The 56805-nt window shown below is 73.2% G+C and carries 48 protein-coding genes, 1 tRNA gene and 1 pseudogene (1 of these 50 only partly in view); 25 read left to right on the top strand and 25 right to left on the bottom strand.

Translation table 11 applies throughout. The annotated features are described in order from the left end of the window. The 3 genes from ACFVHV_RS13595 to ACFVHV_RS13585 form a co-directional block, all read right to left on the bottom strand. A protein-coding gene (locus tag ACFVHV_RS13595) for a hypothetical protein (protein ID WP_380351243.1) crosses the window boundary here: on the bottom strand, positions 1-1167 show its 5' portion. It extends 48 nt beyond the left edge of the window; 1167 of the gene's 1215 nt are visible here — the first part of the coding sequence; it begins with the start codon at positions 1165-1167; its stop codon lies off the left edge, out of view. 266 nt (positions 1168-1433) lie between these two features. Beyond that, positions 1434-2882 (bottom strand): hypothetical protein, encoded by a 1449-nt coding sequence (locus ACFVHV_RS13590; RefSeq protein WP_380351242.1) that lies wholly within the window; start codon positions 2880-2882, stop codon positions 1434-1436. After that, a complete protein-coding gene (locus ACFVHV_RS13585; protein ID WP_359897781.1) occupies positions 2879-3556 on the bottom strand; it encodes a SigE family RNA polymerase sigma factor in 678 nt (225 codons plus the stop codon). Before ACFVHV_RS13585 ends, ACFVHV_RS13590 begins: the two co-directional genes overlap by 4 nt. 235 nt (positions 3557-3791) lie before the next feature. Between ACFVHV_RS13585 and ACFVHV_RS13580 the strand changes: the two genes are divergently transcribed. Then, positions 3792-4901: a helix-turn-helix domain-containing protein gene (locus tag ACFVHV_RS13580; protein ID WP_380351240.1), complete on the top strand. Its 1110-nt coding sequence runs from the start codon at positions 3792-3794 to the stop codon at positions 4899-4901. 69 nt (positions 4902-4970) lie between these two features. On the opposite strand, the gene ACFVHV_RS13575 is transcribed toward ACFVHV_RS13580, so the two are convergent. The 7 genes from ACFVHV_RS13575 to ACFVHV_RS13545 form a co-directional block, all read right to left on the bottom strand. Continuing rightward, a complete protein-coding gene (locus ACFVHV_RS13575) occupies positions 4971-5756 on the bottom strand; it encodes a MerR family transcriptional regulator (protein ID WP_359897779.1) in 786 nt (261 codons plus the stop codon). 86 nt (positions 5757-5842) lie between these two features. After that, complete coding sequence (locus tag ACFVHV_RS13570; protein WP_380351239.1) at positions 5843-7084, bottom strand: hypothetical protein; 1242 nt, start codon at positions 7082-7084, stop codon at positions 5843-5845. 264 nt (positions 7085-7348) lie between these two features. Next, positions 7349-8488, bottom strand: coding sequence for an LPXTG cell wall anchor domain-containing protein (locus tag ACFVHV_RS13565; RefSeq protein ID WP_380351237.1), 1140 nt, complete (start codon positions 8486-8488; stop codon positions 7349-7351). Between the two features lie 284 nt (positions 8489-8772). Continuing rightward, positions 8773-9351: a flavodoxin family protein gene (locus ACFVHV_RS13560; protein ID WP_380351235.1), complete on the bottom strand. Its 579-nt coding sequence runs from the start codon at positions 9349-9351 to the stop codon at positions 8773-8775. A 153-nt stretch (positions 9352-9504) separates the two neighbouring features. After that, positions 9505-10386, bottom strand: a complete 882-nt coding sequence (locus ACFVHV_RS13555; RefSeq protein ID WP_359897775.1) for an NAD(P)-dependent oxidoreductase — start codon at positions 10384-10386, stop codon at positions 9505-9507. Positions 10387-10492: 106 nt separating this feature from the next. Then, positions 10493-10918: a hypothetical protein gene (locus tag ACFVHV_RS13550; RefSeq protein WP_359897774.1), complete on the bottom strand. Its 426-nt coding sequence runs from the start codon at positions 10916-10918 to the stop codon at positions 10493-10495. A gap of 156 nt (positions 10919-11074) precedes the next feature. Continuing rightward, a complete protein-coding gene (locus ACFVHV_RS13545; RefSeq protein ID WP_359897773.1) occupies positions 11075-11635 on the bottom strand; it encodes a heme-binding protein in 561 nt (186 codons plus the stop codon). Positions 11636-11984: 349 nt separating this feature from the next. Between ACFVHV_RS13545 and ACFVHV_RS13540 the strand changes: the two genes are divergently transcribed. Together ACFVHV_RS13540 and ACFVHV_RS13535 are read left to right on the top strand one after the other, a co-directional pair. Next, positions 11985-13280, top strand: a complete 1296-nt coding sequence (locus ACFVHV_RS13540; protein WP_380351232.1) for a sensor histidine kinase — start codon at positions 11985-11987, stop codon at positions 13278-13280. A 47-nt stretch (positions 13281-13327) separates the two neighbouring features. Then, the gene (locus tag ACFVHV_RS13535; protein WP_380351230.1) at positions 13328-13975 is read left to right on the top strand and encodes a response regulator; all 648 of its coding nucleotides are present in this window, start codon (positions 13328-13330) and stop codon (positions 13973-13975) included. Between the two features lie 528 nt (positions 13976-14503). Here ACFVHV_RS13535 and ACFVHV_RS13530 read toward each other — a convergent pair. Further along, complete coding sequence (locus ACFVHV_RS13530; RefSeq protein ID WP_359897771.1) at positions 14504-14983, bottom strand: hypothetical protein; 480 nt, start codon at positions 14981-14983, stop codon at positions 14504-14506. A 376-nt stretch (positions 14984-15359) separates the two neighbouring features. Here ACFVHV_RS13530 and ACFVHV_RS13525 point away from each other — a divergent pair, with 376 nt between their 5' ends. Both ACFVHV_RS13525 and ACFVHV_RS13520 read left to right on the top strand, forming a co-directional pair. Further along, positions 15360-16142 (top strand): alpha/beta hydrolase, encoded by a 783-nt coding sequence (locus ACFVHV_RS13525; RefSeq protein WP_359897770.1) that lies wholly within the window; start codon positions 15360-15362, stop codon positions 16140-16142. A 276-nt stretch (positions 16143-16418) separates the two neighbouring features. Continuing rightward, positions 16419-17537: a nucleotide disphospho-sugar-binding domain-containing protein gene (locus tag ACFVHV_RS13520; RefSeq protein ID WP_359897769.1), complete on the top strand. Its 1119-nt coding sequence runs from the start codon at positions 16419-16421 to the stop codon at positions 17535-17537. Between the two features lie 326 nt (positions 17538-17863). Here the strand turns inward: ACFVHV_RS13520 and ACFVHV_RS13515 are convergent, their stop codons facing one another. Both ACFVHV_RS13515 and ACFVHV_RS13510 read right to left on the bottom strand, forming a co-directional pair. Further along, a complete protein-coding gene (locus tag ACFVHV_RS13515) occupies positions 17864-18463 on the bottom strand; it encodes a cysteine hydrolase family protein (protein WP_380351228.1) in 600 nt (199 codons plus the stop codon). Further along, a complete protein-coding gene (locus ACFVHV_RS13510; RefSeq protein ID WP_359897767.1) occupies positions 18460-19728 on the bottom strand; it encodes an MFS transporter in 1269 nt (422 codons plus the stop codon). The genes ACFVHV_RS13515 and ACFVHV_RS13510 overlap by 4 nt, the downstream gene beginning before the upstream one ends. A 145-nt stretch (positions 19729-19873) precedes the next feature. On the opposite strand from ACFVHV_RS13510, the gene ACFVHV_RS13505 reads away from it, so the two are divergent. The 3 genes from ACFVHV_RS13505 (at position 19874) to ACFVHV_RS13495 (ending at position 22884) form a co-directional block, all read left to right on the top strand. After that, positions 19874-20809, top strand: a complete 936-nt coding sequence (locus tag ACFVHV_RS13505; RefSeq protein WP_359897766.1) for a LysR family transcriptional regulator — start codon at positions 19874-19876, stop codon at positions 20807-20809. A 326-nt stretch (positions 20810-21135) separates the two neighbouring features. Then, positions 21136-22341, top strand: coding sequence for a GAF domain-containing SpoIIE family protein phosphatase (locus ACFVHV_RS13500; RefSeq protein ID WP_359897765.1), 1206 nt, complete (start codon positions 21136-21138; stop codon positions 22339-22341). Positions 22342-22638: 297 nt separating this feature from the next. Next, on the top strand, positions 22639-22884 hold the full coding sequence (locus ACFVHV_RS13495; protein WP_359897764.1) for a hypothetical protein: 246 nt from the start codon (positions 22639-22641) through the stop codon (positions 22882-22884). A gap of 71 nt (positions 22885-22955) precedes the next feature. On the opposite strand, the gene ACFVHV_RS13490 is transcribed toward ACFVHV_RS13495, so the two are convergent. Both ACFVHV_RS13490 and ACFVHV_RS13485 read right to left on the bottom strand, forming a co-directional pair. Continuing rightward, the gene (locus ACFVHV_RS13490) at positions 22956-24224 is read right to left on the bottom strand and encodes a GNAT family N-acetyltransferase (RefSeq protein WP_359897763.1); all 1269 of its coding nucleotides are present in this window, start codon (positions 24222-24224) and stop codon (positions 22956-22958) included. A gap of 397 nt (positions 24225-24621) precedes the next feature. Continuing rightward, positions 24622-24695, bottom strand: a tRNA-Gly gene (locus ACFVHV_RS13485). 276 nt (positions 24696-24971) lie between these two features. On the opposite strand from ACFVHV_RS13485, the gene ACFVHV_RS13480 reads away from it, so the two are divergent. Both ACFVHV_RS13480 and dcd read left to right on the top strand, forming a co-directional pair. Further along, positions 24972-25193 (top strand): hypothetical protein, encoded by a 222-nt coding sequence (locus ACFVHV_RS13480; protein WP_380351225.1) that lies wholly within the window; start codon positions 24972-24974, stop codon positions 25191-25193. A gap of 71 nt (positions 25194-25264) precedes the next feature. Continuing rightward, positions 25265-25840 carry a dCTP deaminase gene (dcd, locus tag ACFVHV_RS13475; RefSeq protein WP_359897745.1) on the top strand — a complete coding sequence of 192 codons (576 nt, stop codon included), beginning with the start codon at positions 25265-25267 and terminating at the stop codon, positions 25838-25840. An 85-nt stretch (positions 25841-25925) separates the two neighbouring features. Here dcd and ACFVHV_RS13470 read toward each other — a convergent pair whose 3' ends face one another. The 4 genes and pseudogenes from ACFVHV_RS13470 to ACFVHV_RS13455 form a co-directional block, all read right to left on the bottom strand. Then, positions 25926-26816, bottom strand: coding sequence for a metal-dependent hydrolase (locus ACFVHV_RS13470; RefSeq protein ID WP_359897744.1), 891 nt, complete (start codon positions 26814-26816; stop codon positions 25926-25928). A 190-nt stretch (positions 26817-27006) separates the two neighbouring features. After that, a complete protein-coding gene (locus ACFVHV_RS13465) occupies positions 27007-28035 on the bottom strand; it encodes a YIP1 family protein (RefSeq protein WP_359897743.1) in 1029 nt (342 codons plus the stop codon). Positions 28036-28293: 258 nt separating this feature from the next. Further along, positions 28294-29358 (bottom strand): annotated as a pseudogene (locus tag ACFVHV_RS13460) (sugar phosphate nucleotidyltransferase); the annotation flags it as partial. Positions 29359-29698: 340 nt separating this feature from the next. Further along, positions 29699-31924, bottom strand: coding sequence for a heterodisulfide reductase-related iron-sulfur binding cluster (locus tag ACFVHV_RS13455; RefSeq protein WP_359897742.1), 2226 nt, complete (start codon positions 31922-31924; stop codon positions 29699-29701). Between the two features lie 323 nt (positions 31925-32247). On the opposite strand from ACFVHV_RS13455, the gene dnaK reads away from it, so the two are divergent. From dnaK to ACFVHV_RS13430, 5 genes are all read left to right on the top strand, one after another. Further along, positions 32248-34089: a molecular chaperone DnaK gene (gene dnaK / locus ACFVHV_RS13450; RefSeq protein WP_359897741.1), complete on the top strand. Its 1842-nt coding sequence runs from the start codon at positions 32248-32250 to the stop codon at positions 34087-34089. Further along, entirely contained in the window at positions 34086-34706 is a 621-nt protein-coding gene (grpE, locus tag ACFVHV_RS13445) for a nucleotide exchange factor GrpE (protein WP_359897740.1), read from the top strand. Before dnaK ends, grpE begins: the two co-directional genes overlap by 4 nt. Before the next feature lie 146 nt (positions 34707-34852). Then, positions 34853-36019, top strand: a complete 1167-nt coding sequence (gene dnaJ, locus ACFVHV_RS13440; RefSeq protein ID WP_359897739.1) for a molecular chaperone DnaJ — start codon at positions 34853-34855, stop codon at positions 36017-36019. Between the two features lie 7 nt (positions 36020-36026). Next, positions 36027-36557 carry a heat shock protein transcriptional repressor HspR gene (locus tag ACFVHV_RS13435; protein ID WP_359897738.1) on the top strand — a complete coding sequence of 177 codons (531 nt, stop codon included), beginning with the start codon at positions 36027-36029 and terminating at the stop codon, positions 36555-36557. A 177-nt stretch (positions 36558-36734) separates the two neighbouring features. After that, on the top strand, positions 36735-37724 hold the full coding sequence (locus ACFVHV_RS13430; RefSeq protein ID WP_359897737.1) for a helix-turn-helix domain-containing protein: 990 nt from the start codon (positions 36735-36737) through the stop codon (positions 37722-37724). A gap of 85 nt (positions 37725-37809) precedes the next feature. Here the strand turns inward: ACFVHV_RS13430 and ACFVHV_RS13425 are convergent, their stop codons facing one another. Beyond that, on the bottom strand, positions 37810-37968 hold the full coding sequence (locus tag ACFVHV_RS13425; RefSeq protein WP_380351221.1) for a hypothetical protein: 159 nt from the start codon (positions 37966-37968) through the stop codon (positions 37810-37812). A 334-nt stretch (positions 37969-38302) separates the two neighbouring features. On the opposite strand from ACFVHV_RS13425, the gene ACFVHV_RS13420 reads away from it, so the two are divergent. Then, on the top strand, positions 38303-38920 hold the full coding sequence (locus ACFVHV_RS13420) for a hypothetical protein (protein WP_143204511.1): 618 nt from the start codon (positions 38303-38305) through the stop codon (positions 38918-38920). Between the two features lie 735 nt (positions 38921-39655). Here the strand turns inward: ACFVHV_RS13420 and ACFVHV_RS13415 are convergent. From ACFVHV_RS13415 to ACFVHV_RS13405, 3 genes are all read right to left on the bottom strand, one after another. Then, positions 39656-40663: a LuxR C-terminal-related transcriptional regulator gene (locus tag ACFVHV_RS13415; protein WP_359897734.1), complete on the bottom strand. Its 1008-nt coding sequence runs from the start codon at positions 40661-40663 to the stop codon at positions 39656-39658. Then, positions 40653-41642 (bottom strand): LuxR C-terminal-related transcriptional regulator, encoded by a 990-nt coding sequence (locus ACFVHV_RS13410; RefSeq protein WP_380351219.1) that lies wholly within the window; start codon positions 41640-41642, stop codon positions 40653-40655. The genes ACFVHV_RS13415 and ACFVHV_RS13410 overlap by 11 nt, the downstream gene beginning before the upstream one ends. Positions 41643-42291: 649 nt before the next feature. Then, entirely contained in the window at positions 42292-43401 is a 1110-nt protein-coding gene (locus tag ACFVHV_RS13405) for a TDT family transporter (RefSeq protein WP_359897732.1), read from the bottom strand. Between the two features lie 71 nt (positions 43402-43472). On the opposite strand from ACFVHV_RS13405, the gene ACFVHV_RS13400 reads away from it, so the two are divergent. Further along, the gene (locus ACFVHV_RS13400) at positions 43473-44399 is read left to right on the top strand and encodes a LysR family transcriptional regulator (protein WP_359897731.1); all 927 of its coding nucleotides are present in this window, start codon (positions 43473-43475) and stop codon (positions 44397-44399) included. 98 nt (positions 44400-44497) lie between these two features. After that, positions 44498-47104 (top strand): ATP-dependent chaperone ClpB, encoded by a 2607-nt coding sequence (gene clpB / locus ACFVHV_RS13395; protein ID WP_359897730.1) that lies wholly within the window; start codon positions 44498-44500, stop codon positions 47102-47104. 127 nt (positions 47105-47231) lie between these two features. On the opposite strand, the gene ACFVHV_RS13390 is transcribed toward clpB, so the two are convergent. After that, complete coding sequence (locus tag ACFVHV_RS13390) at positions 47232-47474, bottom strand: helix-turn-helix domain-containing protein (RefSeq protein ID WP_380351217.1); 243 nt, start codon at positions 47472-47474, stop codon at positions 47232-47234. 446 nt (positions 47475-47920) lie between these two features. On the opposite strand from ACFVHV_RS13390, the gene ACFVHV_RS13385 reads away from it, so the two are divergent. The 6 genes from ACFVHV_RS13385 to pyrE all read left to right on the top strand — a co-directional run bounded on the left by ACFVHV_RS13385 (position 47921) and on the right by pyrE (position 54406). Next, entirely contained in the window at positions 47921-48478 is a 558-nt protein-coding gene (locus tag ACFVHV_RS13385) for a YbjN domain-containing protein (protein WP_359897728.1), read from the top strand. 121 nt (positions 48479-48599) lie between these two features. Beyond that, positions 48600-49760 carry a pyridoxal phosphate-dependent aminotransferase gene (locus ACFVHV_RS13380; protein WP_380351215.1) on the top strand — a complete coding sequence of 387 codons (1161 nt, stop codon included), beginning with the start codon at positions 48600-48602 and terminating at the stop codon, positions 49758-49760. Positions 49761-50261: 501 nt separating this feature from the next. Further along, complete coding sequence (locus ACFVHV_RS13375) at positions 50262-50801, top strand: DUF2617 family protein (RefSeq protein WP_359897726.1); 540 nt, start codon at positions 50262-50264, stop codon at positions 50799-50801. Between the two features lie 193 nt (positions 50802-50994). After that, positions 50995-52602, top strand: a complete 1608-nt coding sequence (locus ACFVHV_RS13370) for a polyamine aminopropyltransferase (RefSeq protein WP_380351265.1) — start codon at positions 50995-50997, stop codon at positions 52600-52602. A 197-nt stretch (positions 52603-52799) separates the two neighbouring features. Further along, positions 52800-53825, top strand: coding sequence for a hypothetical protein (locus ACFVHV_RS13365; RefSeq protein ID WP_380351213.1), 1026 nt, complete (start codon positions 52800-52802; stop codon positions 53823-53825). Between the two features lie 44 nt (positions 53826-53869). Then, positions 53870-54406 carry an orotate phosphoribosyltransferase gene (gene pyrE, locus ACFVHV_RS13360; RefSeq protein WP_359897723.1) on the top strand — a complete coding sequence of 179 codons (537 nt, stop codon included), beginning with the start codon at positions 53870-53872 and terminating at the stop codon, positions 54404-54406. A gap of 87 nt (positions 54407-54493) precedes the next feature. Here the strand turns inward: pyrE and ACFVHV_RS13355 are convergent, their stop codons facing one another. Further along, positions 54494-55216 (bottom strand): VTT domain-containing protein, encoded by a 723-nt coding sequence (locus tag ACFVHV_RS13355; protein WP_359897722.1) that lies wholly within the window; start codon positions 55214-55216, stop codon positions 54494-54496. A gap of 428 nt (positions 55217-55644) precedes the next feature. On the opposite strand from ACFVHV_RS13355, the gene fbaA reads away from it, so the two are divergent. Further along, a complete protein-coding gene (gene fbaA / locus ACFVHV_RS13350) occupies positions 55645-56667 on the top strand; it encodes a class II fructose-bisphosphate aldolase (protein WP_359897721.1) in 1023 nt (340 codons plus the stop codon). Positions 56668-56805 lie beyond the last annotated feature (138 nt).

Raw genomic sequence — 56805 nt, 5'->3', positions numbered from 1 at the left:
GCCGTTCGCCTCGGCACCCACCTGGACGTCCACGTCGAACTGCGGGGCCTGCTTCATGGTGATCCGGAAGGAGTACTCGACCGAGTCGCCCCGGCGGTTGACGTCCAGCCCGGTCGGGGCGACCGCGGTCAGACCGTTGCAGTCCTCGCGCACCTCGACCGGCTTCCAGGCGCCGCCGGCCATCACCTCCAGCGTGACGTCGTCCGGGGTCAGCCAGTTGGCGCTCGACAGGCCCACCACGGGGTGCAGGTTCGCGGTGCCCTCGGGCGCGGCGACCACGAAGCCGAACTCGGCGGGGGTCGTACCGACCTTGAGGCTCGACGCCGACACACCGGTCACCTCCGGGGCGTGGCGGTCGACGACCACGGCGTTCAGCTCGGCCTTCGCCATGTCGTGGTAGTCCGTGGAGTTCGGCACGGGGGCGTCCGCCTCGATCGTGATCCGGCCCGGACGGTTGGCCGAGGACAGCCGCATCCGGTACTCGATGGTCCGGCTCTCACCGGCGGCGAGCGTGAAGGCCCCGTCCTTCCGGTTGATCACGTAGTCCATCCCGGTGCCCGCGCTGAGGTTGTCCAGCTTCTTCCAGCCCGAGGCGTCCTTGCGCTCCAGGGTGCCCTCCGCCATCGCGATCATCGAGCAGGGCGCGCCCTCGTACAGCTGGGTCGACACCACCGGGGCCACGTTGCGGGTACCGGTGGCGTCGTTGTTCTTCCAGGTCACGGAGAAGGACACCAGGTCGTTCAGCTCGATCTGCCCGCCCTCCTTCAGGCCGCCGAAGGTGATGCCGACACCCTTTCCGCCGGGCTGGGTGCCCTTCGGGGCGGCGGGCTTGGCGGGCGCCGGCTTGGCGGAGACCGGCTTGGCCGGGGCCTTCGCGGCCGGCTTGGTCCCGGCGGGGGCCGCGGGGGCCTGTGCCGCGGGGGCGGCGGCGGGCGGAGCCGCCTCGGTGGTCGGTGCGGCCGGGGTGGTCGGCGCGGCCGGGGCGGGGGTGGTCGGGACGGCGCCCGTGCCGGGGGTGGCCGAGGAGGTGACGGCCGGGGTGGAGGCGGGAGCGGAGGCGGCGACGGACGCTCCGCCGTTCGTCGGGCCGCAGGCGGCGACACCGACGGCGGCGACGACGGCCAGCGGGATGATCTTCGCAATACGGGCGATAACGGACGCGTTCATGTGACAGTCCCCCCAAGGACACGTGGTGATGAAGGTGATGGTGATCGGATGAGCGGGCGCCTGATGTCGCGCCCCGAGGAGCCGGCCCGAGCCCCCCGGCTCCGCCGGCTCGCTCTCCCCGCCTCTCACCCTGATAGACGTCCATCCCCCCGGGGGGTTGCAGGTCGGTTCGAAGAAATTTTCCGCGGACTTCGCCCGGAACGCCGAAAGGCGCCGTGACCAGGGGGAACCCTGGTCACAGCGCCTCGACGGCCCGCGTGGGACGGCTACTTCACGACCGTCACCGGGACGATCACCTCTTTCAGGGAGGTCAGCGGCGCGGAGCCGTCGTACGGCAGCATCGCCTGGACGGACACCGGCATCGTGCCGGGCCCGTCCAGCTTGTCGAGGCTCATCCGGTACGTCACCGTCCTGGACTCTCCCGGCGCGAGCGAGAACTGGGCCTGCTGGCCCACCATGGCGTAGTCCATGCCGCCGCCCATCCCGAGCGGGATCTCCTTCCAGACGCCGGCGTCCTGGCGCTCCAGCTTGCCCTTGTTGATCATGACCATCTCGCTCGGCGGCGTCCCGGTGTACTCCTTCGTGTAGACCAGCGGTTGGAGCTTGTCGTAGGTCTTCAGGCCGGTGTTCCGGTACGTCACCGTGAAGGTCACCGGGGTGCCGTTGGTGGACACCTTCTGTCCGGCGCCGATGCCGCCGTCGACCGTGATCGCAATGTCCTTCGCGCCCTTGTCGGACGGGGTCAGGGACGGCGACTTGTGGCCGCTCACGTCCAGGCTGTTGACGATCGCCGTCAGGCCCGACTGGTAGTCGCTCTTGAGCCCGTTCGCCACCACGAAGACCTGGTCCAGACCCATCCCCCACAGCTGGGCGGTGAAGGTGTCCCCGGGCTTGCAGGTGACGTTCCACTGGGTCTTGTCGATCGTCCTGCCGGCCACGGTGGGCTTGGTCCGCACCGGGGTGCCGATCGAGGAGTAGCCGTTCTCGGGGAAGTAGGGCCGGCCCCAGATCGGGCAGTTCGGCTGGTGGCCCCAGCCGCTGTCGGCGACCAGGTCGTCCGTCGTCGGCCAGGCGCCGCCGCCGATCTCGTCCGGGCTGTTGTAGACCACGACCAGGACGCCGTACGGCTCGCACCTCGCCGCGTCCCAGCCCTGCTGCGGGTCGGTCGGAGTGCCCGGGCTCAGGACGCAGACCCGAGTGGTCGAGACCGGCACGGTCTTCCAGCCGGCCGGAACCTTGAACTTGACGCCCCGGAAGGTGTACGAACTCGCCGCACTGGTCGGCGTGTTGGAAGCCGGCGGGGCGGAGGAGGCGATGCCGTCGGCGAGCGGGACCTCCGGCTCGGCCGCGCCGGTGGAGGTGCCCGGGTCGGTGGGGGTGGCCGTCGGGCTGGGCTCGCCGGTCGGATCGGGCGTCGGGCTCGGCGCGGCGGTCAGGGTGGCGGCCGGGGGCGGGACCTGGTCCTGGGCGACCGGCTCGCCGTGGAAGGTGAGCACGCCGAGCGCCATGGCGGCGGCCAGGCCGAGCGGCACGGTGACGGCGTACACCGGGCGCAGCCGGCGGATGCGGTTCTTCGGGGGGGCGGCCGGTCGCAGGTCGGCCGCCGTGACCATGGAGGCCCGGGCCGTCATCGCCTCGCGGAGCAGCCGTTCCGTCGGTGTCTCGGCCGGCCCGTCGCCGTCGCCGCCGATGCGGCGGGGGAGCTTGTCGGTCATCGAACCTTCTCCAGGTGCTTTTCCAAGGCGTCCAGAGCGCGGCTGGCAGTGGACTTCACGGCGCCCCGGGACAGTCCCAGGGTCTCGGCAATCTGCGCCTCCGACATGTCGGACCAGTAGCGCAGCACCAGCACCTCACGCTGGCGGGGAGTCAACTCCTGCAGGGCGACGAGCACCCGGCGGTGCTCGTCGTTGAGCACCGCGTGGTCCTCGGCGGACGGGGCGTCGGCCACGTGCGGCGGCACGTACTCGCGGGCGGTCTTGCGGCGGCGAAGCATCGAGCGGGCCCCGTTGACCACCGAGGTGCGCAGGTAGCCGAGGGCGTTGTCGAGGTCGTCCAGCTCCTCGCCGTAGCGCTGGTAGAGCTGGGTGAAGGCGTCCTGCACGACGTCCTCGGCCAGGTCCTGGTGGTCGACCAGCAGGACCGCCATCCGGACCAGACCGAGCCGGTGGGCGTGGTAGAGGTCGGTCAGGGTGGGCCGGTCCTCGGCGGGCTTCCGGCCGCCGCGCAGCAGCCGGAACCCGGAACGGCGCTGCTTCGCCTCCTGCTCGGTGGCGACGGCGGCGAGCGGCTCGCCGGCCTCCTGTGCGCCGAACAGTGCGGCGACCACTCCGCGGACGGAGAAGCCGCGCCCCCCTGCCTGCACGGCGGTCGGCCCGATGGCCATGGACATTCGCGATTCCGCTTTCCCCCGGGACGGTGACGGCGGCCGCCGTTCCGTCAGGTCCACCTGATCAAGATCGTGATCGGGGGGATCATCCCAGCCGCCCTCTGCCGGGTTCCCTCCGCCCCCGTACCAAAGGACGTGTGACGGAGGTGAAGGTTGCAGTCGGGTTCGAAGAAAATTCCGAAGGGACCGGGACGGCTACACTCACCGGCATTCCGCCACCCGTGAGCAGGGGGTTCGCATGGCCGAGCAGAACGTCTCCGGCCCGGTCGGCGCCCCGGTCGCCGAAGCCGCCGTCGGGCCACGGCCGGTGGCCGTCACCATCGGCCGGCGTCCGGAGCCCGTGCACGACGTCGCGGTGTACGCCTTCCCGGGCATGGCACCGTTCGAACTCGGCGTGGTGGTCGAGGTGTTCGGGCTGGCGCGGCCCGAGCTGACCGGCCTGCTGGCGACGCCCTGGTACGGGCTGAAGGTGTGCGCCGACCGGCCCGGTACGGCGCTGGAGGCGGTGGGCGGCTTCACGCTGACCGCCCGGCACGGGCTGGACGAGCTGGCCGCGGCCGACACCGTGGTGGTCCCCGGGGTGCCGAACGCGTTCGGCGGCGTGGGGGCATCTCCCGGTCGCCCGGCCGGGGGCGTCTCCCCCGCCCTGGTCGAGGCGCTGCGCACCGCGCACGCGCGCGGCGCCCGGATCGTGTCGATCTGCTCGGGCGCCTTCGCCCTGGCCGCCGCCGGGCTGCTGGACGGCCGGGTGGCGACCACCCACTGGCGGTACGCCGAGCTGCTCCAGCAGCGCTACCCGGCGGTGCGGGTCGATCCGGACGTGCTCTACGTGGACAACGGCGACGTGCTGACCAGCGCGGGCAGCGCGGCCGGCATCGACCTCTGCCTGCACCTGGTCCGCCGGGACCACGGCGCCAAGGTGGCCAACACGGTGGCCCGGCGCTTCGTGGTGGCGCCGCACCGGGACGGCGGGCAGTCCCAGTTCATCGAGGCGGCGGTCCGCCCGGTCGAGGAGCAGGACGACGGGATCGCCCGCAGCATGCAATGGGCGCTGGACCACCTGGCCTCCCCGCTGACCATCTCGCAACTGGCCGGCGCAGCCCGGATGTCGGACCGCTCGTACCTGCGGCACTTCACCGCCCGCAACGGGACCAGCCCGATGCGCTGGGTCGTCACCCAGCGCATCGCGGCCAGTCTGGCGCTGCTGGAGTCGCCGGAGGGGTCGGTGGAGGAGATCGCCGCGGCGGTCGGCTTCGAGAGCGCCGCGACCTTCCGCCACCACTTCGGCCGGGTGATGCGCACCTCCCCGACCGCCTACCGGCGCTCCTTCGGGCGCGGGGCGGCCTGAGCCCGGCGCTCCTTCGGGCGCGGGGCGGGGTGGGCGCGGGGTGGGCGCGGGGTGGCCCGGGCGCGCGGCCTACTGCCCCGCGCGCTTCTCCTCGCGCCGGTCGGCGTTGGCGAGAACGGCGTCGTGCAGCCACTGGGCCAGGCCCGGCGCGATCTTCTCGTAGGTGTCGGTCCAGCGCGGGTCGGAGACGTACAGCCCGGCCAGGCCGCGGTGGATGGTGTACGTGCAGTCGTAGAAGTTCCGGCAGATGTGCTGCCGGTGCTCCTCGGCGAGGTCCGCGGCCACCGGGCCGTCGGCGGGCTCGCCGGCGGTGAGCGCCTCGGCCAGGCGCTCGTTGAGCCCGGTCATCTCGGCCTGGATCCGCTGCCAGTCGGCCTTGGAGTAGCCGCCGGTGCGGCGCTGCGACTCGGCCCAGGCCGTGGTGTCGCCCCAGCGCTGCTCGGCCTCCTGCTCCCAGTCCTCCTGGTAGTCCTCGCCGAAGATCTCGAACTTCTCCTCCGGGGTCAGCTGAATGCCCATTCTCCGTGCCTCCATGGCGTGTTCGACGGCTGAGGCGAGTTCCTGGAGGTGACTGATCCGGTCGGTGAGCAGCCGGTGCTGCCGCCGGAGGTGTTCGGTCGGGCTGACCGAGTCGTCGTCCAGGATCGCCGCGATCTCCTCCAGGGGGAACCCGAGTTCTCGGTAGAAGAGGATCTGCTGCAGCCGGTCGAGGTCGGCGTCCGTGTACCGGCGGTAGCCCGACCGGGTACGGCCGGCCGGGGACAGCAGACCGATCCCGTCGTAGTGGTGCAGGGTGCGGACGGTCACCTTGGCGATCTTCGCCACGGCGCCGACCGAGTAGCCCTCACTGGTCATCGGAGTTCCTCCCTGGTGCTGACCACCACCCTCGGCTCTCACGTCGCGTGAGGGTCAAGCGGTGAACGGGGACGGGCCCTCCCGCGTCAGACCCCGGCGCCGGCCGGCACCCGCACGCGCCGTCGCCCGCCCCGGTGGCCGACGGCACCGCCCTCGCCGTCGCCCGGCGCACCGGACCGCGGCCGGCGGGACCGCTGCGCGGGCCAGAACAGCACGTACGCGGCGGAGACCACCACGAAGGCGAGCCGGACGAAGCCGCGGGCCGCGTCCGACGGGAGGAACAGCGTGCCGCCGTACAGCGCGACCAGCGCGATCCAGCTCCACCACGGGACGAGCCGCTTCTGCCCCACCGCGTCCCAGAGCAGGGTGCCGAGCAGGATCGAGGCCGTGTAGTAGGTGTAGACGCTCGGGTCGAGCAGGACGCGGGCGTCCGCGCCCAGCAGCACCACGGCCGGCCAGCGGCCGCGCCAAACGGCGACGCAGCCGAGCCCGATGCCGAGCGCGAACTGGGTCGGCCGGTCCCACCAGGGGGTGGACGGGTCGGTGACCCCGAACCAGCGCAGCGCGGAGGCGGGCTGGTTCGGGATGGTGAACTTGGCGGCCGCCATGGTGTCCAGGTTGCCCAGGTAGAACGGCAGCCAGGCGATCGCCACCAGGGCGCAGAACCAGAGCGCGGTGCGCAGCCAGGCGGGCCGGGGCAGCGCCAGGATCAGCGGGGCGAAGGCGATCGCCCAGGGCTTGGAGTCCACCGCCAGCGCCAGGAGCACCGCGACCTGGACGGGTTTGCCGCGGGCCAGGGCGTGCGCGGCGAGGGTGGTGAAGAACAGCGCGAGGACGTCGTCCAGGTGCGCGAAGCGGACCGAGACCTCGACCCACATCGGGATGAACGCCAGCCCGGCGATCAGCAGCCGCTGCTGGAGCCGCCGGTGGTTGATCCCGGTGCCGAGGTAGTACAGGGCGGCGGTGCGGCCGACCACGACCAGCATCACCAGGCCCAGCCCGGCGCTCACCGCCTCGGCGATCAGCTCGCCGGTGTGCGGTGCGAACGGGGCGGTGAGCCTGGCCGCGGCCAGGCTCACCGGGCCGATCTGGAGCTCCGGGTGGCGGGCGTAGAGCGACAGGCCGCCGTCGGGCTGATCGCTGAAGAGCAGTTGCTCGCCCTGGCGCAGGTAGTGCCAGGAGAAGCCGCCGCTGGGCTCCACCAGGAGGAACCAGAGCACCGTCCAGGCGGCCAGCAGGACGTGGTGCCTGCGCAGCGGCAACCCGGCGATCCGCCCGGTCGCCGCCTCGTAGTCGGTGGTGGCCCGTGCCGTGCGTGCTGTCCGCACCTGTCCTCTCCCCGCCGTTCCGCCCCCCTCCGGCCGGACATCCTATGTGACGGAGGAGAACCGTCCGCGCCGCCCGCGGATCCGTCCGACGGGACGGTGCGGGCGGCGCGGGGGGCTGCGGGGACGCGCCCGGAACGGCGGGAGTGAGCGTGCCCGGGAACGCCGGGAGGGCCGGGCCGGGAGGGGACACCGCCCGGGAACGCCGGGAGGGCCGGGCCGGCATCAGCCGCGGCCCGGCCCTCCCGGGCGTCGGTGCGTTCCGGGTCAGCCCTGCTGGGCGGACTTGCGGCGGCGCAGCACCACGAGGGTGCCGACACCGGCCGCCAGGACGGCGCCGCCGGCGGCCGCGATGGCGGTGGTGTTGTCACCGCCACCGGTCTGGGCCAGGGCCTTGTCGCTGCCGTCCGCGGCGGCCTTGGCCTTGTCGACGGCGGCCGGGGTCAGCGGCGGCGGGGTGATGACCGGGGGCACGACCGGGAAGTCGATCGGGCCCGCGGTGTCGCCGCTGCTCTCGGCCGGGGCCGGGGCCGTGGCCGAGCCGGAGGGCTCGCCGGTGGCCGGGGTGGTCGGCTTCTCGGTGGGCTTCTCGGTCGGCTTGCCGGTGGGCGTCTCGGTGGGCTTCTCGGTGGGCTTCTCCGTCGGCGTGGCGGTCGCGGTGGCCGACGAGGAGCTGCTCGCGGTCGGGCTGGGCTTGCCCGTCTGGGTCGGGGTGGGGCTGGGCTTGCCGGTCTGCGACGCGGTGGGCGTCGGGGACGGCTTGCCGCCGCCGTGCGCCTTGATGACGAAGCCCACGCCGCCTTCGCAGCTGAGGTGGCCGTTGTCGACCGGCTGGTGGCTGGAGTCGTCGAGCTCGGCGGCGAAGACGACCGGGACGACGCCGGCCCGGCCGAGCGGGGCACCGTCGGTGAAGGACGCCCGGACCTTGATCGGGACGTTCTTGCCGCGGTTCACCCCGAGCAGGTCGTCGGCGACCGGGTTGCCGGCCCCGTCGAGGGTGCCGAGCATCATCAGGACGGAGTCGTTCTTCTCCCCGCTCTGGTCGGGGGCGACCACGGCGGTCTGCCACTCGCCCCCGGGGAGCCGGTACTGGACCTTGAGGTCCTTCGCCTGGAGCGAGCCCGCCTTGTTCTTGAACTTGAGCAGCGGGATGAAGACGAAGTCGTGCTTCGTCCTGTTGTCGACCTTGAAGGTGAACTCGCGGGCGTCACCGCCGGCGATGAAGGTGCCGGGCACGCCGTTCAGCGAGAGGTCGAGGCTCGCGTGCGACGCCTTGTCGGCCTGCTGCGCGGCGGCGGACGGGGTGCCGGTGGCACCGACGGCCATGGCGCCCTGGGCGCCGGCCAGGACGAGCGAGGACGCGAGCGCGACGGCTCCGGCAAGGGCAAGACTGCGACGTATGGACAAGGAGACCTCACGGAAGTGTCCGGGCGAGGCCCGGGGCGCGAGGGGGCGGCCGCAGACGCCACGTACCCCCCGCGAAGCTGAAAGTCCGACGGAGAGTACCGAACGACCGGACCGGTCCGGAAGGCGGGTGGCACGCTGCGAATCGAACCCGGGGGCGGAGTGCCCGAATCATCCAACTCTGGCCACTCGTAAGGCTTTTGCGCCTTGCCTCGGGTCGACCGCCGGGGCGCCGCGTGACGGGTACACGCCCGAAGGGCGATAACGCACGGCCCCCGGCCCGGGGTTCAGTCCGCGAAGAACGACTTCGCCGCGATCACCGCCCGCTCGTCGTCCAGCACCTCGCCCGGGCAGCTGCCGTTGCCGAGCAGCACCCCGCCCCAGCGCATCCCCATGTACTCGGCGGTCAGCCGGAGGGTGCCGATCAGCGGCTCGGCCTTGTCGTCCCCGGTGGCGAGCGCGGTGACGCCCCAGAGCGTGCCGCCGCCCAGCCGGGCCTTGAGGTTCACCCCGGGCACCCGCATCCAGGCCGACCAGTGGTCGAGGTAGAGCTTGGCGCTGGTCGGCAGCGAGTACCAGTACAGCGGCGCGACGAAGACCAGGTCGGTGGCGGCCAGGGTGGCGTCCAGCAGCGTCCGCTCGTGGCCCGCCGGCTCCGGGTAGCTGCCGTCGCCGGTGTGCCGCAGGTCCCGGAAGGGCGGCAGCGGGTGCTCGTCGAGGCGCAGCCAACGCTGCTCGGCACCGGCCGGCAGGCTCGACCCTGCGGCCAGCCGGGCGAGCCGGGCCGAGTTGCCGTCGGCGCGCGCGCTGGCGTCGAGGAACAGGAAACGGCGCGGCGCCTCGGCGCCGGACGGCTGATCGGCCATCAGGACTCCTCCGTCGTGCGTACGGTGCGGACGCACGAGTGAGCAGCCCCCGAACGCCGGTTTATTCCGCGCCCATGCCAAACCGCGGGCGCGGGACACCGGGCGCGGAGCACCGGGCGCGGGCCGGGGCCAGGGGGGCGGCCCGGCCGACGGTCAGTCGGGCAGTCCGGCCCGGCGGCGGGCGACGGCCGCGACGGCCGCCCAGTCCTTGTCCCCGTCGCCGTGGGCCAGCGCGTCCAGGAAGGCGTCCCGCAGGATGCTGCCGAACGGCAGCGGAACGTTGCGCGCGGCCCCCGCCTCCAGCGCGAGGCCGACGTCCTTGAGTCCGAGCGGCAGCCGGAACCCCGCCGGCTCGTAGCGGCGCTCGGCCACCATCGAGCCGTAGCCGCTGTGGATCGGCCCGGGGAAGAGCGTCCCGCTGAGCATCTCCACCAGGTCGGTCGGCCGGACGCCGTGCGCCTCGGCCAGACTGCACGCCTCGGCCATCGACTCGATCGCGCAGGCGATCAGGAAGTTGGCGCTGATCTTGGCCGTGTTGGCCTGCCGGGGGCTCTCACCGAAGTGCCAGGTGCGCTCGCCCATCGCGGCGAACAGCGGCTCGGCCCGTTCCAGCAGTTCGGGCGCGCCCGCGACCAGGATGTTCAGCCGCCCCTCCGCCGCGACCGGCGGACGGCCGAGGACGGGCGCGGCGACGTAGCCGATGCCGTGTTCGGCGTACCGCTCCTCGGCCCGCTCGGCGAGAGCGAGCGAGACGGTGGCCATGTTGACGTGCAGGGTCGCCGCGGCACCGGCCAGCAGCGCGGGGTCGAGCAGCCGCTCGACCGCCGTGTCGTTGGCGAGCATGGAGACCACCGTGTCGGCGGCGAACACCTCGGCGAGCGAGTCGGCCGCCTCCGCGCCCTCGGCCACCATCGCGGCCACCGGCCCGGGCGAGCGGTTCCAGACCCGTACGGTGTGGCCGGCCCGCAGCAGGCTGCCGGCCATGCCGCGCCCCATCGAACCCAGCCCCACGAAGCCGATCGTCCGCCCGGTCATCCCCGCACTCCCGTCGCCGCACCTGCTCGTGCACGACCGACTGTACGTCAGAACGCCCGCGGGCCGACCGGTGAACCGGGCGGCGCACCCGCGGCCGGGCAGCGGCTCACGCGCAGGCGCGGGCCGGCATCCGGGTGCGGTCGTCGGCCGCCCCGCGCTCCAGTTCGGCGACCACCCGGCCGCGCAGCAGCTCGTACTGGGCCTGGAGCCGGCCGGGGCGGGCCGGCCGGGCCACCGGGCGGCCGGGGCCGACCAGTTCGTCCGGCCCGAACTGCTCACGGGTGAGGTCGATCTCGAAGCCGGTGGCGAAACGGTTCCACCAGTGGAGGTCCGTCCGCACCCCGTCGACGTACACCTCGCCCATCATGAGCTCGCCGCCGAGCAGGTCGTGCACCACCATCGCCGTCACCCCGCACTGGCCGCGGGCGGGATTGTCGGGACGCCAGTGGGCCAGATCCTCGGGCGCACAGGTGTCGACACCCCAGGAGGAGCGGATCGCACGTTCGATGTCGTTGAGGGTCCACGCCGTCATACCGGGAAGCCTGCCACGCGCCACTGACAGTGGCACCGGCTTTTCGAAGGGTCATCCCGTGTTCTGCGGCGACCCTCCCGGTGTTCACCCGAACGAGGCCATGAAGCGGCCGCCGGCCCTCCCCTCGCGCGGGGCGGTCCGGCGGCCGGGCTCACGTCACTTCGCCAGCTCGGCGACGCCGGCCTGCGCGAACTGCTCGTCCAGGTCGCCGCTGGGCGCACCCGCGACGCCGACGGCCGCGATCGGAGCGCCCTTCGACTGGATCGGGGCCCCGCCGGCCAGGAACAGGGTGCCCGGGATGTCCTTCAGGTTCGGGGCCTGGGCCAGCCGCTTGGCCAGCTCCGAGGTCGGGGCGTTCCAGGACACCGCGGTGAAGGCCTTGCGCTCGGCCGAGACCGGGGCCTGCGGGCCGGCGCCGTCGCCCTTCAGCAGCACCCGGGTGACACCGTCGCGGTCGACGACCGCGACCGACACGTGCTGGCCGGCCTTGGTGGCCGCGTCCAGGGCGGCCTGGGCGGCGCGGGTGGCGGCGTCGATGGTCAGGCCGCTGCTCGCGGCCAGGTTCTTGTTCTGGGTGTCGGCCTTCGCCGCCGCCGGGACGGCCGGGGTGTCGGTGGACTCGGCGCTGGCCGAGACGGCGCCCACGGTGGCGGCGGCGAGCGCGGCGGCGGCGACGGTGCCGGTCAGCACCCGGGTGCGCACGGAGGTCTTCTTCATGGTCCAGCTCCTCAGCGGATCTGCGGGGTGGGATGTGGCGGGGTGGGGTGTGGCGGGGTGGGGCGGGGGTTCGGGGCCGCCGGGCCGTTGGGGGGATCGCCCGGCGGCGTGCTTCGATCCTCCGCCCGGGGAAGGCGCCGCCACATCGACGGTCCGGCGCGGACGTCCGGGCATGATGGTGGACGCCGGGGTCAACCGATCGGCTGATGCGGCCCCGGGCCGGACGGGTCACCATCGAGGGATCGACGCAGGTCGGTGCGAGGCCGGGCCGCGACGGTACGGGCCGGTGCAGGCCGGTCCGGGTCGGCGCCGACCGCGCCCGCACCACCCGTTCAGCCAGGAGCCACCCGTGCAGCAGCCCCGCCCGACCGCCGGCCGCGGCGCTGCGGACCGCACCGGCGCCGACCACCGCGCCGCCCTCGGCACCGGCGACACCCTCGACACCCGTGACACCGGCGACACCCGCGACACCGCTGACCCGGACGCGGGCCGGTTGGCACTGCTGCTGGACTCCGCCTTCCTGCTGCTGCTCGCCGCCTCGCTCAACCGCTACCTCACCCACCACTCCGGCACCGCGCAGGCGCCCTGGGTGATCGGGCTGAGCGCGGCCCTCGCGGTCGCCCGGCCGGCCGGGTCCTGGCTCGACCACCGCCGTCCGCCCGCCCCGGGCCGGCCCCGCCGGTGGCCGCTGGCCCTGGTGGTGGCCCTCTGGGTGGTGCTGGTGCTGCTCGCACCGAGCTTCGCCTGGTGCGCCGTCCCGCTGATCTACAGCGTGCTGCGGGTGCTGCCGGCGAGGGCGGCCATCCCGCTGGTCGGGGCGCTGACCCTGCTGGTGGTGATCGCCGAGATCCGGCTGCCCGGCGGCGCCGACGCCACCCTGGTCCTGCTGCCGCCCGCGGTGGCCGGGCTCGCCACCGGCGTCTTCCTCGTCATGGCCCGGCAGGCCGCCCGGCAGCGCGCGCTGATCGCCGATCTGGTCCGCACCCGGCGCGAACTCGCCGCCACCGAGCGGCGGGAGGGCACCCTGGCCGAGCGCGAGCGGCTGGCGATGGAGATCCACGACACCCTGGCGCAGGGCCTGTCCAGTCAGCAGATGCTGCTCCAGGCCGCCGAGCGCACCTGGGACACCCACCCGGCGACCGCCCGCACCCACGTCCGCACCGCCGCCGAGGTGGCGGCCCGGAACCTGGCCGAGGCCCGCCGCTTCGTCCACGACCTCGCCCCGGTGGAGCTGTCCGACGGCCGCACCCTCGACCGGGCGCTGCGGTCGCTGGCCGAGCGGGAGTCCGCCGAGAGCGGGCTGCCGGTCCGCTTCCACCTGGACGGCACGCCGGTGCCGCTGCCCACGGCCGCGCAGTCCGCGCTGCTGCGGATCGCCCAGGGCGCACTGGCCAACGTCCGCGAGCACGCCGGGGCTTCGGCCGCCGCGATCACGCTGTCCTTCCTCGGCGACCAGGCCGTGCTGGACATCGCGGACGACGGACAGGGCTTCGACCCGGACGCGGCCGGCCCCGGGGGCGGGCGCGGGTACGGCCTGCCGGCGATGCGGGCCCGGCTCCGGCAGCTGGGTGGCAGGCTGACCGTGGAGAGCACGCCCGGTGAGGGCACCGTCGTCTCCGCCGCGATCCCCCTGACGCAGCGATGAGTCCGGAGCACCCGTGCACCCGGCGCGGCCATGACCTTGGAGCAGAGATGAGCACGACTCCCGTCCGGACGACCCCGGTCCGCCTGCTGGTCTGCGACGACCACGCCGTGGTGCGGGCCGGGCTGCTGGCGTTGCTGGCGAGCGCCGGCGACATCGAGGTGGTCGGCGAGGCGAGCACCGGGGAGGAGGCCGTCGCGCTGGCCGCCCGGCTGGCGCCGCAGGTCGTGCTGATGGACCTCCAACTCGGCGACGGCATCGACGGGGTGGAGGCCACCCGGCGGATCACCGCCGCCCCGGGCGGACCGCACGTCCTGGTGCTCACCACCTACGACACGGACGCCGACATCACCCGGGCCATCGCCGCCGGCGCCACCGGCTACCTGCTGAAGGCCGAACGGCCGGAGGAGCTGTTCTCCGCCGTGCACGCGGCCGCGCAGGGCCGCACGGTGCTCTCGCCGCCGGTCGCCTCCAGGGTGATGGCGCAGATGCGGGCGCCCTCACCGCAGCTCACCGAACGCGAGCAGGACATCCTCGAACAGCTGGCGCAGGGGCTGGGCAACCGGGAGATCGCCCGGGCGCTGTTCATCAGCGAGGCCACGGTGAAGACGCACCTCGGCCGGATCTACGACAAGTTGGGCGTGGACACCCGGGCGGGCGCGGTGGCGGTGGCGAAGGAGCGCCGGCTGCTGCGCTGAGGCCGGACTCGCTCCCCGCTCCCCGCTCCCCGCTCCCCGTTCTCCGTTCTCCCGGCTGCGCTGGGCGCCCGCCCGGTGTCACTGCGTGCTGCCATGATGCTCGGAATGTCGGATTCCGAGCCGGTGCCCGCCCGTGAGCTCCACCGGCCCGGTGCGGGCGGCTCGGGCGCCGGCCGTCCCGGATCGGCCACAACTCCCTGGTCCGAGGCCTTTTCGGGTCCCGCCGAGGGCCTCGCCACAATGTGGATGTTTCGTGGATTTCGCTATTGACAAACCAACCACGCGGTTTGTTAGTTTGAGATCAACGACGTCCCCGGGGGGTGGGGGCTCGCCGGGGCCTGTGCGGACCGCTCTCGCCGGAGGGTGTGGCCAGGGGGGGAACGGCGGGTTTGCCCGGGGTGTCGGGGGGAGCGGCAGCGCCGAAGCCGCGCGACGAGGCGGCGTGGAGCGGGTCCGGGGGGACTCGCTCCACGCCTCCCCCGGTCCCCTTCCACCGGCTCCTCCGGCCTCCCCGGCGCGTCCCGGCGTCTACGCCAGGGCGCTCCAGTACGGACAGCGGACGTACGGCAGCGGCGGCGCGCAGTGGTCGACGCTCCCGGACAGCACCGGGCCCCGCTCCGAGCGGGCCACTCCCGGCGAACTCGCGGTCAGCCCGGCCTCGCCCGACTCGCCGAAGCGCAGTGCCAGCCGGTAGCCGTCCGGGGTGGTCGCGGCGACGCCCGGGCGATCCTGGCCGGCGTTCAGCGAGGTGATCGTCCAGCCGCGCCGCCGCCAGTGCCGCTCCACCACGTCCGCCAGCACCGCCCGCCGGGGCAGCGAGACGACGGTGAGGAGGTCCCGACCCCGGGTGACGTACCAGAGCAGTTCCGACTCGCGCCCCGGCAGCGGCAGCCGCGCGCCCGCCCGTGCGGGCGCCCCCTGCCAGACCGGCGCCGGACGGACGGCGTCCAGGGTGTCCTGGAGCAGCGTCTCGCAGTGCTCGGCGGCGTCGAGTTGATCGACCGTCACCCCCGGCTCCGACCCCGGCCCGGACCCCGGCCGACGGACCGGCGCGACCCTCGCGCCCCCGGGGCCGCCGCCCGGACATCCGACGTTCAGCTCGGCACCACCTGACTGCACAGGGCCCTCCGTACTCCTCCCGGTGTTCAACCCGGGCAGGCATTCCGTCACTGCTTGGACGGCGGGCGGGTACGGGCAGTTCCCCTCCCGGCTCCATCCCTCACCGTTCCCACACCCTCAAAGTGCACTGCACGGTGCAGTTGAATCACTGATCTGCACCGTGTAGTTTACTTCTTGTGCCGAGCCGCCGGGCCGAAACCGCCGTCCGTCCGCTTGCCGCACGTCTTCTGACCCACCGTCCGCCCCCCTGTCGAGAGGACCCGCCATGCCCGTCATCACCGTCGGCACCGCCCGCATCCCCTACCGCGTCGTCGGCGACGGCCCCGACACCCTCGTCCTGGTGCACGGCACCGGCCCCGGCTCGGCCATGTGGGACGGCCTGCTGGACGCCTTCACCGACCGCTGCACCGTGCTGCTGCCCGACCTCTCCGGCAGCGAGGCCGCCGACGACGACGGCACGCCGCTCACCCTGGAGGCGCTGGCCGCCCAGGTCGCCGCCGTGATCGAGGACGCCGGACGCGGCCCCGCCGACGTCCTCGGCTTCTCGCTCGGCGCCGTCGTCGCCACCGCGACCGCCGCCCTGCACCCCGAGCGGGTCCGCCGGCTGATCGCCGCCGCCGGGTGGATCAGCGCGGAACAGGACGAGTACCTGCGGCTCTCCATGGCCACCTGGCTCTCGCTCGCCGACCACCCCGCCGCGTTCGGCGGCTACGCCACCCTCACCGCCTTCAGCCGCGGCTTCCTCGACCGGATCGGGCGCGCCGCCGTCCAGGCCAACACCGCCTACATGCAGCCGACTCCGGGCACCCTGCGGCACATCGCCCTCAACCTCGGACTGGACCTCGGCCCGCTGCTCCCGCGCGTCCAGGCGCCCGCCCTGGTGATCGGCTGCACCCAGGACGCCACCGTCCCGGTGGAGAACGCCCGCCGGCTGCACGCCGCCCTGCCCGGCAGCGCCTACGCCGAGTTCGACACCGGCCACATCGTGCTCGCCGAGGAGACCGAGGCGTTCACCGGCACCGTCCGGGACTTCCTCACGGCCGCGTGACCGACCGCCGCGCGACCGGCCGTCGCACAACCGACCGCCGCGCGACCGGCCGCCGCGCAACCGACCGCCGGGAGGGAGCGGGCGGCGGCGTACGGGGGGTCCGGCCGGCGGGCGCGCACGGCCCGGGCGACCGGCGCGCGGAGCACACCATTGCCCGAGAGGCAAGCCCTGCTCCAGAAAGGCCGATTACCGCGCATGGTGATCCTAATCAAATTGACTGAACGTCAACTTCAAAGGTGAGACTGCCTTGTCAGCAACATCCGCAAGGAGACCACCATGCGCATACTCTTCACCGGCCCCACCGCGGCCGGTCACCTCTACCCGATGGTGCCCACCGCCCAGGCGCTGCGCGCCGTCGGGCACGAGGTCCTGTTCGCCGTCGGACAGCCGGTCGAGCTGATCCGCTCCGCGGGCTTCCCCATCGTCCAGATCGGCGACGGCCGGGGCCTGCGGGAGATCATCGAGGAGGCTCTCGGCGGCAAGGTCGAGTACGTCAACCAGAACAGGACCCAGGACGAGATCCTCGACATGGCGGCCGCGATGTTCGCGCGAGCCTCCCGTCCCGACGTGGACGGTCTGCTGGCGGCCGCCACCGACTGGGGCGCCGACCTGATCGTCCACGACTCCTTCGCGGCCGCCGCCCCGCTGGTCGCCGCCCAGCTCAAGATCCCGTCGGTGGTGCAGAACTTCGGTGCCAGCCCCGGCGGTCCCATGACCGAGCTGGTGGCCTCGCACGTGTCCGACCTGTACGAGGAGCGCGGCCTGACCGGCCCGGGCATCGCCGCGGTGCTCAACGTCGGCCCGCTCGGCGGCGACCCGGACGGCCTGCCGATGCGCTACGTCCCGTACAACGGCGGCGGCATCGTCCCGGCCGAGTTCCTCCGCAAGGCCGACCGCCCGCGGGCGGTCGTCACCCTGGGTACCGTGCTCGCCGAACTCGACGGCGTCCGCGCGGTGGTCCGCCTGGTCGAGGCGGCGGCCGAGGTCGACGCCGACTTCCTGCTCGCGGTCGGCAGCGCCGACCTCGCCCCGCTCGGCACCCTGCCCGCCAACGTCCGCGGCCTGCCCTGGGTCCCGCTCAACGAACTGCTCGGCCGCGCCGACGCGCTGATCCACCACGGCGGCTCGGGCACCATGCTGACCGCCCTCCAGGCGGGCCTGCCCCAGCTGCTGCTCCCCCAGGGCGCGGACCACTTCCTCAACGCCGACGCCATCACCGCCACCGGCGCCGCCCTGAGCTCCACCTCCGACGCCGTCGACACCCCGCTGCTCACCCGCATCCTCACCGACGCCGCGCTGCGCGACGCCGCCCACCGCCTGCAGGCCGACAACGCCGCCCTGCCCACCCCGGCCACCCTGGTCCCCAGCCTGGAGGGCCTCGCCGCCCGCCGCTGATCCACTGATCCACTGCCGGCTCCGGCCCACCCGGACGCCGCACGACAGCCGCGGGCCGACCGGCCTGCGGCCGTCTGCGGCCGTCTGTCGGTCGGCGTCGGCGGGCGTCCGTCGGCGGGCGTCCGTCGGCGGGACCGGGTCGCGCCGGGGCTCGACGCCCACCCGCGCCGGCCGGCTCCGCCCACCGGTTACCAGCTGGAGGCGCCCCGGAACCAGATCGATCCCGGCCACTTCGACGCTCTGCCGCCCCGCGAACACCGCACGCCGCACGCCGCACTCCGCACCGGGTCGGCGCGGCGGCCGGGGGCGGGACGGGTTCGGGCCCGTCAGTCGCCCCGGAGCAGGGCGCGCAGCCCGGCGGTGTCGACGACGTCGGCCCGGGAGGGGAGGACCCGGCGGAGCAGGACCTGGTGGACCTCCGGATCCGGGTCGGCGACGCCGTCGGACAGGACGAGGAGCCGGTAGTCGCGGTCGGCCGCGTCGAGGACGGTGGACAGGACGGCGCCGCCGGTACCGAGGCCGCAGACGACCAGCGTGGTGATGCCGCGCTCGCGCAGCCGCCGGTCGAGGTCAGTGGTGGACAGGGCCCCGTAGCGGGTCTTGCGCACGAGGATGTCGCCGTCCCCGGGCGCCAGGTGCTCGTGGACGGCGGCGGCGGGGTCCTCGTGGTGCATGGCGCGGTGCCGGGCCAGCGGGGCGAAGGTGGTGTTGGCGGCCGGGACGGCGTCCCAGTCGGCCTCGGTGAAGCCGACGCGTACGTGGGCGATGGTGCCGCCCTCGGCGCGGACGTCGGCGATCGCCCCGGCCACCCGGCCGAGCAGGGCCTCGCGGTCCCCGTCCCCGGGCAGCGCGGCCAGGATCGCGGGCTGGCAGTCCAGGACGAGGAGGGCGGTGTGCGCGGGGTCGAGTGCCCGGTCGGTGCTCATGCGGGTGTCCTCCGTACGGATGGTGCGGCCGGCGGGGTGCCCGGTACGGCGTCCGGCCGCGTCCGGTCGGGTCGGGGAAGCAGGAAGGGGGTGGCGAGGATGAGCAGTCCCGCGACCGTGAGGGCGGTGCGCGGGCCGGTGGCGTCGGCGAGCAGTCCGCCGAGCGCGGTGCAGACGGCGATGGACGCCTGCTGGCCGATCGACCAGGCCGACAGGGTGCGGGCGACGAGGTGCTTGGGCGTGCGTTCGAGCCGGTAGGTGGCGAGCACCGGGTTGAACAGGCTCATGTTGATGATGATCGCCAGCTCGACGGCCATCACGGTGACGAGCCCGATCACGCCGGGGCGGACGAAGGCCAGGCCGATCAGCCAGACGGCCCGCAGGGTGCCGACGACCCGGAAGACCCGGTCCCGCCCGTGGCGCTCCACGACCCGCCGGGCCAGCCGGGAGCCGATCAGCCCGCCGAGGCAGGGGGCGGCGAAGGCGAGGCCGTACTCCCAAGGGGCGAAGTGGAGTTGGCGCAGGAGGAGGACGGCGAGCACCGGCTCGGTGGCCATGATCAGACCGGCGACGAGCATGTTGTTGAGGTAGAGCGCCCGCAGACCGGGGTCGCCCAGGATGTGTCGCCAGCCGTCGAGCACCGCGCCGGCCCGGAGCGGCTTCCCGCCGGCCCGGACGGGCGGCTCCTCCCGGTCGCGGATCGCGGTGATGCCCAGCGCGGAGAGCAGGTAGCTGAGCGCGTCGGCCACCACGGTGGTGACCGGCCCGAACCAGCCGATCGCCGCCCCGCCGAGCGGCGGCCCGATCGCGATGGAACTCCAATTCGTCGACTCGAAGCGTGCGTTGGCCACGAGCAGGTCCTCCGGCCGGACGAGCGCCTTGAGGTAGGCCCCACTGGCCGCGCCGAACGCGATCTTGGCCGCGGCGATCACGATCGAGACCACGAGCAACTGGACGAAGCCGAGCCACCCGAAGGCGTAGGCCACCGGGATCGTCGCCATGGCCGCGAACCGGATCAGGTCCGTCGCGATCATGACCGGCCGCTTGCGCCGGAACTCCACCCACGGCGCGAGCGGCACCGCGACCAGCGCACCCACCGCGGGCCCCACCGCGGACAGCGCGGACACCTCGGCGGGCCCGGCGTGCAGCACCAGGACGGCGATCAGCGGCAGTGCCCCGAACCCCAGTCCGGACCCGTACGCGCTCGCCGCGTACGCCGCCCACAGCCATCCGAACCGCCGGCCCAGCCGTTTCCCGCCCGTCATGCGCGGTGCGCTCCCCTCGACGTCCCGACCCCGGCCGAACAAACCGGGGTTGACCGGTGAGAGCCAATCGGTCGCCACTGCGGCAGGTCAAACAACCGATTCACCCACTCCGCACAACCCCCGGTTGTTCCCTAAGGTGGGTTGCGTGGACCTCGAAGCAGTGCGCACCTTCGCCGCCATCGCGGAGGCCGGCCAGTTCCAGAAGGCCGCCGTCGACCTGTCCGTCACCCAGCAGGCCGTCTCCAAGCGCGTCGCCGCACTGGAGCGCGACCTCGGCGTGCGGCTGTTCACCCGCACCCCGCGCGGCGCCGAACCGACCATCGACGGGCAGGCGTTCCTGCCTCACGCCCGCGAGCTGCTGCGGGTCGCCGAGCGGGCGGTCGCGTCCGTGCGCGCCGGCCGCCGCCCGCTGCGGGTCGACGTGATCAACTCACGCGGCGCGGTCTCGGGCCTGATGCGCGGCTTCCACCGCAGCCACCCCGACATCGACCTCGACGTGCTGATGCTGTTCGACATCGACACCGCCGTCGCCGCCATCCGCTCCGGCACGATCGACGCGTCCTTCCGCGCCGTCGCCGCGCCCGGCAGGCCCCTGCCCGAGGACATCGAGTCCGTCCGGGTGCTCGACGAACCGCTCCAACTCCTCACCGGCCCCGACCACGCCCTCGCGGACGCCGGGTCCGTGACCGTCGCCGAACTGGTCGGCCACCGGATCTGGATGCCCGGCATCGCCCCCGGCACCGAGTGGGGCGCCTACTACGCCGACCTGGTCGCCGAGTTCGGCCTCACCATCGAGGCCACCGGCCCCAACTTCGGCTCCGACGTGCTCCTCGACACCATCGCCGACACCCCGGCCCTGGCCACCTTCATGAGCGAGCGGACCCGTCTCGTCTGGCCCGCCGGCCACGGCCTGCGCCGCATCCCGGTGACCGACCCGACGCCCGTCTACCCCCACTCCCTCCTCTGGCACCGCGACAACCCCCACCCGGCGCTGCCCACGCTCCGCGCCCACCTCGCGGCCGCCCCCGCGGACCCCGCCGCCCCGGACACCTGGACCCCCGCCTGGGCCCTCCCCCACTGACCTCCCCGAACCACCCCGGCCCGAACCGGCCCGAACCGGCCGGTCCGGACAACGCGGAAGGGACGGAGCCGGACCGACCGAAACAGCGGCCGCGGCGGGGGCCGTGCTCCGCCCCGCCCGGGATCCCCGCCGGCGGCCACCCGTGAGGGGGACGTGGCCGGAGGGCGCGATGCACCGCCGTCGGGCGTAATGGAAGGACCCGCCCCGGCGGACTGCACCGGGGTGCCGGGGTCGATCGAGCCGGTGTCGAGTGCCCGCGCGGGAGCAGAACGGCGGCGCGAGCGGGGCGGCGGCGGGCAGGGATGAGCGGTGAACAGCGATGAGCGATGAGCGGTGAGCAGCGGTCCGGCGCGGCGCGACCGGACCGGCCGGAGGGGCACGGCGAACGCCTGCTGGGCACGCTGCTCGATCAGACCCATGAGCTGCCGCCCCAGCTGATCGCCCCGCTGGTCGCCGCCGCGGTGCGCGGGCTCGGCGGCCGCGACCCGGCGCTCCTGCTGCAGGACTACGGCCAGCTGGTGCTGGCGCCGTTGCCGGGGCGGGGGTTGGCCGCCGGGGAGCCGGTGCCGATCGACGGCTCCCCCGCGGGCGCGGCCTTCCTGCGCGGTGTCGCCGTCGAGGAGCCGCGGCCCGACGGGGTGCGGCTGTACCTGCCGTTGCTGGACGGCGGCGACGAGGTGGGGGTTCTGGCCCTCACCCTGGACGCGGTCGACGAGGGCGACCGGCCGCTGCTGCGGCGCCTCGCCGCCCTGGTCGCCGATCTGCTGGTCACCAAGAGCGGCTACACCGACCGGATCTTCCAGGCCCGGCGCCTCGAACCGATGAGCGTGGCCGCGGAGATCCAGTGGTCGCTGCTGCCACCGCTGTCGCTGTCCGTTCCGCAGGTCGCCGTGGCCGGGATCCTCGAACCGGCCTACCAGGTGGCCGGGGACAGCTTCGACTACGCGCTCAACGACGGCCTCCTGCACGTCGCCACGATCGACGCGATGGGCCACGGGCTGGACGCCGCGACCATGGCGACCGTGGCCATCGGCGCGTACCGGCACGCCAGGCGCGCCGACATCGGACTCGCCGAGATCTACGCGTTCATGGACCGGGCCATTGCCGAGCAGTTCGGGCCGGACCACTTCGTCACCGCGCAGATGATGCGCCTGGACACCGGGACCGGCCACCTGCAGTGGGTCAACGCCGGCCATCCCCAACCGCTGCTGATCCGCGACCACGTCGTCGTCGAGCGGCTGGAGAGCGAGACCACCCTGCCGGTCGGCTTCGGCGGTGAGGAGCCGGTGATCAGCGAGCGGGTGCTGCGGCACGGTGACCGGGTGCTGTGCTTCACCGACGGCCTGGTCGAGGAGCGCGAGGCCGGCGGGGAGCAGTTCGGGGAGGAACAGCTCATCGACTGGGTCAACCGCGTCGAGCGCTCGCAGGACGGGGTGCGGGCCGTGGTGCGCGCGCTCTCCCACGTCCTGAAGGAGAAGCGCGGCGGGCGGACGAGCGACGACGCGACCCTGTTCCTGATCGAGTGGCGCTGAGCGGGCCGCCCCTCACCACGGCTCTCGTGACCGGCCGGGCCGGGCCGGTGCGGGCGGAGTACCGTGGGGATGTCGTCCGCGGACGGGTGGCGAACCGTGTCGGACGAAGCGACCGGTCCCCGGTCGGCGACGACACGGTGAGACCGGCGGGAAGCGACTCGGCCCGGCAGGTCCTTCGTCGCCACCGGCATCGGCTCCGAGCCACCGCCATCGGCTCCGAGCCACCGGGCGGGGCCTCCTGCGGGGCGGCCTCGTGGGCCGGGCTCCTCGGACAGACAGGAAAGGCGGGACGGGGAGATGTCCGTCTACGTGAAGCTCTCGGCCGACGCCCGGGTGCCGGCGGAGCCGTCGAAGGGGCCGCTGGACATGCAGTACGAGGACGGTGCGGACGGCGTCACCTTCGAGTACGACCTGCATCCCAGTGGTGCGCTGCGCGTCCTGCGGGTCTTCGAGGACACGCCCTACCGGATCGAGGTCTGCTTCGGCCCCGGGGCGTGGCTCCAGGTCATGGGCAGCTACCTGCGAAAAGGCGCCGAGTACTGACGGCGGTCCGCGCCGGCCCCCGCTCCGGGTACGCCCCGGTGTCGGACGCTCCGCGGGTACGGGGCGGCCCCTCAGACGCGCCCGTAGCGGACCGCCTGGTCGGCGAATTCCCGGGCCATCTCCTCGGAAACGGTCGGACGGGTGCGGTGGATGGCGTCCAGATAGTCCTGGGTGCCGGGTTGGGTCCGCTCCCCCGTGTCGAGCGTGCGCTCGAACGTGCTCTGGGCGACCGCCATGGCGACCTGCCGGATGTCGGCGGGAGTGAAGCCCTCGCTGGCTTCCGCGAGCACCGCCGTGTCCGCGGCGGTGCCCGTTTTCGCCGTGTAGCCGGCCCACAGCGCGTCGCGGGCCGCGGCGTCGGGTGGCCCGACCGGCAGGACGTAGTCGAACCGGCCGTGGCGCAGGAACGCCGGGTCCAGCGCGGCCACCGAGTTGGTGGCGCAGACGAGGAGCCGGCCGTCGCGGTCACGGAACCGCACGATCGACTTGAGGAGTTCGTTGACCACGCCGACCGAAGCGGGGGCGGCGAGGCTGCGTGTCCCGGCCACCTCTTCGACCTCGTCGATGAAGAGCAGCACATGGTCGAGCTGCACCACCTCCTCGAAGCGGCGGCTGAGTCCGGTGGCCAGCCCGTCCTCGGAGACGAGCCTGGAGGGGAAGATCTCGATGAACGGCCAGCCGAGCCGGCCGGCCACGGCCTTGGCGAACGTGCTCTTGCCCGTGCCCGGCGGGCCGAACAGCACGACCGCGCGCGGCGGTTCCACTCCGTGGGCGTCCGCCAGCTCGGGGTTCGCCAGGGGCAGCACCAGTCGCCGTTCGATGAGCCGCTTCTCGTCGGCCATGCCCGTGAGCCGCTCCCAGAGACGGGCTTCGGGCATGACCGCGCCCAGCATCGCCAGGACCGTCGCGCCCTGGGCACTGACGGCCTCCGACTTCTCGAAGTACGTGAGCCCCCGGTGGGGTTGGAATCCGGAGTTGACCAGTGCGGTGGCGCCGGTCTCCTCATCGGGCAGCAACGCCGCGACGATCCTGGCGCCGGCGTCCCGCAGACGGTGCTCCAGCGCGGACAGCAGGGCGGTGCCGATGCCCAGGTTCCGCCAGGCGGGGTGCAGGGCGATGCGCAGCACCCATGCCCGGTCCCCGTCCACCCGGCCCACCGCCGCGCCCACCAGATGGCCGTCCGCGACCACGACGACGCTCGGATTCCGTGCCTGCAGCGCGGCGACCACGTCCGAGAGACGGAAGACGGCGGCGCGATCCGTGGTGGCGCTCTCGGCGTCGAGCCGGACCATCGCTTCGAGGTCGTCCGGAGTGAAGTCCCGGACATGCCATACAGCCATTCGCCGCTCTCGCATACGCCGCTCTCGAACGTCGCGCGCCCCTGGACTTCCATCATCGGCCGACTCCGGCCCGGTCGCTCGCCAGGGCGGACGGCCACGGCCGGTGCGCGCACCCAGCACCCCGAGACGCCCCGAGCCGCATCCGGACCCTTGACCGCCCGGACACGCTCGCCCCGGAACGCTCCGTCGATCGCCACGGTGCTCACCCGGATGGATGGTGAACGTCAACTCCCGCGCATGGCACATGCGTTCGCAGCCATGCAGCCGACTCCCCGCGGCCTCCGGGGCGGGCGCAACAGGGCCGGACCGGTCCGGAGCGGTCCGGATCGGTCCGGAGCGGTCCGGAGCGGTCCGGACAACGCGAAAGCCCCAGGTCGTTGACCTGGGGCTTTACCGCTGGAGCGGGCGACGAGAATCGAACTCGCGCTCTAAGCTTGGGAAGCTCATGTTCTACCATTAAACTACGCCCGCCTGATGAGCCGTCAGAGACCGCTCGATCCAGTGTCACTGTACCCCATCTGCGACGGTGGTTGCACAGGGGGTCGGTGAACGTGGCGGAGCACGGTGGGGCGGGTGCGGAGGCGTACTGTTTGGGCCGCGTGCGAGTGCCCCGGTGAGTGGGGGCCGGGGCGGCGAGCCATGGTGAGGAATGTCCGGAACATCCCTTCGTGTGACGCTGTCCCGGGGCTCGGCCGCCGGGGCACGTGAGTACGGGTGAGTACTGGGTTAGGGATGGGAAGGGGATCGATGGAGCAGCGCGCCGTCGTTCGTTGTGCCGAGGGGCACCTGTTCAGCACCACCACGTTCCCGATGCAGAACCTCGGTCCGGGCCGGATCGGCCCCGGGCGGTTGATCCGATGTCCGCAGTGCGGACGGCTGCGGAGTTCGGTGCTGGCCGACGTGCGGGAGCTGTCGGAGCCGCAACTGGCGCGGGCGATGCGGCTGGAGGCCGCGGAGTTCCTGGCCTGAGGGCCGGCGGAAGGGCGGACGGGCCCCGGGCGGATTCGTCCGGGGCCCTTTCTTGCACGTAACCTCGAAGCGTGCTGCTCTCTGACAAGGACATCCGGACCGAAATCGACCGGGGCCGGGTCGTCGTCGACCCGTTCGACCCGTCGATGATCCAGCCGTCGAGTATCGACGTGCGCCTCGACCGCTTCTTCCGCGTGTTCGAGAACCACAAGTACCCGCACATCGACCCCTCGGAGGAGCAGCCGGACCTGACCCGGCTGGTCGAGCCGGAGGGCGACGAGGCGTTCATCCTGCACCCCGGCGAGTTCGTGCTGGCCTCGACGTACGAGGTCATCACGCTGCCCGACGACGTCGCGTCCCGGCTGGAGGGCAAGTCGAGCCTGGGCCGGCTGGGCCTGCTCACCCACTCCACGGCCGGCTTCATCGACCCCGGCTTCAGCGGCCACGTGACGCTGGAGCTGTCGAACGTCGCGACGCTGCCGATCAAGCTGTACCCGGGCATGAAGATCGGGCAGCTGTGCCTGTTCCGGCTCTCCTCGCCCTCGGAGCACCCGTACGGCTCGGAGCGCTACGGCTCGCGCTACCAGGGCCAGCGCGGCCCGACGCCGTCGCGCTCGTACCTGAACTTCCACCACACCGAGGTCTGAGCCGAAGGGCTCCGCAGAGCGCACGCACGACGGGCGGCCACCCCCTTCCGAGGTCGGAAGGAGGGGTGGCCGCCCGCGGCGTTCCTCAGGCCCGCTTCGGGCTGGTGACGGCGACCAGCTCGGTGCCGTCCTCGGACAGCCGCAGTTCGGTGCGCAGCTCGGCCAGCTCGCCGAGGTGGTGCAGGTGGGTGCCGCCGCAGAAGATCTGCGCGCCGCCCTCGGGCAGCTCGCAGTGCCACTGGCGGCGGGCGGTCAGCTCGGGGCCGGGCACCTCGATGCGGACCGGGGCGTCCGCGGCGACCCAGGCGGCCAGCCGGGCGTTGACGGCCTCGGTGAGGGCCGGCAGGGCGTCGGCGAGGGCCGGGAACTCCTCGGTGGCGTCCACCGTGAAGCCCTTCTTCTTCAGCGACTTGCCGAGCCGGTAGGTGTCGGTGCTGGCCGCGGTGTCCATCACCGAGCTCGCCATGGCGAGGCTGTCGAAGTCCGGGTGGCCGAAGGCGTCCGAGCGGCCCGGGTCCTTGCGCCAGCGCGGGGCGAGCGCGGCGTTCAGGGCGAGGGCGAGCAGGTGGCAGCCGCTGTGCGAGGCGCTGAGGGCGCCCCGGCGGTCGGCGTCGACGGCGAGCGCGGCGGTGCGGCCGACGATGTCGCCGGGGTCGCCGTCGAGGACGTGCAGGACCAGCCAGGACCACTCCTCGTCACCGCGCCGGACCGGGATGTCGGCGCCGACCAGCAGCTCCCCGCCGTCCGGGCCGACGGCGCCGGTCAGGCAGTCGACGACGGCCAGCCCGGTGCCGTCCACGGTCAGGGTGCCGAGGTCGGCCGGCTGGTCCGGCCAGGTGTGGTCGAGCGGGTGGAACGGGGTCGCCTCGGTGACGACGGCGTACCGGCCGTCGGCCAGCGGGTGCACCGCGAGCACCGGGGACTCGCCGGTCACCGCCCCGGCCGGGAAGCTGACGTGGGTGGTGGGGAGGGTCATTCCTGGCTCCGGTGAAGGTGGGACGACGAGGGTGGGCGGGCCCGGCGCTCGGCCGCGACCCGCCCCCATTCTGCCTTCCGCCCGCCGAAGGGTTCCGCCCACCGAAGGGTTCCGCCCACCGAAGCCCGTCGGAGCCCGCCGGAGCCCGCCGGAGCCGGCCGCCCGCCGAACCCCTCGGCCCGCCGGGCGCTCAGCCCAGCGTCGGCAGCTTGATCAGCACCAGCAGCGCGACCAGCTGTACCGCCGAGGCGGCCGCGGCCTTGCCCCAGGGCAGGTCGTGCAGCCGCCGGACCATGCTGGTCAGCAGGTACGCGCAGAGCATCCAGGTGGCCCAGCCGACGACCTGGACGACGGCGCTGCCGGAGGGCAGCACCAGGTCGAGCAGCAGCCGGGGCGCGTCGGTGAGCCAGCCGATCAGCGCGGCCAGGCCGACGGTCGCCTTCCACGGGCCGTCGCCGCCGAGCTGGCGGGCCAGCGCGTAGGTGACTCCGCCGAAGAGCGCCCCGGTCACGGTGAAGCCGATGGCGGCGGCGAGGATGCCGGTCAGCGCCACGGTGAAGGTCGAGTTGACGATGTCGTCGTGGGTCAGCCCGATGCCGAGCACCGCGAGCGCGCCGTACAGCAGCGAGACGGTGAGGGCGGGCAGCCAGACCTGGTGGTCGCGGGTGCGGTCGAAGATCGCGGTCGGGGCGCGGAACAGGCCGGTGAACAGCTCGCGCCAGTGCGGCCTGGGCCCGGCGACGTGCGGGGCGGACTGGCCGCCGGCCCGGTAGACGGCGACGTTGTCCTGGCCGTACGGCTGCTGGTCGTAGCCCTGGTCGGGGCCGTAGCCCTGGTCGGGGCCGTACCCGGGCTCCGGACCGTACCCGTGGTCGGGGCCGTAGCCCTGGTCCGGGCCGTAGCCCTGCGCGGGCCCGTACGGCGGCTGCTGCGCGTACGGGCCGCCGTCCGCGTACGGGTCGCCGGTCGGGAAGGCCCGGGTGCTGCCGGGCCGGTCCGCCGCGTACGGGTCGTACCCGTCCCCCGCCGGGTGCCCCGGAGCGCCGGGCGGGCCGGCCGGCCCGCCGGGACCGCCGGGCGTCGCCGCGTGCGGGGCCGTGAAGTACTCCGGCCCGTCCGTCCCCCCGTGCCCCCCGGGCACCGACGGCGGCGGAGGGGCCGACCACCCGCCGTGCGGACGGTCGGCGCCCTGACCGCTGTCGTATCGATTACCAGCCACGGTCCGAAGGTACCCGCCCGGCCCGGCCCGCGTCGGCCCCGGACGGAGCCGGGGCCGGTTTGCAGCGAGGCTGAGACGAACGGGGCCGAAAACCCGCCGGAACAACCCCCGGGAGCCCAACAGCCCGGCACCCCGGAGCCCGGCGGCCCGGGAGCCCGGCAGCCCCCGGAGTCGCTACCGCTGCGCGCCGACCGACGGCCCGTGCACCGCCGCGGCCGCGCTGGTGCCGGCCGGGCAGCCGCCCGGCCCGGCCGTGGTGCGGACGGCGCCGACCGGCAGCAGGGTGCCGCAGGCGATCCGGATGCCGTTGGGCAGCTCGTTGTCCGACTCCACGATCGCGCCGTCGCCGATCACCGCGCCGTCCAGCGCCGAGCGGTCGCCGACGGTGGCGAAGGCCCCCACGATCGAGTCCTTGACCAGGGTGTCCGGGCCGATCACCGCGCCCGGCAGGATCACGCTGCCCTCGACGATCGCGCCGGCCTCGACCACCGCGTCCTCGGAGACCACGGTGCCGCCGCTGAGCACCGCGCCCGGGTGGACGGTGGCGCCGGGCAGCAGCAGGGCGTCGCCGGTCGGGCCGGGGACGGCCGGGGAGTCGACCTTGCCGAGCACCAGGTCGGCCGAGCCGCGGACGAAGGCCGCCGGGGTGCCCAGGTCCAGCCAGTACGAGGTGTCGACGACGCCGCGCAGCAGTGCGCCGGTGGCCAGCAGCTCGGGGAAGGTCTCGCGCTCGACGGACACCTCGCGGCCGGCCGGGATGCGGTCGATCACGGACCGGGTGAAGACGTAGCAGCCGGCGTTGATCTGGTCGGTGACGATCTGCTCGGGGGTCTCCGGCTTCTCCAGGAACTCCAGCACCCGCCCGTCCTCGTCGGTCGGGACGAGGCCGAAGGCGCGCGGGTCCTCGACCCGGGTCAGGTGCAGGGTGACGTCGGCCCCGGCGGCCACGTGGCCGTCGCGCAGGGCGGCGATGTCGACACCGGAGAGGATGTCGCCGTTGAAGACCAGGACCGGTTCGTCCGGGCCGCAGGTCAGCCCGGACGCGGCGTTGCGGATGGCCCCGCCGGTGCCCAGCGGCTCGCGCTCGGTCAGGTAGACCAGCTCGATGCCGTACGGGGTGCCGTCCTGGAAGTGGTCCTCGAACACCTCGGCCAGGTACGACGTGGCCAGCACGACGCGGGTGACGCCGGCGGCGGCCGCGCGGGCCAACTGGTGCGCGATGAACGGGACGCCTGCCACCGGCAGCATCGGCTTGGGGGTGTGGGTGGTCAGCGGACGCAGTCGCGTGCCCTTACCACCGACCAGCATGATCGCCTCGGTCATGGTCTGCGCTGTTCCCCTTGTGTCTCTGCGGCCCGGCCCGGCGGGCCGACACCTCGTCGTCGGTCTGGACCCGGCCGTCCGGCCGGCGCGGGTCGCCACCCGTCCGGGGCTTCCGTCCGGAACGGGTCGACCGGCACGAAGCCGGTCCGGGCCTACTGTATTTGCTTCCGACCGAATGCCCGTCCGGCGCCTGTGCGATTGCCGTCACTCCCCGTACGCCCGCCGTACCGGTGCGCGCCGTCGGGCCGCCCAAAAGCCCGGCCCGGCGGGCGCGTTCGGGGCGTCCACCGGGCCGGGCGGTTGTAGCAGAACTGTCGAACAGCGGGCTCCGCGGCGGGCGTTACGCGTCCACCGTCGCGGGCTGCTCCTCGCTCCCGGCCGGCGGGAGGGCCTTGACCGAGTCGAGCAGCAGCTGGGCCACGTCGACCACCTTCAGGTGCTCCTTGGCCGCACCCTCGTTCTTCTTGCCGTTGACCGAGTCGGAGAGCATCACCAGGCAGAACGGGCAGGCGGTGGAGACGATGTCGGGGTTGAGCGACAGCGCCTCGTCCACGCGCTCGGTGTTGATCCGCTTGCCGATGCGCTCCTCCATCCACATCCGGGCACCGCCGGCGCCGCAGCAGAAGCCGCGCTCCTTGTGCCGGTGCATCTCCTGCTGGCGCAGACCGGGGACCTTGTCCATGATCTCGCGCGGCGGGCTGTAGACCTTGTTGTGGCGGCCCAGGTAGCAGGGGTCGTGGTAGGTGATCAGGCCCTCGACCGGGTTGACCGGGATCAGCTTGCCCTCGTCGATGAGGTGCTGGAGCAGCTGGGTGTGGTGGATGACCTCGAAGTGGCCGCCGAGCTGCGGGTACTCGTTGGCGATGGTGTTGAAGCAGTGCGGGCAGGTGGCGACGATCCGCTTGACCGGGGCGTCCTCCAGGGCCGCGTTCAGCGTCTCCACGTTCTGCGCGCCGAGCATCTGGAACAGGAACTCGTTGCCCAGGCGGCGGGCGGAGTCACCGGTGCAGGACTCCTCCTTGCCGAGGATCGCGAACTTCACGCCCGCGGTGTGCAGCAGCTCCGCGAAGGCCTTGGTGGTCTTCTTGGCGCGGTCCTCCAGGGCGCCGGCGCAGCCGACCCAGTAGAGGTACTCGACCTCGGCGGGGTCGATGTCCTCACCGATCACCGGCACCTCGATGCCGGTCTCCTTCTTGAGCTCCTTGACCCAGTCCAGGCGGGCCTTGGTGGCCATGCCCCACGGGTTGCCCTTGTTCTCCAGGTTCTTGAGCATCGTCCCGGCCTCGGTCGGGAACGAGGACTCGATCATCACCTGGTAGCGGCGCATGTCGACGATGTGGTCGATGTGCTCGATGTCCACCGGGCACTGCTCGACGCAGGCGCCGCAGGTGGTGCAGGACCACAGCACGTCCGGGTCGATGACGCCGTTCTCCTCGGCGGTGCCGATCAGCGGGCGCGCGGCCTCGGCCAGGGCGGCCGCCGGGACGTCCTCGAGCTGCTCGGAGGTGGCCTTCTCCTCGCCCTCCATGTCCTTGCCGCCGCCGGCCAGCAGGTACGGCGCCTTGCCGTAGGCGTGCTCGCGCAGGCTCATGATCAGCAGCTTCGGCGAGAGCGGCTTGCCGGTGTTCCAGGCCGGGCACTGCGACTGGCAGCGGCCGCACTCGGTGCAGGTGGAGAAGTCGAGGATGCCCTTCCAGGAGAAGTGCTCGACCTGGGAGACGCCGAAGACGGCGTCCTCGGCCGGGTCCTCGAAGTCGATCGGCTGACCGTCGCTGGTCATCGGACGGAGGGCGCCGAGCGCGGTGCCGCCGTCCTCCTCGCGCTTGAAGTAGATGTTGAAGAAGCCGAGGAAGCGGTGCCAGGCCACGCCCATCGAGGGGTTGAGGCCGATGGTGGTCGCCCACGCGAACGAGATGCAGATCTTCAGCATCGCGAACAGGTAGATCAGGTTCTCCAGCGTGCCGTGCGACAGGCCGCTCAGCGCGGAGACCAGCGGGTACGAGACCAGGTGCTCCGGCCCGTACGAGTCGACGCCGTTGAGGGCGCCCTCCAGGCCGCGCAGCATCAGGATGCACAGGCCGATGCCGAGGATCGTGTACTCGACGTAGAAGGCCTGCCAGGCGATCGAGCCGGCGAACCGGGACTTGCGGCCCGACCGGGACGGCAGGCTCATCAGCCGGATCACGATCAGGACCAGGATGCCCAGGGTGGTCAGGGTGCCGACCAGCTCGACGAAGAGCTGCCAGATCGTCCAGTGGCCGATGATCGGCAGCGCGAAGTCGGCGTCGAAGAGCTGGCCGAAGGCGTTGACGATGGTCAGCACCAGGCTGAAGAAGCCCACCGCGACGAACCAGTGGGCGATCCCGACGATCCCCCAGCGGTTCATCCTGGTGTGGCCGACGAACTCGGTCGCGACGGTCTTCACCCGCTGGGCGGGCTGCCCGAAGCGGGTGGAGTCCGGCGCGCCGGTGCGGACCACCTTGTAGATGTACAACGCCGCACGGGCGGCGAGCGCGGTGCCGATCACGAATGTGACCAGCGAGATGACGATCGCTGCTAGCTGCATCGGCTCTCCGTCTCCTGCGGCTTCGCGGTTGAGCAGGCTCTGCGGTTCCACGTTCTTCGGGAACCGAGTGTACTGGTCGGTAACTTGCCGGGCCGACGGCCCGGACATTACCGGTGGACAACGGTTCTCCAGAAGATTCCCAAGCTATGGCGGCAGTCACGTGGGCGCACCCCCGCCACGGCGCGGCGGGGCACTCCGGCGGCGGGCGCCCACCGATCCGCTCAGCAAAGTTGAGCGAGCCGCACTCATACCTGTTGACGCCGCCCACCGAGTCATGCATCCTTGAGCCCGTAAAGCTCAACTCTTCCGTGGAGGTATCTACGATGGCACGCGCGGTCGGCATCGACCTCGGTACGACGAACTCGGTCGTCAGCGTTCTGGAGGGTGGCGAGCCCACCGTCATCACGAACGCCGAGGGTGCGCGGACCACGCCGTCCGTCGTCGCCTTCGCCAAGAACGGCGAGGTTCTGGTCGGCGAGGTGGCCAAGCGCCAGGCGGTCACCAACGTCGACCGCACCATCCGCTCGGTCAAGCGCCACATGGGCACCGGGTGGAAGATCAACATCGATGGCAAGGACTTCAACCCCCAGCAGATCTCGGCCTTCGTGCTGCAGAAGCTGAAGCGGGACGCCGAGGCGTACCTGGGCGAGACCGTCACCGACGCCGTCATCACCGTCCCGGCGTACTTCAACGACTCCGAGCGCCAGGCCACCAAGGAGGCCGGTGAGATCGCGGGCCTCAACGTCCTGCGCATCGTCAACGAGCCGACCGCGGCCGCCCTCGCGTACGGCCTGGACAAGGACGACCAGACCATCCTGGTCTTCGACCTCGGCGGCGGCACCTTCGACGTCTCCCTGCTGGAGATCGGCGACGGGGTCGTCGAGGTGAAGGCCACCAACGGTGACAACCACCTCGGTGGTGACGACTGGGACCAGCGCGTCGTCGACCACCTGGTCAAGGTCTTCCAGGCCGGCCACGGCGTCGACCTGTCCAAGGACAAGATGGCCCTGCAGCGTCTGCGCGAGGCCTCCGAGAAGGCGAAGATCGAGCTGTCCTCGTCCTCCGAGACCTCGATCAACCTGCCGTACATCACGGCCTCCGCCGAGGGCCCGCTGCACCTGGACGAGAAGCTCACCCGCGCCCAGTTCCAGCAGCTGACCGCGGACCTGCTGGAGCGCTGCAAGGTCCCGTTCCACAACGTCATCAAGGACGCCGGCATCTCGCTCTCCGAGATCGACCACGTCGTCCTCGTCGGCGGCTCGACCCGCATGCCGGCCGTCGCCGAGCTCGTCAAGGAGCTGACCGGCGGCCAGGACGCCAACAAGGGCGTCAACCCGGACGAGGTCGTCGCCATCGGCGCCGCGCTCCAGGCCGGTGTCCTCAAGGGCGAGGTCAAGGACGTCCTGCTGCTCGACGTCACCCCGCTGTCCCTCGGCATCGAGACCAAGGGCGGCATCATGACCAAGCTGATCGAGCGCAACACCACGATCCCGACCAAGCGCTCCGAGATCTTCACCACGGCCGAGGACAACCAGCCGTCCGTGCAGATCCAGGTCTACCAGGGCGAGCGCGAGATCGCCGCGTACAACAAGAAGCTCGGCATGTTCGAGCTGACCGGCCTGCCGCCGGCGCCGCGCGGCCTGCCGCAGATCGAGGTCACCTTCGACATCGACGCCAACGGCATCATGCACGTCGGTGCCAAGGACCTCGGCACCGGCAAGGAGCAGAAGATGACCGTCACCGGCGGCTCCTCGCTGCCGAAGGACGAGGTCGACCGCATGCGCCGCGAGGCCGAGCAGTACGCCGAGGACGACCACAAGCGCCGCGAGGCCGTGGAGACCCGCAACTCCGCCGAGCAGCTCGTCTACTCGACCGAGAAGTTCATCGCCGACAACGCCGACAAGCTGCCGGGCGACGTCAAGACCGAGGTCGAGACCGCCATCGGCGAGCTCAAGGAGGCCCTGAAGGGCGAGGACATCGCGAAGATCCGCGAGGCCTCGGAGAAGGTCTCCACCACCGCGCAGAAGCTCGGCCAGGCGCTGTACGCCAACGCCGACGCCGCTGCCGGTGCCGCCCCCTCCGGTGACTCCGCCCAGGCCAAGGACGACGACGTCGTCGACGCCGAGATCGTGGACGACGAGAAGCCCAAGGGCGGTGCGGCATGACGGACAAGCCGCAGGGCGGTAAGCCCGGCGACGACTCCGCCGCCGAAGAGGCCGTGATCAAGGCTGCCGAGGAGGCCGCCGCGGCCGGCACCGGGGAATCCGGTTCGGACGACCTCGCCACCGCCAAGCGCGAGCTCGCCGAGCGCACCGGTGACCTCCAGCGCCTCCAGGCCGAGTACCAGAACTACCGCAAGCGCGTCGAGCGCGACCGGCTGACCGTCCGCGAGATCGCCGTCTCCAACATCCTGGAGTCGCTGATCCCGGTCCTGGACGACATCGGCCGCGCCCGCGAGCACGGCGAGGTCACGGGCGGCTTCAAGTCCGTCGCCGAGTCGCTGGAGACGGTCGTCGCCAAGCTGGGCCTGCAGCAGTTCGGCAAGGAGGGCGAGCCCTTCGACCCGACCATGCACGAGGCGCTGATGCACAGCTACTCCTCGGACGTCACCGAGGACACCTGCGTGCAGATCCTCCAGCCCGGCTACCGCATCGGCGAGCGGATCATCCGCCCGGCGATGGTGGCCGTCGCGGAGCCCCAGCCCGGCAGCCAGGCGTCCTCCCCGGACGCCGAGCCGAAGTCCGCCGACGCGGACAAGTCCGACGGTGGCTCGGACAGCTGACAACCTGTGACAGCTGACAACCAGTGCGCTGCGGAGTCGTACGCCGGCCAGTACGGCGGCCGGCTCCGCAGCGCTCTGTCAGCAGCCGTTTGCTCACCGGCTGTTGACAGCACAGTGACGATGGACATCGGGAGGTGGCGGAAGCCATGAGTGGCAAGGACTTTGTCGAGAAGGACTACTACAAGGTCCTCGGCGTGCCCAAGGACGCCACCGCCACCGAGATCAAGAAGACCTACCGCAAGCTCGCGCGCGAGTTCCACCCCGACGCCAACAAGGGTGACTCCAAGGCCGAGGAGCGGTTCAAGGACATCTCCGAGGCGTACGACGTCCTCTCCGACGAGAAGCGCCGCAAGGAGTACGACGAGGCCCGCAGCCTCTTCGCCAACGGCGGCTTCCGGGCCGGCGGCGCCCCCGGCGGCAACGGCAGCTACAGCTTCGACTTCGGCGACCTCTTCAGCGGCAGCCAGGGCGGCGCCGGCCAGGCCGGCGGCGGCCTCGGCGACGTGTTCGGCGGCCTCTTCAACCGCGGCGGCACCCGGCAGGCCCAGCCCCGGCGCGGCGCCGACGTCGAGACCGAGGTGACGCTCTCCTTCGAGGAGGCGGTGGACGGCGCGACCGTCCCGCTGCGGATGACCAGCCAGGCCCCCTGCCGGGGCTGCAACGGCACCGGCGCCAAGTCCGGCACCACCCCGCGGGTCTGTCCGACCTGCGTCGGCGCGGGCACCGTCAGCCGCGGCCAGGGCGCCTTCGCCCTCTCCGAGCCGTGCAAGGACTGCCGCGGCCGGGGCATGATCGTCGACGACCCGTGCCCCGACTGCCACGGCAGCGGCCGGGCCAGCTCGGCCCGCACCATGCAGGTCCGGATCCCGGCCGGCGTCCAGGCCGACCAGCGCATCCGGCTCAAGGGCAAGGGCGCCCAGGGCGAGCGCGGCGGGCAGCCCGGCGACCTCTACGTGACCGTGCACGTCGACTCCCACCCGGTCTTCGGCCGCAAGGGCGACAACCTCACCGTCACCGTCCCGGTGGCCTTCCCCGAAGCCGCGCTCGGCGCCACCATCGAGGTGCCCACGCTGAACGGCCCGACCGTGAAGCTCAAGCTGCCCCCGGGCAGCGCCAACGGCCTCACCATGCGCGCCCGCGGCAAGGGCGCCACCCGCAAGGACGGCACCCGCGGCGACCTCCTCGTCACCGTCGAGGTCGTGGTGCCCCAGCACGTCACCGGCGACGCGCTGAACGCCCTTGAGCAGTACCGCGAGGCCACCGCCTCCGACGATCCGCGCGCCGCCCTGTTCCGGGCGGCGAAGGGAGCGTGACGACCAGATGTCCCCGATGAACCCGATCGACCCCGACACCCCGATCGGCCCCGGCCTCGGCGAGGGCCTGCCCGGCGCCGGCCCCCGCCGCACCCGCCGCGCCGCCGCGGCCCCGCCGACGTACGTCCTCACCGAGGACACCCCGGTGTACGTCATCTCCGTGGCCGCCGAACTGTCCGGTCTGCACCCGCAGACCCTGCGTCAGTACGACCGCCTCGGACTGGTCTGCCCCGACCGCACCGCCGGCCGCGGCCGCCGCTACTCCGCCCGCGACATCCAGCAGTTGCGCGAGGTCCAGCGGCTCTCCCAGGACGAGGGCATCAACCTGGCGGGCATCAAGCGGATCATCGAGCTGGAGAACCAGGTCACCGCCCTGCGGTCCCGGGTCGCGGAACTGGTCGACTCCCTGGAGGGCGCCGCCACCGCCCTCCAGCAGCGCGAGGCCGCCGTCCACGCGTCCTACCGGCGCGACCTCGTCCCGTACCAGCCCCCCACCCCGCAGTCCAGCGCCCTCGTCGTCTGGCGCCCCAAGCGCTGACCGAAGCACCCACCGGCCGCCGGCCCCTCCTCTCGGGGGGTGCCGGCGGCTGCCGTGCGGTGAGAGAGTGCGGTCGTATTCCCTCTCCGGGGGACTCACCAGATCTGGCATGCTAAAACTCGTTCAGCACCAGCGCTGATGGGACGCAGGTAGCACGGTAACGGCAAGGAGTCGCGAATGAGTGGACGAGAGCAGCCCCTTGCCGCCGGCTTGACCATCCTCTCGCCAGAAGCACGAGAGCTATATCTCGCCGTCATCCGAGGAGACGGCAAACTGCCGTTGGACTCCGACCTCGACCAGGATGATCCCGCGCGGGGCGAGCTGGTGAGGATCGGCCTTCTCATACCCGACAGTGATGATCCGAATGTTTTCGTGGCCGCCGACCCCGCGCAGCTCTCGACAAGCCTCAGCCATTCGTGGCAACGTCAGGCACTGGAACTCCTGTCACGCGCCGTATCGCTCCCCTCCGAACTGCAGGATCTGGCCCGGGAATTCCACACCCCGAAGCGGTCCGGAGGGTCCATAGAGCATGTTCGGGGGAAGGCGCTCATTCGGCAGCGGCTGGAGCAGTTCAGGGGTTCCGGATTCGAGGAGGCCCTGGCGCTCCAACCTGGCGGCCCCCGGCAGCCGGATCTTCTCGCCGGAATGATCGCATACGATCTGGAGACGCTCCGCAGCGGGACGAAGATGCGGACGATCTACCACGCCAGCACCCGATACCACCAGCCGACCAGGGATTACGTCGCCACACTCGCCCAAGCCGGCGGCCAGTACCGCACGCTTGACGAGCCCTATACGCGGCTCATAGTGATGGATCGGCGCGTGGCAGTGATCCCGATCGACGATGACATGAGCCTCGCGGCCTTCATCTACGACCCTGCCGTCGTCGACTATCTTGCCAATGAGGTCTTCGAGCAGTACTGGAGCCGGGCCCTGGAATTCGAGGGCGACCGCACGGTGCCGCAGCAGGTCGTGTCACGCCTGCGCCAGACGATCATTGACCAGATGCTCGAAGGAACCAATCACCGAGTTATCGCACGACGCCTTGGAATTAGCGAGCGGACACTGGCCAGACATATAGCCGAAATGCGAGACGACTACAAGGTCGACTCGCTATTCCAACTCGGATATGTCCTCGGCCGAAAGGCGCAGGAGACTTCCGACTGACTCGCCCAGCCGGCTTCAGGCGGGTCCGTCAATACTCTGGCACGCGGCCGTGCGGTTACCCGGCCGTGCAGTCACCCGGCCGTACTCACTGCCAGGAGATGTCGTCTGCGACGCTCACGGAGGCATTGACGGCAATCGCGTCGTGCGAGTCGGCAGCGCTCACGAGAGAGCCGGCACCGAGCACGGCGGCGACGGCAACCAATGAAAGCACAACCACGCGGACAAATTGGTGCATATCAGTCACGCCCTCACTTTTCTGGAGAATCGCCACTAGAAGCGTCAAGCAGGATAACGGTCCACATGGTGCCACGCCAGGGGGAGGCTGTCACCTGCTTCCGCATGCGGGGGTGTGCGTCATCTCTCTGCCAGTCATCCAGATGACACAGGCCAACCCTGGACGCGACACGGAGATGCGATGGACGATCAGTTCGCCCTCAATGGTCTCGGCAGGGCGCCACACCTTGCCAATGTACCGTCAAATACTAAACCGTTCAGCAGCGGCATCAGTCCACCGAGCAGACCACATCCAACGCATCGCCGACACTCACTCCCCCGGTCGGCCTTTCCCCGGAGTCGACATGACCGAGCCCTACCTGCGTCACCACGACAGCCAGGCCCCTGAGGGTCGGCGTGCACGTGTGTTCCTGGCCGCCCCGCTGATGCGACTGACCGGGCCGGCCGACAGCGTGGTGACCCTCGCCAGCCGGACGCGGCTGACGACGCTCCGCACCACCCTCCTGCGCAGCGGTGCCGCCGTGTACAGCGCGCACCACAGCGACGCCTGGACCATCTCCGGCCGCGCGCCGGAGCCCCGCGTCCCCTCCGACTTCCGCGCCCTCCAGTCCGCCGACCTCGTGTTCGCCTACGTCGGCGCCCCCCTCTCGGCCGGCGTGAGCCTGGAGCTCGGCTGGGCGTCGGCGCTGCGCAAGCCGATCGTCCTCCTGGTCGACGAGGCCATCACCCACAACCCGCTGATCGCCACCATCGAGCAGGTCGCCCCCGTCCTGCCGCTGGTCTTCGACGACACCTGGTCGCAGGAGGCCCTCAACCACACGGTCGAGACCGCGCTCGACTGGGCGGGCATGGCGCTCTCCCTGCGCGAGGGCTTCTGGACCGCCCCCGGCGAGCAGTTCAACGTCCCCCGGCAGCAGCCCGCCGTCCCCGGCTACTGGCCGACCGGCGCCGCCACCGGCTGAGCGGCGGCTACCCACCGGACTCCCCCGTCCGGGACCCCCGCAGCAGCCGGCCCGACCGGAACAGCGCCTCCGCGTCGCACAGCTCACGCAGCCGGGCGACATGACCGGCCACCGTGCGCTCGCTCAGCCCCATCCGGCCGGCGCTCGCCCGCGGCGGGGGGCCGGGGGGGGGCAGCCCGCCGCCCCCCCGCGGCCGCCGGGCGCACCCCGACCCGCCGGCGGCCGCCCGCTGCGTGAGGCCGCGGGCGAGCAGCCGGCCGACCCGCGTCGACCGCCGGGCGAACCCGGCGGTGGGCGCGACGGAACAGGCCGCCGGGTCGGGCACCGAGCGCCTCGTGCGGGTGGTCCGGGTAGTCCTTGACCAACTGCGAGACCAGGTGCCGGATCTCGGCCGTGCCCCTCAGCCGGCGGACGCCTCCACCCGGCTCGCTCCGCCGCGGCGCCGCGCCATGGGCCCGGGTGCGTTCGCGCAGCTGCCCGGGGATCCGGCCGGCCTCGGCCAACACGCGGGTACCGGTCCTCCGGAGGTCGCCCCCGATCCGCTCGCCGACCGCCCGGGGATCCACTGCGCTGTCCGAGCCGTCCACCAACTGCGGTACCGGCAGCCCGAGTTCCACCAGCCGTCGGAGCACCGACCCGTCCTCCCCGCCGACTTCGGCCGCCCGCACCCGGCCGCCCTCGCGCAGGACGGCGAGGTGGCGGGCCCGGGCGGCGGCGAGCGGGGTGGCGGGCGTGTCAGTCATGGTGCTCGCCCCGCAGCCGCCAGCCGAGGTGGAAGAGGGTGTGGGCGCCGTAGCGGTCGCGCAGCCGGGAGATGTGGGCGGCGACGGTGCGTTCGCTGACGCCCAGCCGGGTGGCGACGGCCCGTTGGGTGAGGCCGCGGGCGAGCAGCCGGCCGATCCGCACGGTGGTGACGGACGGCGGGTCGAGGTGGCGTCCGGCGGGGGTGGCGCGGGCCCAGTCGCGTTCGAACTGGGCGGCGAGGTAGGCGACGGTGGTGGGGTCGGTGAGGAAGGCGGCCCGGCTGTGGTCCTCGGCGGCGGGGATGACGGCCACCGCGCGGTCGAAGACCAGCACCCGCTCGTAGGGCTCGGCGAGGACCCTCACCTGGGCGCCCTGCCCGGTGCGCAGGACGACCTGGCTCCGCACGGCGGCGTCGGCGAGGGTGACCGGCTGGTAGAGGGTGCGCAGCGAGCAGCCTCGGCGGAGCAGCGAGAGGTCCTGGGCGAGGGCCATCCGGAGGCCTTCGAGCGGCCGCGGGCCGGGCTGGGCGGCCAGGACCTCCTCCCGGCACTCCGAGACGAGTTCGCTGACCCGCCCGCGGACCTCGGCGGCGCCGACGACGGTGCCGCCGAGAGTGCCGCCGAGGGCGACGGCCGGGGAGCCCGTGGCCGGGGAGCCGGCCGAACCAACGGCCCGGGAACCGGCCGCCGGCTGCCCCCCGACCGGGCTGCGCGCCTCGTCGTAGGCGCGGGACAGCGGCCCGAGGGTGCCCGGGAGCCGCTCGGCGTGCCGCAGCAGGCGGACGGCGCGGGTGCGCAGTTCCAGGCCGATCCGGTCGCCGAGGGAGCGCGGGCTGGCGGCGGTCCAGCCGGTGGCGGTGGGGGTGAGCAGGCCGCGGGCGACGAGGGCGGCCAGGGTGGGCCGGTCGGCGGGGGCGAGGTCCTCGGGGAGCAGCCGGCCGCCGCCCCGGACGGCGGCGAGGTAGAGGGCCCGCTCGGCCGGGCCCGGCTCATCGGTCATCGCGGGCGCCCCGCATCAGCCAGCCGAGCTGGAAGAGGGTCTGCGCGCCGTAGCGGTCGCGCAGCCGGGAGATGTGGGCGGCGACGGTGCGTTCGCTCAGGCCCAGCCGGGTGGCGACGGCGCGCTGGGTGAGGCCGCGGGCGAGCAGCCTTCCGACCCGGTCGGGGATGGTGCGGGCGGATGCCTGGCCGAGGGCGGCGGCCTCGGCGGTGTCGGCGCGCGCCCAGTCGCGTTCGAAGGTGCCGACCAGGTAGGTGATGGTGGCCGGGTCGGTGATGAAGGCGGCGGTGCTGTTGTCGTCGTTGGCGGAGATCACGGCGACGGAGCGGTCGAAGACGATCAGCCGCTGGAAGGGCTCGTCGAGCACCCGGATGAGCGAGCCGTGCCGGATGACCTCCTCGGCGTAGGCGAGGGCGGGCGGGTCGGCGAGCGCGACCGGCTGGTAGATGGTGCGCAGCGAGCAGCCGCGCTGGAGCAGTTGGACGTCCTGGAGGAGGGCGACCTGGAGGGTGTCGGCGGGCCGGTGGCCGGGCTGGGCGGTGAGGACCTCGGAGCGGCAGTCGGAGACCAGTTGGGAGATCCGCTGGCGGATGTGGACGTGCCCCTCGACGTGGACGGCGCCGCCGGCCCGGTCGGTCGGGCGGGGCATCGCGTCGTAGGCCCGGGTGAGGCCGTCCAGGGCGCCCGGGAGGTTCTCCGCGCGGACCAGCAGCCGGGTGGCCTCGCTGCGCAGTTCGGCGCCGAGGCGGTCGCTGACCGAGCGCGGGCTGACCGCGGTGTAGCAGCGGTCCATCCGGTTGACCATCAACAGGCCGATGTCGATGAGTTGTTGGAGCGCTCCCCGGTCGACGTCGGCGACCTCGCCGGTGGGGACGCGGCCGCCCTCGGCGATGATGGCCAGGTAGAGCTGCCGGGCGGCCTCGTCGGGCTCCTCGCCCACGGGCCCGTGGTGCGGTGTGACCGCCGGTTCCGCCGTCACGTCGCACTCTCCCTGCCGGACGCCTCTCCCCTGGTCTGCCCGTGCTCCCCGCCGCACGAGCCGTGGCACCGGTGGGCCCGGCGGGCTCACGGTGCCGGTGGGCCGGTACGGCGTGATCATGGATCAGGCGGTCACGGTACCGGGTGGGACGGCGGACCCCGGGCCCGGGTGCCGTCGCACGCCGGGTCGTCCGGGGGCCGCCATCGGTACGCCAGTCAAGGCGCTCCCGTCGAGGCGGAGCAGCAACGCCTCGACGGGTCCGGTCCGGGGGCCATCACCACACATGGACCCCGGCCCGGCGCTCTTCCCCCCCGTTCCACCGGCGCGGGATGTCGCACCTGCGGTCAGCATCGAAGAGCGTGTCGCCACCATCGGGCTGCGGTGCCCGGACGACTTGGCGTGTCTCCACCCTCACAGCGTGACGGCCGGTGAACAAGTGCCGCCCGAGTGCATGTTCGCGCAATTGCAGCTACCTGCATCCGGCCGCGAGCGCGACGGTCCGGCCGGCGGGGTGGATTCCGGTGGAACCGGGGCGGGTCGGGGGCGTCGGCACCACCCGGCAGCACCGTTGTCCGGCCGTGCGCGTTCCTGCACCGGCCGCGCGCTCCTGAGCTGCGCGTTCACGCAGGCCCGGGGGTCCGGCGCCGCCTCAGCGGGCCAGCAGCCGGCCCCGTGCCAGCCCGGCGGCGGTGCCGCCCGCGGCGAGCACCCAGGCGAGCGCCAGCAGCAGGTACAGGCCGACGGCCAGGCCACTGAAGCCCCCGAAGCCGGTGTGCCGGGCGAGCGCGGAGGCTCCGGTGACGCAGGTGCCGACCGGGAAGGTGTACGCCCACCAGGTCATCGCGAACGGCATCCCGGCCCGCCGGGCCCGCAGGTTGGCGGTGAGCGCGACGGCCAGCCAGAGCATGGCGACGCCGATCACCGCCACGCCGTACAGCTCGGCGAGGTCGACCATGGCGGGCGCCAGCGCGGGCAGCACCGGGCGGGCGGCGTCGGCGAGCTGGTGGACCGCGGTGACGGACTGGCCGAGCGGGCCGAGCACCAGGAACAGCGAGGGGGTGAGCGCCAGGGCGGGCAGTTTGCTGTGGAGCAGCCCGGTGAACACCACCGGCAGCAGCACCAGGGTGGCCAGCAGGCCGATCCCGAACAGCGCCCAGCAGCCGTACAGCATGGCCTGCTGGGCCGTCCCGGCCGGCAGGTGGGGGACCAGCGCGGGGCCGCAGGCGGAGGCGACCAGCGGGGCGACCACCGGCAGCAGCCAGGTCGGGTTGGCCTCCAGGGCGGAGAGCCGGTGCCGGGTGATCATCAGGTACGGGATGCCGCCGGCCACGGCCAGCGCGTACAGGGTGCCGAGGCTCCACAGCACCGCGTCCAGGGCGACCGCCGGGCCGGTGCCGATGACCCGGGAGCCGAGCAGCAGGGTGCCCAGCCCGACCGCCAGCAGCGCCATCGGCGGGCAGCCGTAGAAGACCGCGGTGGCCGGGTTGTCCAGCAGCTGGGCGCGGGCCGCCTCGCGGTGCCGGGTCAGGTGGACCAGCCGGGCCCCGGCCAGCACCAGCAGGGCGGCCAGCGCGAACGCCCACATCACCTCGCCGAAGGCGGTCAGCCCGGGCGGCCGCACCGGCAGCACGGCGGCGCCGTTCGCCAGGATCGCGGTGCCCATCACGGCGGCGTACCAGTTGGGGCCGAGTTGGGCGAGGTCGGGCCGGCGGCGGACGGCGGGGCGGGCGAGGGGGCGGATACCGGCCAAAGTGGACATGTCCCCACCGTCGCCCGGAAGGCCGGGCGGCCGGTAGCGCCGGGGCTTCTATGGGGGCATAGCCTGAACCTATGGCCCTCTCCCCGCACGTCCCCGAACTCGGCGCCCTGGAACTGCTGCTCGCGGTGGCCCGGCTGGGCAGTGTCGGACGGGCGGCGGCCGAGCTGGGCGTCACCCAGCCGACCGCCAGTGCCCGGATCAAGGGCATGGAGCGGCAGGTCGGCGTCCCGCTGCTGGACCGCTCGCCCCGGGGCAGCCGGCCGACCGAGGCGGGCCGGCTGGTGGTCGAGTGGGCCCGGCAGGTGGTGGAGGCGGCGCAGGCGCTGGACGCCGGGATCGACGCCCTGCGCGAGCGACGGGACGCCAAGCTGCGGGTGGTGGCCAGTCTGACCGTCGCCGAGTACCTGATGCCCGGCTGGCTGCTGGGCCTGGCCGAGGCCAGCCCGGGGACGGCGGTGACGCTGCGGACGGCGAACTCGGCGGAGGTCGCCGGGCACGTCCTGGACGGGGACGCCGACCTCGGCTTCGTCGAGGGCCCCACCACCCCGCCCGGGCTGGCCGGCGTGGTGGTGGCCGCCGACCGGCTGGTGGTCGTGGTGGCGCCCGGGCACCCGTGGGCGCGCCGCCGCGCCCCGCTGACCGGGGCCGAGCTGGCGGCCACCCCGCTGGCGCTGCGCGAGCCCGGCTCGGGCACCCGGGAGGTGCTGGAGATGGCCCTGCGGCCGTACGGGGGCGTGGCGCGGCCCCGGATGGAGCTGGCCTCGTCCACCGCGCTGAAGGCGGCGGCGATGACCGGGGCGGGGCCGGTCTGCCTGAGCGAGCTGGCGGTGACGGAGGAGCTGGCCACCCGGCGGCTGGTCGAGGTGCCGCTGGTGGCGGAGCTGGACCTGCGGCGGCCGCTGCGCGCGGTCTGGCCGGCCGGGCAGCGGCCGGGCGGGCCGGCCCGGGAGCTGCTGGGGCTGACCCGGCGGTCGGTCAAACGTTCACCGAGAAGTTGAGGCGGAAACCGGAAACGGAAAGTTGAGCGGAATAGACTCAACTTAGTGCATGCTGTACGCAGCAGTAGTGAAGGACGACGAGGGAGGACCCCCCAGCAGTGGACGCCAGCAAGTTCACCACCAAGACGCAGGAAGCCCTGTCCGCCGCCATCCGGCAGGCGGGCACGGCCGGCAACCCGGACGTCAGGCCGGTGCACATCCTGATCGCCCTGCTGGAGCAGCCCGAGGGCATCGCCCGGCCCCTGCTGGAGGCAGTCGGGGCCGACGTCGCCCGGGTCGACGCCGAGGCCCGCCGCCAGGCGGCCGCGCTGCCCAGCGCGATGGGCTCGACGGTCGCCGCGCCCCAGCTCGCCCGGGACACCGTCGCGGTGCTCACCGAGGCCGGCAGGCGCGCCAGCGACCTGGACGACCAGTACGTCTCCACCGAGCACCTGATGGTCGGCCTGGCCGCCGAGGGCGGCCAGGTGGCCGAGCTGCTGGCGCACCAGGGCGCCGCGCCGAAGGCGCTGCTCGCCGCGTTCAAGGACGTCCGCGGCAGCGGCCGGGTCACCTCACCGGACCCGGAGGGCACCTACAAGGCGCTGGAGAAGTACGGCACCGACCTCACCCAGGCCGCCCGGGACGGCAAGCTCGACCCGGTGATCGGCCGCGACCACGAGATCCGCAGGGTGGTCCAGGTGCTCTCCCGCCGGACGAAGAACAACCCGGTGCTGATCGGCGAGCCGGGCGTCGGCAAGACCGCCGTGGTCGAGGGCCTGGCCCAGCGCATCGTGGCCGGCGACGTGCCGGAGTCGCTGCGCGGCAAGCGGCTGGTCGCGCTGGACCTCAGCGCGATGGTCGCGGGCGCCAAGTTCCGCGGCGAGTTCGAGGAGCGGCTGAAGGCCGTCCTGAACGACATCAAGGCCTCCGACGGCCGGGTCGTCACCTTCATCGACGAGCTGCACACCATGGTCGGCGCGGGCGCCGGCGGCGACTCCGCGATGGACGCGGGCAACATGCTCAAGCCGATGCTGGCCCGCGGCGAGCTGCGGATGGTCGGCGCCACCACGCTGGACGAGTACCGCGAGCGGATCGAGAAGGATCCGGCCCTGGAGCGCCGCTTCCAGCAGGTGCTGGTCGGCGAGCCCAGCGTGGAGGACTCGATCGCCATCCTGCGCGGCCTCAAGGGCCGGTACGAGGCGCACCACAAGGTGCAGATCTCGGACGCCGCCCTGGTCGCCGCCGCCACCCTGTCCAACCGCTACATCACCTCCCGCTTCCTGCCCGACAAGGCGATCGACCTGGTCGACGAGGCGGCCTCCCGGCTGCGGATGGAGATCGACTCCTCCCCGGTCGAGATCGACGAACTCCAGCGCTCCGTGGACCGGTTGCGGATGGAGGAACTGGCCCTGGAGAAGGAGTCCGACCCGGCCTCGGTGGACCGGCTGGCCCGGCTGCGGCGCGACCTCGCCGACCGGAACGAGCAGTTGAGCGTGCTGACGGCGCGCTGGGAGCAGGAGAAGAAGAGCCTCAACCGGGTCGGCGAGCTCAAGGAGCGGCTGGACGACCTGCGCGGCGCGCTCGAACGCGCCCAGCGCGACGGGGACTTCGAGCGCGCGTCCAAGCTGATGTACGCCGAGATCCCGGCCGCCGAGACGGAGCTCACCGAGGCCCAGGAGCGCGCCGCGGACCAGGACACCTCGACCTCGATGGTCAAGGAGGAGGTCGGCCCGGACGACGTGGCCGACGTGGTCGCCTCCTGGACGGGCATCCCGGCCGGCCGGCTGCTGGAGGGCGAGAGCGCCAAACTCCTGCGCATGGAAGAGGAGTTGGGCCGGCGCCTGATCGGCCAGCAGGAGGCCGTGCAGGCCGTCTCCGACGCGGTGCGGCGCACCCGCTCCGGCGTCGCCGACCCGGACCGCCCGACCGGCTCCTTCCTGTTCCTCGGCCCGACCGGTGTCGGCAAGACCGAACTCGCCAAGGCCCTGGCCGACTTCCTGTTCGACGACGAGCGGGCGATGGTCCGGATCGACATGAGCGAGTACGGCGAGAAGCACTCGGTCTCCCGTCTGGTCGGCGCCCCGCCCGGGTACGTCGGCTACGAGGAGGGCGGCCAGCTCACCGAGGCCGTCCGCCGCCGCCCGTACAGCGTGGTGCTGCTGGACGAGGTGGAGAAGGCGCACCCGGAGGTCTTCGACGTCCTGCTCCAGGTGCTGGACGACGGGCGGCTCACCGATGGGCAGGGCCGCACGGTGGACTTCCGCAACGCCATCCTGATCCTCACCTCCAACCTGGGCAGCCAGTACCTGGTGGACCCGGCCACCCCGGAGGAACGCAAGCGGGAGCTGGTGCTGGGCGCCGTCCGGTCCGCGTTCAAGCCGGAGTTCCTCAACCGGCTGGACGACATCGTGGTCTTCGAGCCGCTGGGCACCGGCGAGCTGAGCCGGATCGTCGACCTCCAGGTGGCCCGCCTGGGCGAGCGGCTGCGGGAGCGGCGGCTCACCCTGGAGGTCTCCGCGGCCGCCCGCGACTGGCTGGCGCTCACCGGCTACGACCCGGCGTACGGCGCCCGCCCGCTGCGCCGGCTGGTGCAGTCCGCGATCGGCGACCAGCTGGCCCGGGCGATCCTGTCCGGCGCGGTGCACGACGGGGACACCGTCCTGGTCGAGCAGGACGAGGCGGGCGACCGCCTGACCGTCCGCGGCCGGGGGCCGCTGGAGAAGTAGCACCGCCGGCGTCCGGCACCCGGGCCGCCCCTTCCGCTCCGGCGGCGGGGGCGGCCCGTTCCGCGCCCGCGGGCCGCACCGGGGCCGTCACCCGGCCGCCGGGGCCGCCGCCGTCACCGCGCCGCCGTCACTCCGCCGCCGCCCGTCGCAGCAGCCGCCGCGTCCGGTCCCGCCGGCTGCGCGCCAGCCGGTGCAGCTCGGCCACCTGGACGTCCGGCAGGCTCCAGGCCTGGGTCAGCAGCCTGAGCGTGGACACCCGCGGACAGGACACCCCGCGTTCCAGGTCCCGGATCGACCGCACGCTCAGCCCGGTCGCCTCGCCCAGCTGCTCCTGCGTCATGCCCCGGTCCAGCCGGATGCTCCGCAGCAACGCCCCGAGCGTCGCGCCGTCCCCCGTCGCCGCTCCACCCACTCCTGTTCCCCCCTCAATTCCGGACAGTCCACCTCAGGACAGCTCAACTCCCCCGGCCAGGCCGGGATTTGATCGATGCGAGTTCCGTCGCACGCTAACCGCATCCGACCGGGACGGCAGCCGAACCAGCGCGCCGGGCGCGTGACGTGGCTCACGCGCGCCCCTCCGCGGGCCCACACCCCACCGGGGTTCCCACCCCCGCCCCGGGCCCCGCACACCCTCGGTGACCGACACCCTTCCCACCGCCGCCGGAGCCGCCGGACGACGGCCGGAGGAACGCCCGACGAAGATCGACGCGCCCCTCGGCCGCCCCTGTGAGCGGAGCCCCGAATGAGGCAGGATGGGAGGTGGAAAGGGCGGCCTCTCATTGCCGGCCACCACGTGCACTGAGGAAGAGGACCCCCATGAGCATCGACCCGTCGTCCATCCCGTCCTTCGGCGTTCCCCAGGGCGGCCAGCCCGGCGGCCAGGGCGGGCGGCCGGCCGGCCCGCCGCCGATCGTCGTCCCGGACCAGGCCCTGGTCACCCAGCTGCTGGACCAGATGCAGCTCAAGCACGTCGTGGACGAGGAGGGCGACCTCACCGCCCCCTGGGAGGGCTTCCGCGTCTACTACATGTTCCGCGGCGAGCAGAAGGAGCTCTTCGCGGTGCGCGCCTTCTACGACCGCGCCTACCCGCTGGAGAAGAAGGGCGAGATCCTCGACCTGATCGACGAGTGGAACCGCGAGACCCTCTGGCCCAAGGTCTACACCCACACCCACGAGGACGGCGTGGTCCGCCTGATCGGCGAGGCCCAGATGATCGTCGGCACCGGCGTCAACCTGGACTACTTCGTCACCACCACCGCCAACTGGACCCAGGCCGCGGTCGGCTTCGAGCAGTGGATCGTCGAGCGCCTCGGCCTCCAGAACGAGATCGAGGGCGAGGACGGCGAGGGCACCGAGGGCACCGACGAGGCCTGATCCCGGTCCCGGTACTCCGGTCCGGCCCGCCACCGCCCTCCGCGCCGGTGGCGGGCCGTTCTTGTCCCCGGCCCCCGGCTGACCCAGGATGGCCCTGACGACGAGCCGTGAGGAGCCACCGATGGGTACCAGGCCGCTGCTGAACCGCCGACTGACCGGGATGGGCACGACGATCTTCGCCGAGATGTCGGCCCTGGCCACGGCCACCGGCTCGATCAACCTCGGCCAGGGATTCCCCGACACCGACGGGCCCGAGGAGGTCCGCGAGGCGGCCGTACGGGCCCTGCGCGACGGCCGGGGCAACCAGTACCCGCCCGGCCCCGGCATCCCCGAGCTGCGCACCGCGATCGCCGAGCACCAGCAGCGCTTCCACGGCCTCGCCTACGACCCGGACACCGAGGTGCTGGTCACCGCCGGCGCCACCGAGGCCATCGCCGCCACCCTGCTGGCCCTGCTGGAGCCCGGCGACGAGGTGATCGCCCTCGAACCCTTCTACGACTCCTACGCCGCCTGCATCGCGATGGCCGGCGCCACCCGGGTGCCGCTCACCCTGCGGGCCCCGGCCTTCCGCCCCGACCTGGACGAGCTGCGCGCCCTGATCACCCCGCGCACCCGGCTGCTGCTGATCAACACCCCGCACAACCCCACCGGCACCGTCCTCACCGCCGAGGAGCTCGCCGCCGTCGCCGCGCTCGCCGTCGAGCACGACCTGCTGGTCGTCACCGACGAGGTCTACGAGCACCTGGTCTTCGGCGCCGTCCACCACCCCCTCGCGGCCCTGCCCGGCATGCGCGAACGCACCGTCACCATCTCCTCCGCCGGCAAGACCTTCTCCTTCACCGGCTGGAAGGTCGGCTGGGTCACCGCGAGCCCGGACCTGGTCGCGGCCGTGCGCACCGCGAAGCAGTACCTCACCTACGTCAGCGCCGGACCCTTCCAGTACGCCGTCGCCGAGGCCCTGCGGCTGCCCGACACGTACTTCGACACCCTCCGCGCCGACCTGCTGCGCAAGCGCGACCTGCTGCTCGGCGGCCTCACCGCGGCCGGCTTCCGGGCCTTCACCCCCGAGGGCACGTACTTCGTCACCACCGACATCACGCCGCTCGGCGAGAAGGACGGCATCGAATTCTGCCGTGCCCTGCCCGGCCGTTGCGGCGTCGTCGCCATCCCGAACGTGGTGTTCTACGACGACGTGGAGGCCGGCCGTAGCCTGGTCCGCTTCACTTTCTGCAAAAAGGACGAGGTCCTCCAGGAGGCCGTCACCCGCCTGCGGCGCCTGTGAGGGGCCGCACGCCCCCTTTCGCGCCCTTCGAACAGGGATGTCCGTGATCCGACACCAGTGCTGATGGATCATCAACTTCCTTGATCGGCTTGCTTGTTTGCCACCATTGCGGCAATCCTTCCGAGCATCCGGGCACTCTCCCGCCGCCCTCCACGCCCCGCGCCTGGAGGGCGGCGGTGTGTGATGCAGCCGGACAGCGCACACCCGGCGCGCACGGCGCACGATCCGGTGATAGGGGCGCGCGCTGTGCAGACTCGTACACGGGCTCGATCAGAGCCGGGAAGCAGGTGTGCTCGAAACGGTGAATGCTTGACAAAGTTGGGTAAATCACCGGCGGACCCGGCGTATTCGTGCTTCTCTGCTGCTGAATCTCCAGCCGGAATCCCTCCTTCCACGGTCGGCCGCGCCCAGGGCCGCACAGCCACGAACAGCCTCGCCATCGCCTAGGCCTACTCGCTGCTGCTCGGCGGGCGCGCACGGAGCTGAAACGCGGAGCCGAGCATGCTCACCACACTGCAGACCTCCTACACGGACACCCGGGCGGGTGACCTCGCCTGGTGCCTCGGCGGCGACCCGCTGCCCGCTCTCGCCGTCCGCGACCTGAGACTCGACGGGGGCGGCCGCCCGGGCACGCCCGGCACCCTCCAGCTGCGCCTGCTGGGCGCCTCCCACCAGGTGGTGATCGACGCGGGCCCCGGCCAGTGCCTGGAGACCGTCGCCTGCCTGCCCGGCCGCCGCACCCCGCTGCCGGCCCGGGTGGCCAAGCAGGTCGGCGGCTGGGAGTACGAGTTCGCGGCCCGGATCGAGGCGCTGCCGCCGCACGACTTCGCGGCCCGCGCGCAGGAGCTGCTGGCCCTCGTCGAGGGGCACCCGCGGGGCCTCGCCGGGGTCTTCCCGGGCGACCCGAGCGCCTTCACCGCACTGGTCACCCAGGGCGGCGCGGACCGGCTGCTCTGGCGCACCTGGCACGCCTACCCGCAGGAGGGGCAGCTGGTGTGCACCCGCTCCTCGCTGGTGGTGACCGGGGTGGCCGGGGCATGACCGCCGGAAGTCCGGACCGGACCACCGATCCGGCCGTAGGCCGCCCGGCCCAGGCCTACGAATCGTACGCAGGAACGGTTCGTCAATCCGACGTCGCCCACTGTCCGTCGGATGGGCGCATCCATCCGTCCCGCACGTCCCCTAGCGTTTGTTCGTGATCAACCATCCGACCGGTCCGCCCGCACGCCCGCGAGTGGACCTCGACGACGGCGCCCCACCCCGGCCCGGGCGAGGCCTCGCCCCGCTCCCGCCCGCCCGCCGTCGGTCCCGGCTGCGCTCCAGCCCCCGGCTCGCCCGCCTGACCGTCCTGCTGGCCGCGTTCGTCTGCGCGGCCTGCGGACTCGTCTACGAGCTCGAACTCGTGGCGCTCGGCGACTACCTGCTCGGGGACACGGTCACCCAAACCTCCGTCGTGCTCTCCGTCATGGTGTTCGCGATGGGCCTCGGCTCACTGCTCGCCAAACGGTTCACCAGCCGGCCCGCCACCGCCTTCGCCCTCGTCGAGTGCGCGCTCGCGCTCACCGGCGGACTCTCCGTCCTCGCGCTCTACTCCTGCTGGGCCTGGATCGGCCGCTACCAGGCCGCCATGGTCGGCCTCACCTGCCTGATCGGCGTCCTGATCGGCGCCGAGATCCCCCTGCTGATGACCCTCATCCAACGGATCCGGCGCGAGGACGCCGGACGCGCCGTCGCCGACCTGTTCGCCGCCGACTACGTGGGCGCGCTGATCGGCGGCCTCGCCTTCCCCTTCCTGATCCTGCCCGCCCTCGGACCGGGCGACGGCGCCCTGCTCACCGGCGCCGTCAACGCCGTCGCCGGGGCGGCCGTGGTGCTCTGGCTGTTCCGCGAGGAACCCGCCCCCCGGATCCGACGGCTGCTCTGGGGCGGCTGCCTGCTGGTCCTCGCCCTGCTCGCGACGGCCGCGGCCGGCTCCGACGCCGTCGAGCGCGCCGCCCGGCACGCCCTGTACGGCGACCAGGTCCGCTACGCCACCCGCAGCCGGTCCCAGGAGATCGTGCTCACCGGCCCCGCCGAGGGCCCCCTGCGGCTCTACCTGGACGGCCGGCTCGCGGTCTGCGGACCGGACGAGTACCGGAGCAGCGAGGGCCTGGTCCACCCCGCCATGGCGGCCGGCCCGGACGCCCGCGTCCTGCTGCTCGGCGGCGGCGACGGGCTCGCCCTGCGGGAGGTGCTGCGGCACCGGGGCGTGCGCACCGTCCGGCTGGTCGACGCCGACCCCGCCCTCCCCCGGCTCGCCCGCACCGACCCCGGGCTGGCCGCCCTCGGCGGCCGCTCGCTGGACGACCCCCGGGTCCGCACCACCGCGGCCGACCCGCTGGCCTGGCTGCGCGGCGCCGGCGCCCCCGGCGGGGACGGACCGTACGACGTGGTGCTCGCCGACCTCCCGGCACCGGCCGACGGCGGGCCGGTCAAGTTCCACTCCCAGGAGTTCTACGGCCTCGCCGCACGACTGCTCTCCCCCGGCGGCCGGATCGCCGTCCGCGCCGGGAACGACCTGGACGGCCTCTGGCAGATCGAGTCCGGTCTGCGGACGACGGGCCTGCAGACCGCCCCGTACGCCGTCCCGGGCAGCGCCACCGCCGCCTGCCGCCTCGGCCCGCCGGACGACCCCCAGAACTTCCTCCTCGCCGCCGCCGTCCGGCCCCCGCTCACCCTCGCCCCCGACGCCCCGTCGCCCCGCGCCCTCACCCCCGACGCCCTCCACGCCACCACCGCCCGCCTCACCGCCCTCCGCCCGGCCCACCCCCCGGCGGCCCTCACCCTCCTCGGCCCCCGCTGAGGCCGCCCGGCCCCGCCGAGGCCACCCCGGGGAACCGTCTTCCCGGAAGCCCCGCCTCGCGCCCGTGGCGGGCCGGGGCGGGTGCCCGTGCGGGCGGCCGCGGCGATGGTGCGACGGCCAAGGGAACAGGTGGGGCGGGGAAAATCCGGTGGTGGTGGGTAGGGACCGGGCGCGGCCCAGTCGGTAGGCTCCGTGACATGGAGCATGAGGTTCTCGTCCCGTTGTCCGCCGAGCCGGTCCGGCAGGCCTTGCAGGATCCCGCGCTGCTGGCGCGGAGTGTGCCGGGGCTGAGCACCGAGCCGGCCGCGGTCGGCGCCGGTGCGGCCGAGGAGATCGGCGGCCGGCTGAAGCTGCGGATCGGCGGCTCCACGATCACGTACAAGGGCGTGCTGTCGCTGATCGGGGGCCGGGAGGGCGTGCTGACCGTGCTCGCCGAGGGCGAGGAGGCCCGGGGCACCGGTGAGGTGACCGCCACCGTCCGGGTCAGCGTCGCGGACGGCGCCGAGGACGGCACCGCGGTGATCCGCTTCACCGGCGACCTGAGCGCCACCGGCCGGCTGACCGAGTTCGACGAGGAGACCCTCGACGCCACCGGCCGCCGCCTGCTGGACCGGTTCGCCACCGCGCTGGTCGCCCCGGAGGGCGAGCAGCCGCAGGACCAGGAGGAGGACGCCGAGCAGGACGGGTCCGGGAACGCCGGGGCCGGGGCCGACGCCGGTGTGGTCTTCATCGAGGACCGCCAGGACCAGCCCGGCGACGACCTGGACGACGACCTCTCCGACCTGATCGCCTTCTCCGACGCCGACGCCGAGCGCTTCGGCCTGCCCACCGGCTCCGCCGACGACGAGGACGAGGACGAGGAGGACGACGTGGAGGACGGGGCCGCGGACGGCTCCGCCGAGCAGGACGGCGTCGCCGAGGAGCTCCCCGCCGAGCCGCTCTTCGCGTACGAGGAGGAGCCGGTGCTCAGCGGCCCGGTGCGCCGCAGCATCGTCGGCCGGTCCGCCGAGGAGGTGGACCACGCCCCGCCGCGCGGCCCGTACGCCCCGGCGCTGCCCGCCCGCAGCGCGCGGGCCCGGGCGGCGTCCCGCTGGGGCGGCGAGGCCGGCGGGATCGTGGTGCCGGGCACCGGCGGCCGCAGCGCGGTGCCGTGGGTGATCGGCGGCTCGGTGGCCCTGCTGGGTGGTGCCGTGGTGCTGGTCAGGGCGCTGCGCCGACGCTGAGCCCGGAGCGCCGCGGGAACCGTCAGGGCCTAGACTGAACGCTCATGAGCAACGACCGCGACGCCCTGCTGGCACAGATCAAGGACAAGGCCGTCGTGCACGGCAAGGTCACCCTCTCCTCCGGCAAGGAGGCCGACTACTACGTCGACCTGCGCCGGATCACGCTGGACGGCGTGGCCGCCCCGCTGGTCGGCCGGGTGATGCTGGACGCGACCTCGCACCTGGACTACGACGCCGTCGGCGGCCTGACCCTGGGTGCCGACCCGGTGGCCGCCTCGATGCTGCACGCCGCCGCCGCGCGCGGGCAGCAGCTGGACGCCTTCGTGGTCCGCAAGACGGGCAAGGCGCACGGCCTCCAGCGCCGGATCGAGGGCCCGGAGGTCAAGGGCCGCCGGGTGCTGGCCGTCGAGGACACCTCCACCACCGGCGGCTCGGTGCTGACCGCCGTGGAGGCGCTGCGCGAGGCGGGCGCCGAGGTGGTCGGCGTCGCGGTGATCGTGGAGCGCGGCGGCGCGGCCGCCGTGGAGGCCCAGGGCCTGGAGTACGTGACCGCCTACACCCTGGACGACCTGGGTCTCTGATCCCGTCCGGTACGACGAACGACCGAGGGCCGGTGCTGTTTCACGTGAAACAGCACCGGCCCTCGCCGTGTCGGGAGCGCCGGGAGCTCAGCCCCGCCGGTGCCGGCCGCCGCCGGCCTGGACCTGGCTCTCCTCGTCGACCTCGGCGCCGATGCCGGCCCGCTTCTTCTTCCGCTCGCGCATGATCTCGACCAGGATCGGCGAGATCGACAGCAGGACGATCAGCAGCACCGCCGGGATCAGGTACTTGTCGATCACCGGGGCGAGCGCGTCGCCGAAGAAGTAGCCGATCAGCAGCATGGACTCGGTCCACAGCACGCCGCCGATCACGTTCCAGAGGAAGAAGGTCCGGGCGGGCATCTCCAGGGTGCCGGCGACCGGGTTCAGGAAGGTGCGGATGATCGGCATGAAGCGGGCCAGCACCACGGCCTTGCCGGAGCCGAACTTGTTGAAGTACTCCTCCGCCTTCACCACGTAGTCGCGTCGGAAGATCTTCGAATCGGGCTTGTCGAACATCTTCGGCCCGACCTTGGCGCCGATCAGGTGCCCGAGCTGGGCGCCGGCGATCGCCGCGATCGGGCAGCCGATCAGCAGGACGGCGATCGGCAGCTTGGCACCGTCGCCGAGCACCGAGGAGGCCGCGTTCGAGGCGGCGACACCCGCGAGGATCAGCAGCGAGTCGCCCGGGAAGAAGAAGCCGACCAGCAGGCCGGTCTCCGCGAAGATGATCGCGATCAGCCCGATGGCGCCGAGGGACGAGATCAGGGATTTGGCGTCAAGCAGGTTGACGGCCAGCTGGTTGTAGTCCACGGGCGCAGGATAGCGGGCGCACCGTGCCGACCACGCGGGCGCACCGTGCCGACCACGCGGGCGCACCGTGCCGACCACGCGGGCGCACCGTGCCCACGACGCGGGCGCACCGTGCCGACGGCGCCCGGCGGGGGACGCCCCCCGGCCGCCCGCCGGAGCCGCCCGCGGCCGCCGTGCGCCCGTGCCGTGCGCCGTTCCGCATGGCGGGCTCCTGCTGACCCGCGGGCACGAGTCTGGGAAGATGGCACAGGCGTCCGGTCCGCGGTGGCACACCACCCTCATGGCCGTACCGCGCAGGTCGCCGCGAACGTGCCGGAGAGCCACACCGCAACGCCGCGCGTCGGCGGGCCGGCACGGAGTCGTCACGAAGGCGTACACAGCGTCGGACAGCACCGTCCGTACGCCGCAACCCGACAGGAGCGGATCGCATGCCCATCGCAACTCCCGAGGTCTACAACGAGATGCTGGACCGGGCCAAGGCGGGCAAGTTCGCCTACCCGGCCATCAACGTCACGTCGTCGCAGACGCTGCACGCCGCACTGCGTGGTTTCGCCGAGGCCGAGAGCGACGGCATCATCCAGATCTCGACCGGTGGCGCGGAGTTCCTGGGCGGCCAGCACAGCAAGGACATGGTGACCGGCGCCGTCGCGCTCGCCGAGTTCGCCCACATCGTCGCCGCCAAGTACGACGTCACCGTCGCGCTGCACACCGACCACTGCCCGAAGGACAAGCTGGACGGCTACGTCCGCCCGCTGCTGGCGGTCTCCGCCGAGCGCGTGGCCCGGGGCGAGAACCCGCTGTTCCAGTCGCACATGTGGGACGGCTCGGCCGAGACCCTCTCCGACAACCTGGGCATCGCCCAGGAGCTGCTGGCCCAGGCCGCCGCCGCCAAGATCATCCTTGAGGTCGAGATCACCCCGACCGGCGGCGAGGAGGACGGCGTCACCCACGAGATCAACGACGAGCTGTACACCACCGTCAACGACGCCGTGCGCACCGCCGAGGCGCTGGGCCTGGGCGAGAAGGGCCGCTACCTGCTGGCCGCCTCCTTCGGCAACGTGCACGGCGTGTACAAGCCGGGCAACGTCGTGCTGAAGCCGGAGCTGCTGCGCGAGCTCCAGGACGCGATCGGCAAGCAGTACGGCAAGACCGACCCGTTCGACTTCGTCTTCCACGGCGGCTCGGGTTCGAGCGCCGAGGAGATCGCCACCGCGCTGGAGAACGGCGTCGTGAAGATGAACCTGGACACCGACACCCAGTACGCCTTCACCCGCCCGGTCGCCGGCCACATGTTCGCCAACTACGACGGCGTGCTGAAGGTCGACGGCGAGGTCGGCAAGAAGAACACCTACGACCCGCGCACCTGGGGCAAGCTGGCCGAGGCCGGCATGGCCGCCCGCGTGGTCGAGGCCGCCGAGCAGCTGCGTTCGGCGGGCAAGCGCCTGAAGTGAGTCCCGCGCCCGGGGCGGAGCCCACGGCCGCGTGAGCCCCGCCCTCCGGGCGTGACGTGACAGACGGGTTGGCCCCGGGCGGAACCCCGGGGGGGCCCGCGAGTGAGGGGGGGGGGGGAGGTATTGGGGAGGGGGAGG

The sequence above is a fragment of the Kitasatospora sp. NPDC127116 genome (assembly GCF_042677365.1).
Taxonomy (GTDB): Bacteria; Actinomycetota; Actinomycetes; order Streptomycetales; family Streptomycetaceae; genus Kitasatospora; species Kitasatospora lactacystinica.
This window is presented reverse-complemented; position numbering and strand designations above follow the sequence as displayed.

Bases quoted from the DNA above. Each gene is read 5' to 3' on its own strand.
- ACFVHV_RS13590 (WP_380351242.1), bottom strand. From the start codon at position 2,882: ATGACCGACAAGCTCCCCCGCCGCATCGGCGGCGACGGCGACGGGCCG.
- ACFVHV_RS13585 (WP_359897781.1), bottom strand. From the start codon at position 3,556: ATGTCCATGGCCATCGGGCCGACCGCCGTGCAGGCAGGGGGGCGCGGC.
- ACFVHV_RS13580 (WP_380351240.1), top strand. From the start codon at position 3,792: ATGGCCGAGCAGAACGTCTCCGGCCCGGTCGGCGCCCCGGTCGCCGAA.
- ACFVHV_RS13575 (WP_359897779.1), bottom strand. From the start codon at position 5,756: ATGACCAGTGAGGGCTACTCGGTCGGCGCCGTGGCGAAGATCGCCAAG.
- ACFVHV_RS13560 (WP_380351235.1), bottom strand. From the start codon at position 9,351: ATGGCCGATCAGCCGTCCGGCGCCGAGGCGCCGCGCCGTTTCCTGTTC.
- ACFVHV_RS13555 (WP_359897775.1), bottom strand. From the start codon at position 10,386: ATGACCGGGCGGACGATCGGCTTCGTGGGGCTGGGTTCGATGGGGCGC.
- ACFVHV_RS13550 (WP_359897774.1), bottom strand. From the start codon at position 10,918: ATGACGGCGTGGACCCTCAACGACATCGAACGTGCGATCCGCTCCTCC.
- ACFVHV_RS13545 (WP_359897773.1), bottom strand. From the start codon at position 11,635: ATGAAGAAGACCTCCGTGCGCACCCGGGTGCTGACCGGCACCGTCGCC.
- ACFVHV_RS13535 (WP_380351230.1), top strand. From the start codon at position 13,328: ATGAGCACGACTCCCGTCCGGACGACCCCGGTCCGCCTGCTGGTCTGC.
- ACFVHV_RS13525 (WP_359897770.1), top strand. From the start codon at position 15,360: ATGCCCGTCATCACCGTCGGCACCGCCCGCATCCCCTACCGCGTCGTC.
- ACFVHV_RS13520 (WP_359897769.1), top strand. From the start codon at position 16,419: ATGCGCATACTCTTCACCGGCCCCACCGCGGCCGGTCACCTCTACCCG.
- ACFVHV_RS13515 (WP_380351228.1), bottom strand. From the start codon at position 18,463: ATGAGCACCGACCGGGCACTCGACCCCGCGCACACCGCCCTCCTCGTC.
- ACFVHV_RS13510 (WP_359897767.1), bottom strand. From the start codon at position 19,728: ATGACGGGCGGGAAACGGCTGGGCCGGCGGTTCGGATGGCTGTGGGCG.
- ACFVHV_RS13500 (WP_359897765.1), top strand. From the start codon at position 21,136: ATGAGCGGTGAGCAGCGGTCCGGCGCGGCGCGACCGGACCGGCCGGAG.
- ACFVHV_RS13495 (WP_359897764.1), top strand. From the start codon at position 22,639: ATGTCCGTCTACGTGAAGCTCTCGGCCGACGCCCGGGTGCCGGCGGAG.
- ACFVHV_RS13490 (WP_359897763.1), bottom strand. From the start codon at position 24,224: ATGGCTGTATGGCATGTCCGGGACTTCACTCCGGACGACCTCGAAGCG.
- ACFVHV_RS13480 (WP_380351225.1), top strand. From the start codon at position 24,972: ATGGAGCAGCGCGCCGTCGTTCGTTGTGCCGAGGGGCACCTGTTCAGC.
- ACFVHV_RS13470 (WP_359897744.1), bottom strand. From the start codon at position 26,816: ATGACCCTCCCCACCACCCACGTCAGCTTCCCGGCCGGGGCGGTGACC.
- ACFVHV_RS13455 (WP_359897742.1), bottom strand. From the start codon at position 31,924: ATGCAGCTAGCAGCGATCGTCATCTCGCTGGTCACATTCGTGATCGGC.
- dnaK (WP_359897741.1), top strand. From the start codon at position 32,248: ATGGCACGCGCGGTCGGCATCGACCTCGGTACGACGAACTCGGTCGTC.
- grpE (WP_359897740.1), top strand. From the start codon at position 34,086: ATGACGGACAAGCCGCAGGGCGGTAAGCCCGGCGACGACTCCGCCGCC.
- dnaJ (WP_359897739.1), top strand. From the start codon at position 34,853: ATGAGTGGCAAGGACTTTGTCGAGAAGGACTACTACAAGGTCCTCGGC.
- ACFVHV_RS13435 (WP_359897738.1), top strand. From the start codon at position 36,027: ATGTCCCCGATGAACCCGATCGACCCCGACACCCCGATCGGCCCCGGC.
- ACFVHV_RS13430 (WP_359897737.1), top strand. From the start codon at position 36,735: ATGAGTGGACGAGAGCAGCCCCTTGCCGCCGGCTTGACCATCCTCTCG.
- ACFVHV_RS13420 (WP_143204511.1), top strand. From the start codon at position 38,303: ATGACCGAGCCCTACCTGCGTCACCACGACAGCCAGGCCCCTGAGGGT.
- ACFVHV_RS13415 (WP_359897734.1), bottom strand. From the start codon at position 40,663: ATGACCGATGAGCCGGGCCCGGCCGAGCGGGCCCTCTACCTCGCCGCC.
- ACFVHV_RS13405 (WP_359897732.1), bottom strand. From the start codon at position 43,401: ATGTCCACTTTGGCCGGTATCCGCCCCCTCGCCCGCCCCGCCGTCCGC.
- ACFVHV_RS13400 (WP_359897731.1), top strand. From the start codon at position 43,473: ATGGCCCTCTCCCCGCACGTCCCCGAACTCGGCGCCCTGGAACTGCTG.
- ACFVHV_RS13385 (WP_359897728.1), top strand. From the start codon at position 47,921: ATGAGCATCGACCCGTCGTCCATCCCGTCCTTCGGCGTTCCCCAGGGC.
- ACFVHV_RS13380 (WP_380351215.1), top strand. From the start codon at position 48,600: ATGGGTACCAGGCCGCTGCTGAACCGCCGACTGACCGGGATGGGCACG.
- ACFVHV_RS13375 (WP_359897726.1), top strand. From the start codon at position 50,262: ATGCTCACCACACTGCAGACCTCCTACACGGACACCCGGGCGGGTGAC.
- ACFVHV_RS13365 (WP_380351213.1), top strand. From the start codon at position 52,800: ATGGAGCATGAGGTTCTCGTCCCGTTGTCCGCCGAGCCGGTCCGGCAG.
- pyrE (WP_359897723.1), top strand. From the start codon at position 53,870: ATGAGCAACGACCGCGACGCCCTGCTGGCACAGATCAAGGACAAGGCC.
- fbaA (WP_359897721.1), top strand. From the start codon at position 55,645: ATGCCCATCGCAACTCCCGAGGTCTACAACGAGATGCTGGACCGGGCC.